Source organism: Pantoea sp. App145 (assembly GCF_047947045.1).
Classification (GTDB): domain Bacteria; phylum Pseudomonadota; class Gammaproteobacteria; order Enterobacterales; family Enterobacteriaceae; genus Pantoea.
Window position 1 is genome coordinate 57,672 of record NZ_CP133292.1, and the last position, 57,515, is coordinate 115,186.

The 57,515-nt window shown below is 52.4% G+C and carries 52 protein-coding genes (2 of these 52 cut by a window edge); 17 read left to right on the forward strand and 35 right to left on the reverse strand.

Translation table 11 applies throughout. The features are described 5' to 3' along the window. Both fecR and fecI read right to left on the reverse strand, forming a co-directional pair. Window positions 1-167, reverse strand: partial view of a ferric citrate uptake sigma factor regulator FecR gene (gene fecR / locus RCF31_RS23105; protein ID WP_416414014.1) — the start only. Its footprint begins 787 nt before the window's first position; only the first 167 of its 954 coding nucleotides appear in the window; it begins with the start codon at window positions 165-167; its stop codon lies beyond the left edge, outside the window. Window position 168: 1 nt separating this feature from the next. Further along, window positions 169-690 carry a ferric citrate uptake sigma factor FecI gene (gene fecI, locus RCF31_RS23110; RefSeq protein ID WP_416414015.1) on the reverse strand — a complete coding sequence of 174 codons (522 nt, stop codon included), beginning with the start codon at window positions 688-690 and terminating at the stop codon, window positions 169-171. 286 nt (window positions 691-976) lie between these two features. Between fecI and RCF31_RS23115 the strand changes: the two genes are divergently transcribed. Further along, window positions 977-1,231, forward strand: a complete 255-nt coding sequence (locus RCF31_RS23115) for a type II toxin-antitoxin system HicA family toxin (RefSeq protein ID WP_299456594.1) — start codon at window positions 977-979, stop codon at window positions 1,229-1,231. Beyond that, window positions 1,228-1,569, forward strand: coding sequence for a type II toxin-antitoxin system HicB family antitoxin (locus RCF31_RS23120; RefSeq protein WP_299456597.1), 342 nt, complete (start codon window positions 1,228-1,230; stop codon window positions 1,567-1,569). The genes RCF31_RS23115 and RCF31_RS23120 overlap by 4 nt, the downstream gene beginning before the upstream one ends. An 85-nt stretch (window positions 1,570-1,654) precedes the next feature. Here the strand turns inward: RCF31_RS23120 and RCF31_RS23125 are convergent, their stop codons facing one another. Continuing rightward, window positions 1,655-2,728, reverse strand: a complete 1,074-nt coding sequence (locus RCF31_RS23125; protein ID WP_416414016.1) for a LacI family DNA-binding transcriptional regulator — start codon at window positions 2,726-2,728, stop codon at window positions 1,655-1,657. Window positions 2,729-2,926: 198 nt separating this feature from the next. Between RCF31_RS23125 and RCF31_RS23130 the strand changes: the two genes are divergently transcribed. From RCF31_RS23130 to RCF31_RS23150, 5 genes are all read left to right on the forward strand, one after another. Beyond that, window positions 2,927-3,739, forward strand: coding sequence for an ABC transporter substrate-binding protein (locus RCF31_RS23130; protein ID WP_299456602.1), 813 nt, complete (start codon window positions 2,927-2,929; stop codon window positions 3,737-3,739). 68 nt (window positions 3,740-3,807) lie between these two features. Then, window positions 3,808-4,611 (forward strand): amino acid ABC transporter permease, encoded by an 804-nt coding sequence (locus tag RCF31_RS23135; RefSeq protein WP_416414017.1) that lies wholly within the window; start codon window positions 3,808-3,810, stop codon window positions 4,609-4,611. Then, a complete protein-coding gene (locus RCF31_RS23140) occupies window positions 4,604-5,347 on the forward strand; it encodes an amino acid ABC transporter ATP-binding protein (protein ID WP_299456606.1) in 744 nt (247 codons plus the stop codon). The genes RCF31_RS23135 and RCF31_RS23140 overlap by 8 nt, the downstream gene beginning before the upstream one ends. A gap of 14 nt (window positions 5,348-5,361) precedes the next feature. Further along, a complete protein-coding gene (locus RCF31_RS23145; protein WP_299456607.1) occupies window positions 5,362-6,468 on the forward strand; it encodes an NAD(P)/FAD-dependent oxidoreductase in 1,107 nt (368 codons plus the stop codon). 144 nt (window positions 6,469-6,612) lie between these two features. After that, window positions 6,613-7,215 carry a cupin gene (locus tag RCF31_RS23150; protein ID WP_416414018.1) on the forward strand — a complete coding sequence of 201 codons (603 nt, stop codon included), beginning with the start codon at window positions 6,613-6,615 and terminating at the stop codon, window positions 7,213-7,215. A gap of 4 nt (window positions 7,216-7,219) precedes the next feature. Here RCF31_RS23150 and RCF31_RS23155 read toward each other — a convergent pair whose 3' ends face one another. Genes RCF31_RS23155 through RCF31_RS23170 form a run of 4 tightly spaced genes read right to left on the reverse strand, consistent with a single transcriptional unit; the run spans window position 7,220 to window position 13,398 of the window. Further along, window positions 7,220-10,354 (reverse strand): CusA/CzcA family heavy metal efflux RND transporter, encoded by a 3,135-nt coding sequence (locus RCF31_RS23155; RefSeq protein ID WP_416414019.1) that lies wholly within the window; start codon window positions 10,352-10,354, stop codon window positions 7,220-7,222. Window positions 10,355-10,364: 10 nt separating this feature from the next. Then, on the reverse strand, window positions 10,365-11,600 hold the full coding sequence (locus RCF31_RS23160; RefSeq protein WP_313682122.1) for an efflux RND transporter periplasmic adaptor subunit: 1,236 nt from the start codon (window positions 11,598-11,600) through the stop codon (window positions 10,365-10,367). Between the two features lie 26 nt (window positions 11,601-11,626). Continuing rightward, window positions 11,627-11,980 carry a cation efflux system protein CusF gene (gene cusF, locus RCF31_RS23165; RefSeq protein WP_416414021.1) on the reverse strand — a complete coding sequence of 118 codons (354 nt, stop codon included), beginning with the start codon at window positions 11,978-11,980 and terminating at the stop codon, window positions 11,627-11,629. 32 nt (window positions 11,981-12,012) lie between these two features. Next, on the reverse strand, window positions 12,013-13,398 hold the full coding sequence (locus RCF31_RS23170) for a Cu(I)/Ag(I) efflux RND transporter outer membrane protein (protein ID WP_416414023.1): 1,386 nt from the start codon (window positions 13,396-13,398) through the stop codon (window positions 12,013-12,015). A gap of 180 nt (window positions 13,399-13,578) precedes the next feature. On the opposite strand from RCF31_RS23170, the gene RCF31_RS23175 reads away from it, so the two are divergent. Together RCF31_RS23175 and RCF31_RS23180 are read left to right on the forward strand one after the other, a co-directional pair. Further along, the gene (locus RCF31_RS23175; RefSeq protein WP_332669003.1) at window positions 13,579-14,262 is read left to right on the forward strand and encodes a copper/silver response regulator transcription factor; all 684 of its coding nucleotides are present in this window, start codon (window positions 13,579-13,581) and stop codon (window positions 14,260-14,262) included. Continuing rightward, window positions 14,252-15,682, forward strand: coding sequence for a Cu(+)/Ag(+) sensor histidine kinase (locus RCF31_RS23180; protein ID WP_416414025.1), 1,431 nt, complete (start codon window positions 14,252-14,254; stop codon window positions 15,680-15,682). The genes RCF31_RS23175 and RCF31_RS23180 overlap by 11 nt, the downstream gene beginning before the upstream one ends. A 49-nt stretch (window positions 15,683-15,731) precedes the next feature. Here the strand turns inward: RCF31_RS23180 and RCF31_RS23185 are convergent, their stop codons facing one another. From RCF31_RS23185 to RCF31_RS23220, 8 genes are all read right to left on the reverse strand, one after another. Then, window positions 15,732-17,153, reverse strand: a complete 1,422-nt coding sequence (locus RCF31_RS23185) for a hypothetical protein (protein ID WP_416414027.1) — start codon at window positions 17,151-17,153, stop codon at window positions 15,732-15,734. Between the two features lie 148 nt (window positions 17,154-17,301). Next, a complete protein-coding gene (locus tag RCF31_RS23190) occupies window positions 17,302-18,939 on the reverse strand; it encodes a GMC family oxidoreductase (protein ID WP_416414028.1) in 1,638 nt (545 codons plus the stop codon). Further along, entirely contained in the window at window positions 18,936-19,460 is a 525-nt protein-coding gene (locus RCF31_RS23195) for a sugar dehydrogenase complex small subunit (protein ID WP_416414029.1), read from the reverse strand. The genes RCF31_RS23190 and RCF31_RS23195 overlap by 4 nt, the downstream gene beginning before the upstream one ends. Further along, complete coding sequence (locus RCF31_RS23200) at window positions 19,450-20,856, reverse strand: c-type cytochrome (protein ID WP_416414030.1); 1,407 nt, start codon at window positions 20,854-20,856, stop codon at window positions 19,450-19,452. The genes RCF31_RS23195 and RCF31_RS23200 overlap by 11 nt, the downstream gene beginning before the upstream one ends. Window positions 20,857-20,993: 137 nt before the next feature. After that, complete coding sequence (locus tag RCF31_RS23205; RefSeq protein WP_416414031.1) at window positions 20,994-21,701, reverse strand: hypothetical protein; 708 nt, start codon at window positions 21,699-21,701, stop codon at window positions 20,994-20,996. 51 nt (window positions 21,702-21,752) lie between these two features. Then, window positions 21,753-22,904, reverse strand: coding sequence for a lactonase family protein (locus RCF31_RS23210; protein ID WP_416414032.1), 1,152 nt, complete (start codon window positions 22,902-22,904; stop codon window positions 21,753-21,755). Window positions 22,905-22,949: 45 nt separating this feature from the next. Next, window positions 22,950-23,588 (reverse strand): aldolase, encoded by a 639-nt coding sequence (locus tag RCF31_RS23215; RefSeq protein WP_416414033.1) that lies wholly within the window; start codon window positions 23,586-23,588, stop codon window positions 22,950-22,952. Then, window positions 23,585-24,907, reverse strand: coding sequence for an MFS transporter (locus RCF31_RS23220; RefSeq protein ID WP_416414034.1), 1,323 nt, complete (start codon window positions 24,905-24,907; stop codon window positions 23,585-23,587). The genes RCF31_RS23215 and RCF31_RS23220 overlap by 4 nt, the downstream gene beginning before the upstream one ends. Before the next feature lie 265 nt (window positions 24,908-25,172). On the opposite strand from RCF31_RS23220, the gene RCF31_RS23225 reads away from it, so the two are divergent. Beyond that, complete coding sequence (locus RCF31_RS23225) at window positions 25,173-26,207, forward strand: LacI family DNA-binding transcriptional regulator (protein ID WP_416414035.1); 1,035 nt, start codon at window positions 25,173-25,175, stop codon at window positions 26,205-26,207. Here the strand turns inward: RCF31_RS23225 and RCF31_RS23230 are convergent. Together RCF31_RS23230 and RCF31_RS23235 are read right to left on the reverse strand one after the other, a co-directional pair. Next, window positions 26,204-26,899, reverse strand: a complete 696-nt coding sequence (locus tag RCF31_RS23230) for a molybdate ABC transporter substrate-binding protein (RefSeq protein WP_416414036.1) — start codon at window positions 26,897-26,899, stop codon at window positions 26,204-26,206. The genes RCF31_RS23225 and RCF31_RS23230 overlap by 4 nt on opposite strands. Next, window positions 26,896-28,146 (reverse strand): alpha-hydroxy acid oxidase, encoded by a 1,251-nt coding sequence (locus RCF31_RS23235; RefSeq protein WP_416414037.1) that lies wholly within the window; start codon window positions 28,144-28,146, stop codon window positions 26,896-26,898. The genes RCF31_RS23230 and RCF31_RS23235 overlap by 4 nt, the downstream gene beginning before the upstream one ends. Window positions 28,147-28,344: 198 nt before the next feature. Here RCF31_RS23235 and RCF31_RS23240 point away from each other — a divergent pair, with 198 nt between their 5' ends. From RCF31_RS23240 to RCF31_RS23260, 5 genes are all read left to right on the forward strand, one after another. Continuing rightward, entirely contained in the window at window positions 28,345-29,013 is a 669-nt protein-coding gene (locus tag RCF31_RS23240) for an aspartate/glutamate racemase family protein (RefSeq protein ID WP_416414038.1), read from the forward strand. Beyond that, complete coding sequence (otnK, locus tag RCF31_RS23245; RefSeq protein WP_416414039.1) at window positions 29,007-30,281, forward strand: 3-oxo-tetronate kinase; 1,275 nt, start codon at window positions 29,007-29,009, stop codon at window positions 30,279-30,281. The genes RCF31_RS23240 and otnK overlap by 7 nt, the downstream gene beginning before the upstream one ends. A 125-nt stretch (window positions 30,282-30,406) precedes the next feature. Then, complete coding sequence (locus RCF31_RS23250; protein WP_416414040.1) at window positions 30,407-30,640, forward strand: hypothetical protein; 234 nt, start codon at window positions 30,407-30,409, stop codon at window positions 30,638-30,640. Between the two features lie 453 nt (window positions 30,641-31,093). Then, window positions 31,094-31,495, forward strand: coding sequence for an H-NS family nucleoid-associated regulatory protein (locus tag RCF31_RS23255; protein ID WP_416414041.1), 402 nt, complete (start codon window positions 31,094-31,096; stop codon window positions 31,493-31,495). 283 nt (window positions 31,496-31,778) lie between these two features. Continuing rightward, window positions 31,779-32,450 (forward strand): TraX family protein, encoded by a 672-nt coding sequence (locus RCF31_RS23260; protein WP_416414043.1) that lies wholly within the window; start codon window positions 31,779-31,781, stop codon window positions 32,448-32,450. On the opposite strand, the gene RCF31_RS23265 is transcribed toward RCF31_RS23260, so the two are convergent. The 9 genes from RCF31_RS23265 to RCF31_RS23305 all read right to left on the reverse strand — a co-directional run bounded on the left by RCF31_RS23265 (window position 32,447) and on the right by RCF31_RS23305 (window position 44,856). Beyond that, entirely contained in the window at window positions 32,447-33,343 is an 897-nt protein-coding gene (locus RCF31_RS23265) for a metallophosphoesterase (RefSeq protein ID WP_416414044.1), read from the reverse strand. The genes RCF31_RS23260 and RCF31_RS23265 overlap by 4 nt on opposite strands. 12 nt (window positions 33,344-33,355) lie before the next feature. Then, a complete protein-coding gene (locus RCF31_RS23270; protein WP_416414045.1) occupies window positions 33,356-34,150 on the reverse strand; it encodes a carbohydrate ABC transporter permease in 795 nt (264 codons plus the stop codon). Next, complete coding sequence (locus RCF31_RS23275) at window positions 34,147-35,058, reverse strand: carbohydrate ABC transporter permease (protein ID WP_299456655.1); 912 nt, start codon at window positions 35,056-35,058, stop codon at window positions 34,147-34,149. The genes RCF31_RS23270 and RCF31_RS23275 overlap by 4 nt, the downstream gene beginning before the upstream one ends. Window positions 35,059-35,068: 10 nt before the next feature. Next, window positions 35,069-36,346 carry an ABC transporter substrate-binding protein gene (locus RCF31_RS23280; protein ID WP_416414046.1) on the reverse strand — a complete coding sequence of 426 codons (1,278 nt, stop codon included), beginning with the start codon at window positions 36,344-36,346 and terminating at the stop codon, window positions 35,069-35,071. Between the two features lie 27 nt (window positions 36,347-36,373). After that, window positions 36,374-37,474: an ABC transporter ATP-binding protein gene (locus RCF31_RS23285; RefSeq protein WP_416414047.1), complete on the reverse strand. Its 1,101-nt coding sequence runs from the start codon at window positions 37,472-37,474 to the stop codon at window positions 36,374-36,376. Between the two features lie 662 nt (window positions 37,475-38,136). Continuing rightward, window positions 38,137-38,580, reverse strand: a complete 444-nt coding sequence (locus RCF31_RS23290; protein ID WP_416414048.1) for a hypothetical protein — start codon at window positions 38,578-38,580, stop codon at window positions 38,137-38,139. Between the two features lie 299 nt (window positions 38,581-38,879). Then, complete coding sequence (locus tag RCF31_RS23295) at window positions 38,880-41,777, reverse strand: hypothetical protein (protein ID WP_416414049.1); 2,898 nt, start codon at window positions 41,775-41,777, stop codon at window positions 38,880-38,882. A 69-nt stretch (window positions 41,778-41,846) separates the two neighbouring features. Beyond that, window positions 41,847-44,201 carry a hypothetical protein gene (locus RCF31_RS23300; RefSeq protein ID WP_416414051.1) on the reverse strand — a complete coding sequence of 785 codons (2,355 nt, stop codon included), beginning with the start codon at window positions 44,199-44,201 and terminating at the stop codon, window positions 41,847-41,849. After that, the gene (locus RCF31_RS23305; protein ID WP_416414052.1) at window positions 44,131-44,856 is read right to left on the reverse strand and encodes an SDR family oxidoreductase; all 726 of its coding nucleotides are present in this window, start codon (window positions 44,854-44,856) and stop codon (window positions 44,131-44,133) included. Before RCF31_RS23305 ends, RCF31_RS23300 begins: the two co-directional genes overlap by 71 nt. 440 nt (window positions 44,857-45,296) lie before the next feature. Between RCF31_RS23305 and RCF31_RS23310 the strand changes: the two genes are divergently transcribed. Further along, window positions 45,297-45,860, forward strand: coding sequence for a YbhB/YbcL family Raf kinase inhibitor-like protein (locus RCF31_RS23310; RefSeq protein WP_416414156.1), 564 nt, complete (start codon window positions 45,297-45,299; stop codon window positions 45,858-45,860). Here the strand turns inward: RCF31_RS23310 and RCF31_RS23315 are convergent. Both RCF31_RS23315 and RCF31_RS23320 read right to left on the reverse strand, forming a co-directional pair. Next, entirely contained in the window at window positions 45,857-46,648 is a 792-nt protein-coding gene (locus RCF31_RS23315; RefSeq protein WP_416414053.1) for a helix-turn-helix transcriptional regulator, read from the reverse strand. The genes RCF31_RS23310 and RCF31_RS23315 overlap by 4 nt on opposite strands. A 34-nt stretch (window positions 46,649-46,682) precedes the next feature. Further along, the gene (locus RCF31_RS23320; protein WP_416414157.1) at window positions 46,683-47,576 is read right to left on the reverse strand and encodes a LysR family transcriptional regulator; all 894 of its coding nucleotides are present in this window, start codon (window positions 47,574-47,576) and stop codon (window positions 46,683-46,685) included. Between the two features lie 217 nt (window positions 47,577-47,793). Here RCF31_RS23320 and pckA point away from each other — a divergent pair, with 217 nt between their 5' ends. After that, the gene (pckA, locus tag RCF31_RS23325) at window positions 47,794-49,419 is read left to right on the forward strand and encodes a phosphoenolpyruvate carboxykinase (ATP) (RefSeq protein ID WP_416414054.1); all 1,626 of its coding nucleotides are present in this window, start codon (window positions 47,794-47,796) and stop codon (window positions 49,417-49,419) included. A gap of 53 nt (window positions 49,420-49,472) precedes the next feature. On the opposite strand, the gene RCF31_RS23330 is transcribed toward pckA, so the two are convergent. The 7 genes from RCF31_RS23330 to RCF31_RS23360 all read right to left on the reverse strand — a co-directional run. After that, window positions 49,473-50,894 carry a hypothetical protein gene (locus RCF31_RS23330; protein ID WP_416414055.1) on the reverse strand — a complete coding sequence of 474 codons (1,422 nt, stop codon included), beginning with the start codon at window positions 50,892-50,894 and terminating at the stop codon, window positions 49,473-49,475. A gap of 238 nt (window positions 50,895-51,132) precedes the next feature. Next, window positions 51,133-52,803 carry a hypothetical protein gene (locus tag RCF31_RS23335; protein ID WP_416414057.1) on the reverse strand — a complete coding sequence of 557 codons (1,671 nt, stop codon included), beginning with the start codon at window positions 52,801-52,803 and terminating at the stop codon, window positions 51,133-51,135. 49 nt (window positions 52,804-52,852) lie between these two features. Continuing rightward, window positions 52,853-53,728, reverse strand: a complete 876-nt coding sequence (locus RCF31_RS23340) for a beta-1,6-N-acetylglucosaminyltransferase (protein WP_416414058.1) — start codon at window positions 53,726-53,728, stop codon at window positions 52,853-52,855. Between the two features lie 70 nt (window positions 53,729-53,798). Next, the gene (locus RCF31_RS23345; RefSeq protein ID WP_416414059.1) at window positions 53,799-54,335 is read right to left on the reverse strand and encodes a serine acetyltransferase; all 537 of its coding nucleotides are present in this window, start codon (window positions 54,333-54,335) and stop codon (window positions 53,799-53,801) included. Beyond that, entirely contained in the window at window positions 54,335-55,645 is a 1,311-nt protein-coding gene (locus tag RCF31_RS23350; RefSeq protein WP_416414061.1) for a flippase, read from the reverse strand. Before RCF31_RS23350 ends, RCF31_RS23345 begins: the two co-directional genes overlap by 1 nt. Window positions 55,646-55,713: 68 nt before the next feature. Beyond that, on the reverse strand, window positions 55,714-56,529 hold the full coding sequence (locus RCF31_RS23355) for a glycosyltransferase (RefSeq protein WP_416414062.1): 816 nt from the start codon (window positions 56,527-56,529) through the stop codon (window positions 55,714-55,716). Between the two features lie 39 nt (window positions 56,530-56,568). Beyond that, window positions 56,569-57,515, reverse strand: the 3' portion of a protein-coding gene (locus tag RCF31_RS23360; RefSeq protein WP_416414063.1) for a glycosyltransferase family 4 protein. The gene runs 91 nt beyond the window's last position; only the last 947 of its 1,038 coding nucleotides appear in the window; its start codon lies beyond the right edge, outside the window; its stop codon occupies window positions 56,569-56,571.

The window sequence follows — 57,515 nt, forward strand, 5'->3', positions numbered from 1 at the left end:
AGGTTCTCCACCTGTTGCCATGCCCATTGATGATCCTGATGCGCATCGACCCAGCGTTGCCATTTTAATTCCTGCTGCGGGCTGACTCGTTCACCGCTCAGCACCGCATACCAGTGCGATGCGCTGCGCAGCGCTTCCCGTTGCGCATTCGACAGCGGCGCGCTCATGTCACAGCCCCTGCTCAAGACGGAACAACAGGCAATGCTCGGTGGCTTTCGCCATGTATTTTTTCACCGAACTGACCGACACCGTCAGCTGTACGGCGATCTCGGCATAGGTCAGGTTATCCAGCTGCGACAGCAAAAAAGCCTGACGCGCTTTGAAGCCCAGCCCGTCCAGCATGCGGTCGATCAATTGCAGGATTTCCAGCTGGCTTTGCTGTACTTCCGGTGACGGGGCGACAGCTTCCGGCAGCTGGCTGAGTAATTCGAGATAGGCTTTTTCCAGCGCGTTGCGGCGAAAACGATCCACCATCACGCGCTTCGCCAGCGTACAAAGGAAGGATTTGGCATCACGGATGTCGGCCAGATGGCCGCCGGACATCACCCGTAGAAAGGTGTCCTGAGTGACATCATCCGCATCAAAGGCCGAACGCAGCTTGCCCGTCAGCCAGTGCCTGAGCCAGCGATGGTTGTTGGCATAGAACAGCGCCAGAGACGGCGCAGCAGAGGATTCAGCAGCAGGCAACATGATGTCAAAGTATGTCAAAAGGTGAAAAGTGTAATGATACTAACTGCGAATGGTTATCATTACAACCATTCCAGTAACGGCACGGATCGTACTACCGCCTTGAACATCAACCACCAGGTGCGCATCAATGCGCCCCCTACGCTTGCAGGGTCGGTATTTATGTCGACGCAGGGATCCGTCGCGGCGCGATTTATCGCGCCAGGTTGTGCCACCACCGTGAGCGGTTGTGATGCGGTCTCGCTCCACGGGAATTTGACGTGGTGTCACAATGTGATACTATTTGCGCATGAACAAACGACACCAAAAAACGCTGTCAGATGTGTTCGCCCGACCCGTAAGCGGTTCGATAAAATGGAGCGATATTGAATCGCTTTTTATTGCCTTGGGTGCGGAAGTTCATGAAAGGGAAGGCTCAAGGATTGCGGTTCTACTGAAAGGACAAAAGAAAATCTTTCACAGGCCACATCCGAGACCTACCACTGACAAGGGGGCGGTTAACTCCATTCGGATATGGCTGGATAGTTTAGGAATCAGACCATGAATAATACACTCAAAATAGACGGCCATGTTGCCGTTATCACTTTTGATCCAGAGATAGAAATGTTTCGCGGGGAGTTTGTCGGCCTGAACGGTGGGGCTGATTTCTACGCTTACAGCGTGGAGGAACTCAAAAAAGAAGGTTCTGTATCACTGGCTGTTTTTCTGGATGAATGCCAGAAAGACGGGATTGAACCTTACAAAACTTTCAGCGGCAAGGTTACGACCCGTCTGACACCAGAACGGCATCAGGCGCTTGCAGTTACCGCTCAGGCTCATGGTGTGTCTATTAACGAATTACTCAATGAAGGTGTTGATCTCGTTATACAGAAGCATTCTTAAGGAAGATTCAGAATGCCTAAGCATCACTTGTTACAATGCAGCAGCTACAAACCCGGGTAAGTGTCCAGGATGATAAAACCTCGGATTAACTGGCTGCTATTACCCCAATCGACCGGCGTTCAATTAATTCCGCACTGAACCGGGGTAACGGATCAAGCACCTCGCCACGAATTTCCGCAATCAGCCTGCGTGCCGCTTCGCGTCCCATTTCATATACCGGCTGCGCGACTACCGTGAGCGGCGGCGATACAATCTCGCTCCACGGGAAATTGTCGTACATCACAAACGACAGCTGCTGCGGAATACGCAGACCCCGGCGCATCACTTCGCGCAGCAGTGACATCGCCACCACGCTGTCGGAGGCGATCAGCGCGGTAGGCGGTTGTTCGCGTTGCCACAGCCTTGCGACGATTTGCCGGATTTGTTCATCGCTGTCGGCATTGACCTGCACCAGCGTCGGGTCAAATGGCAGCCCGGCGGCAGCAAACGCCCGCATCATGCCACCGACACGCTGTGCGACCGGCGTCAAACCAAAGTCACTGAGCTGCGTAAACTCCCCTGCCAGCATCATGCTGGTGACGTATGCCACCTGACGATGCCCGGCAGCGATCAATGCCTGCGTTGCCTGCTGCGCAACATCGGTGAAATCACAGCAAATCGCTTCCACGTTCAGATCAATGACGGCGCGATCGAATAACTTCAACGCGCGCCCTTCCGCCAGCACCTGCATCAGGTGAGCGTTTTTATCCCGCTCCGAGCAACAGGGGGTAACGATGATGCCATCCACCTGTTTTTCCAGCATCACCCGCACCGCGTCCTGTTCCGCCTGCCACTTCTCGTCACTGTTGCTCAGCAGTAACTGATAACCCGCCTGCCGGGTGACGTCCGCCATACCGCGCAGCGCCAGGCCAAAGTGTGGGTTCTCAATATCACCAACGATCACGCCGATGGTGTTGGAACGTCCGGTATTCATGCTGCGAGCCAGTTCATTGGGGCGATAACCGAGCGCTGCGGCTGCGCTACTGACGCGGGTCTGCACCTCTTCGCTCACCGCACCATAGCCACCCAGCGCGCGTGCAGCCTGCGCTTTTGATACTTTTGCTGCTCGCGCGACATCGGCCACGGTTGGCGCTTTAGAACGCACTTTCTGGTTGGTCATAATTAATTCGAATCACAGGTTGATGACAGGAAGATTGACGATGAAAAACGTGTGTGCTTAAACTCATTGTAACTCCCTGAGACCGGTCTCACAATCACTGTTGCTCAGGAAGCTACTTGCGTTGAGACCGGTCTCAAAAACATTACATCCTCCGGCTCAACAGTCTCTGATGTTTAAACCTGCAAAAACGGACGAGCTATGAAATCGCATAAACACCTGCACGCCCTGTTCGGCGCTGCCATCGCCCTGTGTTCGCTTTCCTTCCCATTGTTTGCTGCCAGTAATGACAACCCGTATGGCCTGCTGACGCCGGGTCAGCTGCGCGTCGCCAGCGTCGGCGATTCCAAACCTTATACCTTCACCGACGCCAGCGGGCAGTTCACCGGGTTCGATGTGGAGTTCTTTAAGAACGTGGCCCACCGTATGGGTATCGACAAGGTGGATTTTGTTGGACAGGATTTCTCCGCCATCCTGCCCGCCGTCGCCAACGGCCAGTTTGATGCGGGCGTGGCGGCAATCGGTATCACCCCGGCACGGGAAAAAACTGTCGATTTCTCCACCGGTTATCTCGCTGGTTATCTGACGGTGCTGACACGCAGCGACAGTGGCGTCACTGACGTTGCCACGCTGGCGAAACATCGCCTTGGGGTGATCCAGGGGACGTTACAGGAGAACTATGCCGTGGAGCACTTTACCCAGACCGATATCGTGCGTTTCCCGGATAACAACACCGCGGTATCGGCGATGAATAACGGCACGCTGGATGCGGTGTTCCTCGATTACGAAGCGGCGAAAAGCTATGCCGAACGCTTCAAGCTGGTCTCGGCTGCCGATATTCCCTCTTTCAACGCCCCCGCTGGCGTTGCCATCGCCAAAGACAAACCGGCATTTAAAGCCGCTCTGGATAAAGCTATCAAAGCGGCCATGCAGGATGGCACCTGGAAACAGCTCTACCAGAAATGGTTTCCCGGTTCACCGATGCCAAAACAGTACCTGCCTGGCGGCCAGTAACGCGGCTCAGGGTTTGTCTTTTCACCGGTGATGAGCGTGCTCATCACCCGCACTGAATGGAGACGGCGATGGACATGCTGACAATTCTTTCCCGTACCTTCTTTGATGTTCCATCGATGATCGAAGTGTTGCCGCAGTTGCTGACTACCGGCCTGGTCAACACGCTGATCATCTCCGTGGCGGCGACCGTGCTCGGTACGTTGCTCGGACTGGCACTGGCGCTGCTGGGGATTTCATCCTCGCGCTGGCTGCGTCTGCCCGCGCGTATGTATACCGATCTGTTTCGCGGATTGCCGTCAATTCTGACTATTCTGCTGATCGGTCAGGGATTAGCGCGTTTCAGTTACCAGCTGTTTGGCCCCTCACCTTACCCGCTGGGTATTTTTGCTCTTAGCCTGATCGCCAGCGCTTATATGGGTGAGATTTTCCGCTCCGGCATCCAGAGCGTGGAACGCGGACAGATGGAAGCCTGCCGGGCGCTGGGTATGAGCTATAGCCGGGCCATGCGGCTGGTGGTGATCCCCCAGGGCATCCGTCGCGTGCTTCCCGCTATCGTTAACCAGTTCATCGCCATCATCAAAGATTCCTCGCTGGTTTATCTGCTGGGATTGATGACCAACCAGCGTGAGCTGTTTCGCGTCGGTCAGGATGCGGCGGTACTGACCGGTAACCTGTCGCCGCTGATGCTGGCCGGGGTGTTCTATCTGATCATCACCGTACCGCTGACACATATGGTGAACTACGTTGACGTGCGTTACCGCACCGGACGCCGCCGCCTCACCGCGCCGCAGAGCGGGTTGAAAGAGGTGGAGGAGGTACAGAAACCCACCAACAAAGCACTGCTGGAAAGCGCAGGAGGCCATCATGACTGATACGAGCTGGAAAGGGGCCAGCCTGGAGCTGCGCGATTTGTCGCTGGCTTACGGGCCGATTGAGGTTTTGCGGCGGGTATCACTCAGCGTCGCACCGGGCACCACCACCTGCATCATCGGGCCGTCGGGCTCCGGTAAATCCACCCTACTGCGCGGCATCAACCGGCTGCACGAACCGAAATCCGGCGATGTGTTGCTGGCCGGGCGTTCGGTGCTGCGCGAAAAGCCAGATGCCCTGCGTCTGCGCATCGGCATGGTATTTCAGCATTTCAACCTGTTCCCCGACCATAGCGCGCTGGAGAACGTCGCGCTGGCACCGTGGAAAGTGAAAGGGTTGCCGAAGTCTCAGGCGATGACGATCGCGCGCCAGCGGCTGGAAGAGGTAGGACTCGGCCAACGTGCCGATCATCATCCGCGCGACCTCTCCGGTGGCCAGCAGCAGCGAGTGGCCATTGCCCGCGCACTGGCGATGGACCCTGAGGTGATGCTGTTTGACGAAGCCACCTCGGCGCTCGACCCGGAACTGGTGAAGGGTGTGCTGACCCTGATGGCCGACTTGTGTCGTCGTGGCATGACGATGGTGGTGGTGACCCATGAGATGGGGTTTGCCCGCAAGGTCGCCGACCAGGTGGTGTTTATGGACGAAGGCGAGATTATCGAGGTCGGCACCCCTGCCGCACTGTTCGATGACCCCCAGTCGCCGCGTCTGCAACGTTTTCTTTCTGAAGTGCTGTAAACAAGGAACCAAAGATGGCTGTAGAAAATCAGGCTCGTGTAGTGGTGTTGGGAGGCGGCGTGCTGGGGGTTTCCAGCGCGCTGCAGCTGGCAAAGCGCGGTGCGGCAGTCACGCTGGTGACGGAGGCTGAGCTGTGCTCCGGCGCTTCCGGTCGTTCGCTATCGTGGCTGAACTCCTCCGGTGAGCGTTCAAAACCTTACCATGCGCTGCGTATGGCGGGCATTGATCGTTACCGGACGCTGTTTGCCGACGATCCTTCCCGTGACTGGCTGCGCTTTGATGGTGGGCTATTCTGGACCGCCGCCACCCCCACCACCCTGCACGCCCGCCATGAGTATGAAAACGCGCACGGTTATGATTCACACCTGCGCAGCCGTGACACGGTAACGGAGCTACAGATCGATCCCGCCGCGCTAAGCGGTGAGGCAATCTTTAATCCGGGTGAAGGCTGGGTAAGCCTGCCGCATCTGATCGAACATCTGGCACAGCAACTACGCGCGCTCGGTGGAGAAATTATTGAGTTTGCCGGACAAGCCGAAGTCATAACCGCCGAGGGCCGCGCCTGTGGCGTGCGCTGGGAGAAGGGCGAATTGCCCGCCGACAAGGTGCTGGTGGCCTGCGGCCCTTCCACCCCGGCAGTGGTGGCCCCGCTCGGCGTCACCATCCCCAACGGTTCGCCGCTGTCGATGCTGGTGATCACCCAACCCGCTGAGCAAAAACTCACAGCGGTGCTGAATACGCCACGCGCCGCAGTGCGCCCTAATCCGGGGAATTCGCTGGCGCTGGATCACGACTGGTACGAGAACGATATCCAGCCACTGCCCGACGGTGGTTTTACTATCGATGAGAAGGTGGTGAACCAGCTGGTGCAGGAAGCCGATAAGCTGCTGCTGAACAATGCCCCTTTGCAGGCACAGAGCTGGAAGATGGGCTACAAACCGATTCCCGGCGACGGCGAGCCGGTGCTGGGGGAGTTGCAGCAGGTGCCGGGTTGTTTTGTCGCCTTTACCCATTCCGGCGCCACGCTGGCGTTAATTGTCGGTGAATTACTGGCACAGGAGATGATCACCGGAACGAAACACCCGATGCTGGCGACCTTCCGGCCTGAGCGGTTTGGCTAAGACGTCCACCCCGTAGCGGCGCGATTTATCGCGCATCTTTGGCAGCATCTGCGGGAGAAAACCCGCGCGATAAATCGCGTCGCTACGCTATTTGCATTACGCTTAAAACGTGATCTGCATCTCATTTAAAGCCTGGAGGAAAGGATGAATGATTTATCACGTCGCCACTTTATGCGCGTCATGTCCGGTCTGGCACTGACCGCCCCAGCCCTGTTTAACCGCTACGCCACCGCCGCTCCCACAGCGCAAAATGTGCAGTTGCTGCGCCTGGAACGTAATGGCTGGGTGCCGAACAATCCCCATCTTCCGGTGATTATTTACCAAAACGTTTTGCCGAAAGCGGCTGAAATGACCTCGCCCACCGAATCCTTATTTGAGAAAAACAGTTGGCCGCCACAATGGGTCGCCTCGATTTTTACCTTCCATCACTATCACAGCACCGCGCATGAGGTGCTGGGATGTGTCAGCGGTAACGCAAAAGTGATGCTGGGTGGCCCAGGTGGCCATGTGATTAACATGGCTGCGGGTGATGTGGCGTTGCTGCCCGCAGGCACCGGGCATTTTAACGACGGCAGCAGCGATGATTTCCAGGTGGTGGGGGCCTATCCTCCCCACCAGCAATGGGATATCTGCCGTGCCGCCCCGACGCCAGAGATGCTGCAACGTATCAGCCAACTGCCGTTCCCGGACAGCGATCCGGTGGCCGGTCAAACCGGTCCGCTGCCCCACAGCTGGCAGCAGGCATAGACGCTTATCGATGGCGGCGCAGCCAGATCAGTTTGTAAGCCGCCGGGATGATAAATAGCGACAGCAGCGGCGCGGTGATCATGCCGCCAATCATCGGTGCCGCAATGCGGCTCATCACTTCGGAACCCGCCCCGCTGCCCCACAGAATCGGCAGCAGACCGGCAATAATCACCGCCACCGTCATCGCTTTGGGCCGCACACGCAGCACCGCGCCGTGATACAGCGCCTCATCCAGTTTCTGCGGTGTGACGGTCTCAGGGCATGACAGCGCGGGTTCATTTTCAATCGCGTGCCGCAAATACATCAGCATCACCACACCAAACTCGGCAGCGACCCCGGCCAGGGCGATAAATCCGGTACCGGTGGCGACCGACAGATGAAATCCCTGCCAGTAGAGAAACCAGATGCCACCCACCAGCGCGAAAGGCAGGCTCATCAGAATCAGCAGCGCCTCATCTACGCGGCGAAACGCCAGATACAGCAGGATAAAGATAATCATCAGCGTCATCGGCACCATCAGCTTCAGCTTTTTATTGGCATGTTCCAGCAGTTCGAACTGCCCGGAAAACGCCACGCTGGTGCCAGGCCTGAGCGTCACCTTGTCTGCGATCGCCGTTTTCAGGTCATTGACTACCGATACCATGTCACGACCACGGGCATCGATATAAATCCAGCTGGTCGGACGGGCATTCTCGGTTTTCAGCATGCTGGGACCTGACACCACACGGACGTCAGCCACATCGCTCAGGGTGATCTGCTGCTTCATCGGCGTGAGTATCGGCAACTGACGCAGTGCTTCCGGGCTGTCGCGCAGCCCCTGCGGGTAGCGAATATTGATCGGGTAACGCGCCACGCCTTCCACGGTTTCGCCGACCGTGGTGCCACCAATCGCCGATGACACGAACAGCTGGACATCCCCCACCGTCATACCGTAACGCGCCGCCTTCTCCCGGTTGATATCCACATCAATATAGCGTCCACCCTGCAGACGCTCCGCCAGCGCCGAAACCACGCCAGGTACAGTTTTCGCGACTTCTTCTATGCGCTGGGCGGTGATATCGATATCCGCCAGTACGCTGCCTGAGACCTTTATCCCAATCGGGCTTTTAATCCCGGTGGAGAGCATATCGATACGGTTGCGGATCGGTGGAACCCATAGATTGGCCAGCCCCGGCAGCCGCACCCTGGCATCCAGTTCGTCGATAATTTTATCGAGCGTCATGCCAGGCCGCCACTCGGCTTCGGGCTTCAGCTGGATGGTGGTTTCTACCATCTCCAGCGGTGCTGCATCGGTCGCGGTTTCCGCTTTGCCCGTTTTGCCAAACACCGAGGCCACTTCCGGTACGGTTTTGATCAGTTTGTCCGTGGTCTGCAATAATGCCGCCGCCTGCCCTGGCGAGACGCCCGGCAAGGTTGAGGGCATATACAGCAGATCCCCCTCATTGATTTTTGGCAGGAACTCGCCACCCACCTGACTCAGCGGCCACCACACCGTGAAGATCGACAGCGCCGCCACCAGTAAGGTCAGCTTCGGCCAGTGCAGCACCTTCAGTAGCAACGGGTGATAAATCCTGATCAGCCAACGATTAAGCGGGTTGTGGCTTTCCGCCGGGATTTTCCCACGGATCCACCATCCCATCAGGATGGGGATCACGATAATCGCCAGCACGGCAGCACCCGCCATCGACCAGGTTTTGGTAAACGCCAGCGGGCCAAACAGCCGCCCTTCCTGGCCTTCCAGCGTGAAGATAGGAATAAACGACAGGGTGATAATCAGCAGGCTGATAAACAGCGCCGGACCAACTTCTACCGCCGCATCGGTGATCACCTGCCAGCGGCTATCGTTGTCGATGCGTTCATCAGGATGTTGATGTTGCCACTCCTCCAGCCGTTTATGGGCATTTTCAATCATCACGATTGCCGCATCCACCATTGCCCCGACGGCAATGGCGATGCCACCGAGCGACATGATATTGGCGTTCAGCCCCTGGAAATGCATCACAATGAAAGCAATACACAACCCCAGCGGCAGCGAGATAATCGCCACCAGCGCCGAACGCACATGCCAGAGAAACAGCGCACAAACCAGCGCGACCACCACAAATTCTTCCAGCAACTTGTGGCTGAGGTTAGCAATCGCCCGATCGATAAGCTGGCTGCGGTCATAGGTGGTCACCACTTCAACCCCCTGCGGCAGGCTCTTTTTCAGGCTATTGAGTTTGTCCCGCACCGCAGTGATCACCTCACGGGCGTTTTTGCCTGAGCGCAGGATAATCACCCCACCGGCCACCTCGCCTTCACCGTTGAGCTCGGCAATGCCACGCCGCATTTCCGGTCCAATCTGCACGCGGGCGACATCGCGCAGAGTGATCGGCACGCCGTTGCTGCCGGTTTTCAGCACGATGTTATTAAAATCATCCAGGGTCTGCAGATAGCCGCTGGCCCGCACCATATATTCCGCTTCAGCGATTTCTACGGAGGATCCGCCCGCCTCCTGATTGGAGGATGCCATGGCGGATTTCACCTCCGCCAGACTGATGCCGTACTGCGCCAGCTGCAGCGGGTTGACCTGAATCTGGTACTGCTTCACCACTCCCCCCACCGAGGCCACTTCTGCCACGTCAGGGATGGTTTTCAGTTCATATTTCAGAAACCAGTCCTGCAATGAACGCAGCTCCGCCAGATCGTGCTTACCGCTGTGATCCACCAGCGCATACTCAAAGATCCAGCCCACCCCGGTGGCATCGGGGCCGATTTCGGAACTGACCCCGGCCGGTAATTTACCCTGCACCTGGTTGAGGTACTCCAGCACGCGAGAGCGCGCCCAGTAAAGGTCGGTGCCGTCAGCAAAAATCACATAGACATAGGAATCACCAAACTGCGAGAAGCCGCGTACCGTTTTAGCACCCGGCACGGAAAGCATGGTGGTGGTGAGCGGGTAAGTGACCTGATTTTCCACAATCTGCGGTGCCTGGCCGGGATAGCTGGTTTTAATGATCACCTGCACATCGGAGAGGTCCGGCAGGGCATCAACCGGGGTGTTGATGATGGTCCAGGCCCCCCAGACGCTGAGAAACAGTGCCCCCATCATCACCAGAAAACGGTTAGCGACCGAGCGCCGGATAATCCATGCAATCATCGTCGTTCCCTCAGTGATCGGAATGCGCGTTGTCGGCCTGACGCATCCGCGCCAGCGCCCCGGTAATATTGGCTTCCGAGTCGATCAGGAACAGCCCGTTGACCACCACTGACTCCCCTTCGCTTAGCCCTGCCGCCACACCACTCTGGCGCTGCGATTCCGCCAGTATGCGGATGGCTTTGGGTGCAAAACGTCCCTCGCTGTCCACGGCAATCACGCGCTGCTCATCACCGGTATCAATCACCGCCTGAGACGGGATCAGCAGCATCTCCTCACTCTGGCTGTTCAGATGCAGATACGCATTCATACCGGGTTTCAGCAATTCATCGCGATTCGCCACCTGGAGACGCACCTGCAACGTGCGGGTGGTCTGGTCAACGCTCGGCAGAATGCTCCATTTTTCGATATTGAAGCTGTGACCCGGGTATGCCGGCACTGAAATCGACAGGTGCGATCGATCGCTGAGCAATCCGGCGATCGACTCTGGCACCGCAGCGCTGATCCACACCGGGTCCATGCCCTGAATCTGGGCCACCACTTTATCTTTGGAGATATTCATTCCGCTGCGCAGGTCAAATGCGGTGATCACCCCATCGATTGGGGCTTTGATGGTGAAGCGGGTCTGTACCGTGCGGGAACTGCGCAGACGCTGAATATCCTCTTCCGGCATCCCGGCAAGACGCAGCCGTTCAAGAATACCTTTCACCTGGGTAGTCGATCCCCCGGTGCCTGACAGCAACAGATATTCGCTCTGCGCCTCCACCCACTCCGGGATGGTGATATCGATCAACGGTGTGCCCTTGCTGACTTTGTCGCCAACAGTCAATGGGTAGACTTTTTCGACAAAACCCTCCGAACGAGCCTGCACAATCACGAACTGGTAATCGTTAAAACTGACGTTGGCCGGAATGGTCTGGCTATATTGCAATCGCCCTTTGCTGACCTTGATGGTCTTCAGACCGAGGTTCTGTACCAGCACCGGATCGATACGCATGCCCTGGCTATTGTCCGCCTCGCCTTCATCCGCGTATTTGGGTATCAGGTCCATATCCATAAACGGTGATTTACCCGGTTTATCAAATTTGGTATCGGGTTTCATCGGGTCATACCAGAATAAAACTTTGCGTTCTGGCGCTGACTTTTTATTGGCAGAAGGCAGATAATGGAAAGCCGCTGTCGTAATCAGCCCTCCGATTATCAGGCTGCTGACCATCACCGCCGCGTATTTTAATTTTAACGATGCCATAATTGTTCCTGACAACCATCCGTTAATTAAGAGTGACCGACTTTTATTTCCTGAAGCAGTGAGATATTCCCCTGCTGAATAAAAGAAAAGTTAACCGGGCTACCCACTTTTAACGCGTTGATGCTGTCGTCCTGAGTGGTAAAGGTAAAACGCATGGTCATGGCTGGCCAGCCAAGCGCCGGGATCGCCTGATGATCAATAGTGATTTTTTTATTTGCTAAATCAATCTTTTTAATCACCCCCGTGGCGTTAATCACCGGCTGCTGAACCGCCATCTCCGCATGTGACATCATGCTCTGATGCTGCTCACTGGCCTGTGCACCCGCGGCAATCAGTGCCGGAAAAATACCGAATAAAACCACTTTGATTAACTGATGCATAATATTGACTCCTGAAAAATGTAATGGAAGGATTATTCCGTCCAGCCGCCCCCCAGGGCAGTGAACAGATTGATCTCATTGACCTGCCGGGAATATTGCAAATCAAATAACGTTTGCCGGGTGCTGAATAATGAGCGCTCAGCATCCAGCACTTCGATATAACTCACCGCACCGCTGGCATAGAATCCGCGTGCGCGTTGCAGCGTAATTTGCAGGGAAGCAAGGTAACGCTGCTGCGCCGCAATTTGGTTGCTGAGGCTGTCGCGCAGCGCGAGCGCATCGGCGACGTCCTTAAACGCGTTTTGAATTTTTTGCTCGTAATTCACCACCGATTGCTGCTGGCGCACTTCAGCAAGCGTCAGGCTGGCCTGGTTACGACCGGCATTAAAAATCGGGATGTCGATTTTTGGCACAAAATTCCACATGCCGCTGCCTGCGGAAAACAGATTTGACAGGTCATCGCTGCTGCCCGACAAGCCGCTGGTCAGGCTAATCGACGGATAGAACGCAGCTCTGGCCGCACCAATATTGGCATTGGCCGCCATCAGCTGGTGTTCCGCCTCCATCAGATCCGGACGCTGACGCAGGATTTCCGAGGAAAGCCCGGCGGGTAGCCTGACCGGGTTAAGATCCCCCGCCACGCGGCGTTGATCATTCGGCAGTCCCTGCCAGCTGCCCACCACCAGCTGTAACGCATTGTTCGCCTGCGCCAGTTGTCCTTCCCGGCTGGCAATCTCCGCGCGGGTGCTTTCAATCAGGCCATGCGCCTGTTCCACCGCCAGCACATTGCTGCTGCCGGTAATCAGCTGCTGCTCCACAAAGGTATAAGATTGCTGATAATTCTGTAATGTCTCCCGGGCAATACGTAGCTGTGCCACTGCTAGCCGCTGACTAAAGTAGCTCTGAGCAACGCTGGAAATCAGCAGGATATGTACCGCACGCTGAGCAGCCTCACTGGCAAAGTAGTTTTGCCGGTCGGCTTCGCTCAGATTTTTCAATCTGCCGAAAAAATCCAGCTCAAAGCTCAGATCCAGCCCGGCCTGAAACTGTTTTTCCGTCAGGTCACCACGCTTCAGGCCACCGCTGTAACTCGCTTCAGTCGCAGCGTTCAGCTGCGGGTAGCGATCGGCATTGGTTACCCGGTACTGCGCGCGTGCTTCCTGCACTTTCAATGCCGCCATCCGCAGATCACGGTTATTGCGTAGCGCCACATCAATGAACTGCCTTGCCTGAGGATCGGCAAAAAAGGTGCGCCAGCCGGTATCCTGATAGCCTGCGGTAACCGGCACCAGTGTGTTGCGGGAGAGAGAAAATTGTTGTGGAACCGGGAGTTCAGGGGGCTGATATTCGGGGGCCAGCGAGACACATCCCGCCAGCAAAAGCACCGTACCCACCACCCATAATATTAATTTGACCATATCGCTAACCGCCAGGGCCTGCCTGCCCATTGTTTCCAGATGATGACGGCGGACACTGTAACGAAGCGACTCTGTTGGCAGCGTGACCCAACAATGACAAAGCTGTCATTTTCGACTGAAGTCGTTGATATCGTCCTTTGGCCCACTAGAATGGCACCCGGTGAGGTGATGGGTGAGAAAATGAAGATACTGATTGTTGAAGACGAGGTGAAAACAGGGGAATACCTTAGCAAAGGGTTGACCGAGGCGGGGTTTGTGGTTGATCGCGCCGACAACGGTCTCACCGGTTACCATCTGGCGATGACCGCTGAGTACGATTTGATCGTACTGGACATTATGCTGCCCGATGTCAACGGCTGGGATATCGTGCGCATGTTGCGTGCCGCCAGTAAAGGGATGCCGATTCTGTTGCTGACCGCGCTGGGCACCATTGAACATCGCGTCAAAGGGCTGGAGCTGGGTGCCGATGATTATCTGGTCAAACCCTTTGCCTTTGCCGAGTTGCTGGCGCGTGTCAGAACGCTGCTGCGCCGCGGGGCCAATATTATTCCTGAGAGCCAGTTCCAGCTGGCGGATCTCAGCTTTGACCTGGTGTCACGTAAAGTGAGCCGCGCGGGTACCCGCATCACCCTGACCAGCAAAGAATTCACCTTGCTGGAATTCTTTATCCGTCATCGCGGTGAGGTCCTGCCCCGTTCGCTGATCGCCTCACAGGTGTGGGATATGAATTTTGACAGCGATACCAATGCCATCGATGTTGCGGTTAAACGGCTGCGGGCAAAAATCGATAATGACTTCTCCCCCAAACTGATCCAGACCGTACGCGGCGTCGGTTATGTGCTTGAGGTGCCGGATGAAGATTAAGCGGCTGCGCCGTCCTGTGTCGCTTGAAATCCGGCTTACCTTCTTTATCAGCCTCGCCACCATCATTGCCTTCACCACCGCAGCCTGGATTATGCTGCATTCAGTCCAGAATCACTTTGCCGAACAGGACGTGACCAACCTTAAGCAAATCAACAGCACGCTGACAGCCATCCTGAAAAGTCCCGGCGAGACAGAACAGCAAAAAGTGGCGAAAATCGACTCCATTCTCGACAGCTACCGTTATATCTCGGTGATGCTGCTCAGCCCGGAAAATCAGGTTTTATATCGCTCGGCAGACGGACCAGACCTGATGCCGCTGGTCCACAGCACAGAAGTTGATTCCGGGGAGGTATTTTTGTGGTCAGACCCGATGGGCGCGCATGCTGCCCACAACGGCAATCGCAGCTACCGGGTGATGGCCACTGCCGTCAGTTCACCGTACAACGGGCACACCAGCACTGATCGGCTGCTGATCGCACTGTCGATCGATTTCCACCTGCACTACCTGGATGCGCTGAAACATAATCTGTTAATCATCGCCTCAGCCATTAGCCTGTTGATTATCCTGATCGTGTTGTTTGCGGTTCACCAGGGTTATCTGCCGTTACGCAACGTCAGCCAGCAAATAAACAACATCACCTCAAAAAATCTGGATGTTCGGCTGGAACCGGATAACGTACCGATTGAGCTGCAACAGTTGGTGATGTCCTTCAACCATATGATTGAACGTATTGAAGATGTCTTCACCCGCCAGGCCAATTTCTCCGCCGATATCGCCCATGAAATCAGAACCCCCATCACCAATCTGGTGACGCAGACGGAAATTGCCCTCAGCCAGCCGCGTACGGTGAAAGAACTGGAGGATGTCCTGTATTCCAGCCTGGAAGAGTACAATCGGATGGCGAAAATGGTCAGCGATATGCTGTTTCTGGCTCAGGCGGATAATAATCAGCTGATCCCGGAACGCATCCCGCTCGATCTGCGCACTGAAACCATCAAGGTGTTTGAGTTTTTTGAAGCCTGGGCGGAAGAACAGCAAATAAGGCTGACGCTGGGGGGCGACGCGGCGCTGGTTCAGGGTGATCCACTGATGCTGCGTCGCGTTATCAACAACTTACTTTCCAACGCCATTCGTCATACCCCTGCGGGTGAGTCGGTTACCGTTCATCTCCAGCAGCGCGATGCCTGGGTGGAGCTGAGGGTTGAAAATCCAGGCGTACCTATTGCGCCGATGCATCTGGCACGCCTTTTTGACCGGTTTTATCGTGTTGACCCGTCACGCCAGAGAAAAGGCGAAGGCAGCGGCATTGGGCTGGCCATCGTTAAATCAATCGTCACAGCACATCAGGGGGAGATTCACGTCGCCTCTGATGCGGTGTCCACCCGATTTACGTTGTTGCTGCCCCGGATTCAGAGCTGAGCAAAAACCAGTCGTGGGATCTGGCCTGTAGCGCCGCGACGGGACAATGCTATTGCTCACCAATTTCCCATGCAGGGAAATTCTTTTGAATCATTGCCCCTGCTGCGCTGGCATGGACATGATGTTTATGTTTAGCGAAATCAAAGCCCGGATATTCCGACATCACTCCGCCCTCTTTTTCTTTTATGACGATCATATCGTCCAGGATTGTTTTTCCCTCATCCTCCGTTAATCTGTTTTCCGTAATCAGATTGATAACTTCAGCGGCAAAAACACCCGCTATCTTACCGGTATTGGCGCGCAACAAAGTTCGGCCAAAGAGCGTCACTTCGAACCAGGCATATCCCACATCTTCAACCACTTTATCGCTGAGTTGCTTAATCATCTCCTGTTTATCCAACAGACCTGCCCGCAATGCTTCCTTGATAAAGGAAAAATAGTTAGTCAGCAGATGGCAGTCTTTATCTGGTAAGCCCGCCAGGAAACTTATAATGGTTTTTCCCGACTCACCTTTTATTGTCAGGAATTCAACCCGTTCATTTGCCGGAACATGTCTGAGAAAGAATACAAAATGGTTAAGTGACATCCCTGTAAGGGCCGCATAGAAGATTTCCGGTTGCGAAATGCGTGTTTTAACAGTCAGGAAAGCATTGCGAATATCCCTTTGATCTTTTCTTTCATGCAAAAGAGAAAAATGGCTGCCATCCCAGCGCCCCGGGACAGCCGTAAAGTATGATAAGGTATTAGCCGGTTCATCGGTCACAAACTCGATGCTATCCCCTTTATTAAGGAAGGAAAAGATATCGCATTTTCGTATTTCTGCTATCTCCTCCAGCTCAGTGGAAAAGTACCCTGTGGTGTGCGTCGGGTCGTAAACCACTATCTGGCAGAGGCTGTTGTGGCAGGAAAGCACAGCCGCCATGGTATGGTGCATCGCAACGGTGAATTCATGCAGATTTTCCTTAATCATATGCGGGCGAGAGTAAATGAGAAAGGGTTTAATAAAAACCTTATCACTCTGCATCTTACGCAATTCCGAATAAAAAAATTCGCCCCACAACTGATAATCAACCAGATGATTTTCCTGTCCGTAAGCAAGAATCGCTAGTGTTCTTTCCTGGGTGTTTTCAGATATTTTATTCGCAATGGATCCTGCATCTTGCGTCGATAAACTCAGCGATTTTATGATCTGTGCAACATCAGGTGTATTTGCCAGAAATACATCAATAAAATTCATGGCAAAATTATTGCATTTTACCGGGGTGGCTGAGTTTAAAAAAAACGCCGAGTCATCATTAAACTTTGCTTTAACGATATCCAACCGGGAAATTATCGGCTGAGGTGAGTTCGTATAAAGGGAAGGTTTATCATTGACATTTTTAACGCTGATGGCAGGGAAACTAAAATCATCTTCCGCTACCTCGTCAATAACCTCCAGCAAAGTACATCTGGCGATAGATTCTATCGGCATATTCACTCCTTGATTTTGAGGAAATCCATTGCCAGAACCTTACTGCTTACCTCCATGACATGCTAAATATTCCTGTCGTTATCAGGGTAAAATCAGGAGTCGTCGCAGCACGATGTCGTCCACATCGCACCGCGACGGTCATTGCTCCTTACGCCATGGTTTTCAGCATATGTTGTGCCAGGCGCAGGCTCAGTGCCGCACCGGTCAGTGTCGGGTTCATACAGGATGCTGAAGGCATCACGCTGGTCCCGGCAATCCACATATTCGGATGGTCATGGGTACGGCAATCGCTGTCCACCACCGAGTTTTTCGGATCGTCGCCCATAATGGTGGTGCCCATAATGTGCTGGCGATCCTGATACTTGGTATCGATCGACAAAATTTCCGCGTTCAGCAGTTCGGCGAACTTATGGAAATCCTTGATGCCCTCGTCCTTACCCGCATGCCAGTAATCCGTGACACTGTAATAAATCTCCGGTAACGGAATACCAATCGCATCCTTTTTGGTTTTGCTCGGCGTCACACGGTTTTCAGGCAGCGGCAGCGTTTCAAAGTCGATAGCGAAGTTCAGCGAACGCGCCGACTGGCGGCGAATCTCTTCATCGAGTTTTGACCCCAGCACCCCTTTGGCGATCAGCGACGCGGTGTAATCGGCGGTCGGCACGGTGTTACGCACTTTGATCTTGTAGCTGGGGAAATCCTTGCGGAACGCCCCATCACGATTATTCAGATACACCAGCAGCTCGGTCGGTCCCTGTCCTGGCCACACATCTTCCGACATCATCACATTCATACTGATGCCGGTATGCCCCATCAGGTTACGTCCTACCTGATCGGAAGAGTTGGCGATACCGTTGGGATATTTTTCCGAGGTGGACATCAGCAACAGCTTCGGTGATTCAATGCCGTAGGCCGCCAGCACAAAATAATCGGCGGTTAAGTGATGTTCCGAACCGTCCGGTTTTTTGTACCAGATACCGGTAATCTTACCGTCGTCTCCGGCTTCGATACGGTACACCACCGCGTTATCCAGCAGTTTCGCACCCAGCCGTTCGGCTTCATCGATATGCATCGAACCGTCGTACTTCGCGGCAATCGGACAAACCGGGTTACAGTTGTTGTTACCAGCGCACATCGGGCGTTTACCCCACGGCTTAGTCGCGCGGCCGTTCGGCTCCAGCACCGGGTTATAGCCGCCCTTGCCGAGCATTTCTGTCAGCCGGTCAAACATATAACTAGTGGGCAGACCGGGCATCGGGAACGATGTGGAACGCGGTGGCCAGGCTTTACCGCCCTGACCGCTTTCGTCCTGGCCATCCATGCCGGACACGCCCAGCTCATGTTCTGCTTTGCCGTACCAGGGTTCCAGCTCGTCATAGCCGAACGGCCAGTCACGTCCGCGACCGTACAGCGTGTTGAGTTTGAAATCATTGGGGATCATGCGCCACAGCGCCGAACCAAAGTGCCAGGTGGTGCCGCCCACCACGCGCAGATATTTGGTGGAATATTTCACCGGCCCAATCTGTTGCAGATAATCACCGTAGGTGGAGGGGATATGCGGCGGATTCGGATAAGGCGAGCCGACGCCCTGCAATTTGATGTTGGTTAACGACATCTTGAAGGGCGAGTTACGAAAGCGCTCAACAATTTCCTGCCTTGAGACGCGTGGACCGGCCTCAAGAATGATCACCGATTTACCCGCTTTCGCCAGTTGGGTGGCAATCAGTCCGCCCATTACGCCAGAGCCGATGATGATGACATCGGCATCTTTATTTTGTGCACTCATGCGCGTTCTCCTGCTGTTGCCACTTTACCCGGTTCTGTTACCGCCCAGAAAAAAGGTCCGCCGCCGTAGGTCGGCACCACCAGTACGTCACGCGTGGGCAGATACATCAGTGCATCGGCGTAGGCGATCAGCTCCAGATCGCTGCCATCTCCCACCACTCCGGAATACCAGGCGGAGATGATGGTGCGTGCGGTTTGCCAGTCGGCATTATCCTGGCTGGTCGCAGCAAGGAAGTCGTCAACATGAGAAAAATGCTGCTGTTGCAGCAGGGTATGCAATGCATCCAGCTTTTGACTAAATTGTGCATCATGCTTTGTCAGCGCGGCATAGTAGCGCTGGCCGAGGATCGGGCTGACCGAACGGCTGACCAGGAAGCTGGAAATTGCCATAAACGGATTGTCGGCCATCAATTCTGCCGCCCGTCCGCGTGCCGGGAAAATCGTGTTGCACATTGCGCCCAGTGAAAGAATACCCATGCCCTGCAGCAACCGACGCCTTGAGAGCGAAATGTTATGCGCCATGATGTTTTCTCCTGCGCGAAATCGAAACAGCCAGCACAATAATGATCAGGACAACCACGGCACCACCCCAGGTCAGCGGCTGTGCCAGCTTCGCAATCAGCGGAGGTTCGCCGCCGTTACGGATGGTTTTCACCTGTTCAGGTGTGACGTTGAGTTGCGCATTGCCAAAATTTTTCAGCACGTAATTGCTGACATCGGCAATCTGCTGATCGGTCAGACGATCGGTAAAGTAAGCCTCTGGGCCAAAGCCAGGCATATCCACCGGCTTGCCGTTAACCGTGCGATGCACGCCATAAACAATGGTGGCGATCAGGTTATCGGCCTGCGGTGCGCCGGTGGCGGTGTTGTGGAACAGTGAAGGATAGACAGCGTTGCCTGCACCATCCGGCTGATGGCAGTTGGCACAGGTGCTGCTGTACACCGCCCAGCCCGGATCAGGGTTTGGCAAGGCGCGCAGCGCAGCTTCATTGACCGCCGGCTTACCCTGGGTATCGCGTGCCGGAAGGCCAGGCTGGCTGACAGCCGGGATCTGGCGCAGGTAAGCCACCATCGCGTTGATATCATCATCCGACAGATATTGCAGGCTATGCTCAATCGCTTCGGCCATCGGACCTGCCGCCTGCGCTTTGCCTGCCACATGGCCGGTTTTCAGGTATTGCGCGATTTCGGCATCGCTCCAGTTACCAATGCCCGCTTCACGATCCGGGGTGATATTCGGCGCGTACCAGCTGCCGAGGCTGCCGCCAGACAGTGCCTTGTCGTTATTCTGCCCCATCAGCGCATTACGTGGCGTATGGCAGGTATCGCAGTGTGCCAGCGCATTCACCAGATAATCACCGCGATTGACGACCGCCGATTTACCCGCATCCGGGGTAAAACGCTGGTCATTAGCGAACAATAAATTCCACACCATCATGCTGGCGCGAATATTAAACGGGAACGGCAAATCAGTTTGTGCAGGAACCTTATCGTCCGGTTTCACTCCGTGCATAAAATAAGCATATAACGCATGAATATCGTCATCGCTAATTTTGGCATAGGAAGTATAGGGCATCGCTGGATAAAGATGCTGCCCCTGTTTATTAACGCCTTCTCTTACCGCCTTAGCAAAATCCGCCTCGCTATAATTACCAATTCCTGCGATTTTTGATGGCGTGATATTGCTGGAAACGATATTCCCCAGTGGTGAGGAAATAATATATCCCCCACCCATTTCTGCACCATGATCGGGTGCGGTATGGCAGGCTCCACAGTCTGCTGCAATAGCCAGATACTTGCCTTTCGCAATAAGCGCCGCAGAGTCGGTCGCATTTTCAGCATGGGCTGAAAATGTGGCAGACAGCAGAATGCTCAACGCGAAAGGCAGACAACCCCGTCTAACCTTTCTTGCCTTCATTTTAATTGCTTCCGGTAAATAATAATTAGAATTGTTGAAATAATGCGCACATCCCGACAGGTATTCCCTGCCGGGATACACAATAACAGACTTTTGATTACGTTATTTATACACGATCGAAACAAACCTAAACGAAACTACAACAACTCATAATCATTGAACACAATATTTTGATCGCTGGCTGCGGTGATATCGACTTTACCGGGTGAGGTCAGAAACGCATCGCCGGCATGAACCCACAGTTCCTTAACCCGGTTGGGATGGGCATGATCGGCCAGCAGTATCCGCCCTTCGGTGAAGAACACCCGGACGCCCGGGCCGTGCTGCACATACTCGCCAGTGCTTTCCCCGGGTTTCAGCGTCACCTTCCAGCCTTTCACCGTGGGTTTATCCAGTACCGGTTGAAACGCGTCACTGGCGGGACGGGTTGCGCCACCAAAATGTTGTGGTCCGGGAATATTGATCTCAAACGCCACCTGATGATTGACGTTATTCCCGGTGTTGGTGACTTTATCGGTTTCGGATTTACCCTGATGGGCACCAAATTTGACATTGCCGCTTTTCATTTCGGTGTTATTCACCGGTTTATCCGGATATTCGATTTTCACCGTACTGCCTTCGATATGCGTATTGACATAATCGAGGTGTTGTTCATGAAATAAGGTGCTTTGTCCCGGCTGGATAAGCACGCGCATCACGGTGACATATTTGTTTTCCAGGATAACGTGATGCAGTGGTTCAAGATGGGTAGCGACGACTTTTTCCGCCGCATAAGTCGGCATTCCCGCGCTGAAGGCAGCAGAAAATAAAGCCGCATACAGCAGCACCGGACGAATGGTAGCCATAAGAACTCCTTGTTTAACGCATGAGAATATTAATAACCGGACATAACTTATTTATTCGACGATAGTCACCCAATTCGCACCGGCACCGGTCGGAACGCGCTCAATTAAAGACAGCTTACCGCTTTGCTGATCGATGGAATAAATCGCGACCTTATCCGATTTCTGTCCGGACTCGATTAAATAGTGACCGCTATTATCAATAGCAAAGCCACGCGGCTGAGTTTCGGTTTGCGTGCTGTTAATCAATTGCAGTCGGCCATCTTCTGGCGATACCCGAAATGCGGTGATATGGCTGCTGGTCCGTTCGGTGGAATACAGGAAACGGCCATCGGGGGTGATATGGATATCTGCCTGCCACAGACGCGGTTTTGCCGATTTGGGCAGATCGTCGTCACCGGTTAATGGGCGCGCCTCGCCGCGCTGCATATCGCGGGCGATGGCCGGATCGAGTGACGGCGTGGCCTCATGCTCGGTCATGGTACCGTCACCATTCAGCGTCAGGCGCGAGATATTACCTGCCATCTCGGTCAGCAGATACATGTTTTGCTGTCCGGCCCGATCGCGCTGGGGCGCAAAGACAAAATGGCGTGGGCCGGTGGCGGCTTCGCGCTGGATATTCACAAAAGCGGGAGAATTAGCACTGACCTTGCCGCTGGCCGCGTCAAAGCGGAACTGCAACAGCTGATCTGCCCCCAGCAGTGGGACAAACAGGAAGCGGTTGCTGGGGTCGGTCTGGATTGCATGGGCACGTTTGCCGGTGTGCACCACCTGCACCGGGGCGCTTTCCACCTTACCATCCGCCGCGATGCGGTTGATGCTGAACAGATCGCCGCCATAAGATGACGACAGCAAAAAGCGACCGGTTTTATCCAGTGCCACATAAGCCATCGCTTCCGGCAGCGGCGTATCGGCGAAATGGCTGAGTTTGCCATCCGCCGCAATACGCCATGCCGAGACGTGATAAGGCTTGCTGCGTACCGAGACATACAGCGTCTTTTTATCGTGCGATACCACCATCGGCATACTTTTCAGGCCGGTCGGGTACTCGCCTATCGGTTGCAGGTGATGGTGAGCCTTATCCAGTTGATACGCCGTGACGGTGCCGCTGTCACCATTCGAGACATAGACGTAGCTCGGTGTTTCCTGTGCCATCAGTGATGTAGCAAAAAGCATCATACCTGCCGCCATTAACGTTTTTTTCATCGTCTTCTCTTTATATCGTCTGCTCGTTGTAGGGTACAGCGTGAGTTACCAGCGGGTACTGAAGTGCGCGCACAGCTCCTGCACTGCCGCATCGGCCAGCGCGGCGGGTTTATCCGGGCAGTTCAGCCACAGGCGCGCGGTTTCTTCCAGCTCCTCCAGAGCAAAGCTGGCAGCCGAAACCGATGCACCCCAGATAACCGGGCCAAGGCGTTCCAGCATCACCCCGCGCACCTCATTCGCCAGTCCGGCCACCTGCTCTGCCACCGCCGGATGGCCGGGACGCTGGTAGCCGATGAGCGGTATGCGCCCCACTTTCATTACCTGATAGGGCGTCAGCGGCGGCAGAATGCTGTCGCGCTGCCATACCCCAGCCAGCGTCAGCTGCACCAGATGGGTCGAATGGGTATGCACCACTCCCTGCGCTTCGGGATTGCGGTCATAAATCTGGCGATGCAGCAGCAGGGTTTTCGATGGTTTATCACCGGACACCCACTCACCCTCCAGACTGACTTTGGCAATGCGCGCAGGCTCCAGGTGACCGAGGCAGGCATCGGTGGGGGTGATCAGCCAGCCATCTTCCAGCCGGGCACTGATGTTCCCCGCCGTTCCGGTGGTGTAGCCACGGTTGAACAGGTCAGCACCGACCTGGACAATCTCCTCACGGATCTGATTTTCACTTTTCATAACAGCTCTCCTTTTTTGCTGGCGGTTGTCACAACATCAACGTCGTCAGCAGGGGTGAGTTTGAGGGGTTCGATTTTGCCCATGATAAACATGAAGTTAACGGCACCGAGCAAACAGATACCGCCCGCCACCAGCAATGGCACCACGAAAGATCCGTGGCTCAGCGTCAGCATCAGGCCGGTAAAGGAGGCCGTGACAATCCCGGCGAGATTACCGGCGAAGTTCTGGATACCACCGAGCGTGGCCACATAACCGGAAGCCGGTGCCACATCGGCAGGTAAGGTCCAGATATTGGCGGCGGTGAATGCCAGACCGGCATAGGTCAGCGAGAACAGCGTCAGGATCACCGCGATGCTGTCGGTAAAGGCAGCGAAAGCAATCACCGACGACAGCAGCATCCCGGCAATCAGGCAGGTTTTGCGTGCGGTGGTGAGGCTGAAGCCTTTGCGGTACAACCAGTCGGATACCACGCCGCCTAACAGGCTGCCGGGGATACCCATTAGCGCCGGGATCGCGCCGAGCGTCCCCAGTTCTTTCAGCGAGAAGCCGTGTGCCATGGTCAGGTAAGTCGGGAACCAGGTGACAAAGAAATAGGTGGCGAAGTTCATGCAGAAGAAGCCAATCATCATGCCCCACACCGTGCGGTAGCGGAACAGCGCGCCGATTTTCACACTGGCATTGGCGCTCACTGTCGGTGCGGCGCGATCTTCCAGCAGGTTCTGCCGTTCAGAATCGTTCAGCCCCTTCATATCCTCCGGTTCACGGTAGAACGCCAGCCAGATCACCACCCACACCAAACCCAGCGCCCCGGTGACCACAAAGGAGGTTTCCCAGTCCCAGGTACTGATCAGCCAGGCCACCAGCGGCAACGCCAGCGCACTCCCGGCACGCGGACCCGCATCAAAAATGCCACTGGCGGTAGCACGTTCTTTCTTCGCAAACCAGTTGTAGACCACCTTGGCGCAACCCGGATAACCACCGGATTCGCCCACACCTAACATCAGGCGAGCCGCAAAAAGCGAGGTGAAACCTTTACCAAAGGCGGTAAACACGGTAAATAGCGACCACCAGCCCACGGCCAGCGCCAGCCCGACGCGGGTACCCAGTTTGTCGATAATGCGACCCGCCGGGATTTGCAGCAGGGCGTAAGTCCAGAAAAAGGCTCCGAGGATCAGCCCCATGCTGACATCATCCAGCCCGAGATCGGCTTTGATATGCGGCGCAGCGATCGCGAGGTTGATACGGTCGATATAGTTAATGGCGATGGCGAAAAAGCAGAACACGATCATCAGCCAGCGAATACGTGGATATCTGCGCATGGTGAATTCCTTTATGATTTATTTATGAGTAACAAGAGGTTCTGCTGCCGCACGGCGGTCATCAGAGGCTGTTTGTTTACCAAATGGGGTGAGAAGTCATAAAACCGTTAATTAAACGTGAGCAGGCCACCCCAACCTGATAACATGAGGTAAAAAGTAAGCGATTACAAAATGGAGTAAAGCCAAAAGTAAGCGCTTTCAAAATTGCAGGGCGTTTGTCTGCGAATTTTGTGGACAAGCTCACTGTTTCAACAGGAGTGACTTGATGAGTGAAAAGCAGAATGGATCTGGACGCGTCTCGCTGGAGGATGTCGCACGCCTGTCTGGCGTCTCCACCGCGACCGTATCACGCGTACTGAACGGCAGCGATACCGTCAAAGCCAAAAGCCGGGCAGCGGTGGAAAAGGCGTGTGAAGAACTGGGATATGTGATTAACCGCGCCGCACGCACGCTGGCTTCGCGCCGCAGCATGACGATTGGTGCCGTGGTGCCGACGCTGGCCACCGAAACCTTCTCGCGCCCGCTGGCGGCGTTTCAGCAGTTAATCCACGACGCGGGTTATACGCTGCTGCTGGCCAACTCCAATTTCGACCCTGATACCGAGCTGAAAGAAGTTAACAAACTGATTGAATACGGCATTGATGGCCTGATGCTGGTGGGCCATACCCATCATCCGAAGTTATGGGAACGCATCAACGCGCAGGATCTGCCCTGCGTGCAAACTTTTTCCCTGGATAGCGAGAAGCCCTGCGTAGGGTATGACAGTGAAGGAGCCGCCCAGACCATTGCCAGCCATCTGCTGGCGCTGGGACATACCCGCTTCGGGGTGATTGTCGGCACACCGCCCTCGAACGATCGTATTTCCGATCGTCTGTACGGCACACGTAAAGCGCTGGCAGCACAGGGCCTGGCCTTGCCGGAAAGCCATCTGATTGATAATGCCTATAGCATGAACGATGCGCGCAAAGCGGTTTTCCGTCTGCTGGACAGCCCGGAACCGCCCACCGCCATCATCTGTGGTAACGATCTGCTGGCTTTTGGTGCGATGCGCGCCGCCAGCGAGCGCTATCTGCGCATTCCTAACGACATCTCCATCGTCGGTTTCAACGATTACGAATACGCCGAGCATCTGGAACATCCGCTGACCACTATGCGCGTCGATCTGGCGTCGATTGGCACCCACGCGGCGGAATACCTGCTGGCAACGCTGAATAATCAGCCGGCACAACGGCATACGCTGATCAAAACGGAACTGATTGTGCGGGGCAGCAGCGGCTCCGTGCCCCGCCTGGAACGTTAACTGCGGCTCACCAGCCCAAAATGGCTGAAAACATCCGTCACCGCCGGTGTTTTCAGCCAGGCCAGCAATATCTCTGCCGCCTCGCGCTGTTGCACCGTTGCCAGCAGCGCCGCTGACAGCGAGATAGGTTGCTGTACTTCCGCTGGCAGCGGCCCGACGATCTCAATCCCCTCCACCATCAGCAGCTCGCTGATTTGCTGTACGGCCACATCCGCCTTCTCGTTCACCAGTTGTTCGGCGGTAAACCCCGCCGGGATTACCGTGCCCGTGGCGCGGAGTGCGTCGTCAATGCCCAGCGTCTTCAGCAGGCCGGAAAAATAAATGCCGCTGGCCCCGGCTTCTGACCACGCCACCGAACGTGCCGCCAGCAGCGACTGCACCAGCGCCTGGGTATCATGAATTGGCGGTTTTGGCGCCCCCGCCAGCACTGCCAGCCCGATCGGCGAATCCACCAGCTCGATGCGGCTTGCCGTTTCCGCCCGTGCGGATTGGGTTAAGCGGTCCAGCGTCTCCACCGTGGCGATCACCACATCCGCCGCCTGCCCGGCGTTGATCTGCTGCTCAATCACGGTGCTCGGATGCCAGCGGAACTGAAGCGCGATCTGCGGATACGCCGCCTGCCATAAACGGGCAAGCCGCTCGAACGGCGCACTCAGCGCCAGCGCACTGTAGATGTGCAAGGTCACCATCATCCCTCCTCACGGGCAAATAACGGGGCGCGACGCAGCAATGACTTGTCCAGCTGATCCGGACGTGTCACGCCAATGAGCGCCATATCGCGATCAATTTCATCCCGCAGAATATGCATGCCATGTTCAATACCCGCCTGTGCGCCAATCACTGCGCCATACAGCCAGGGACGGCCAAGAAAGACAAAATCCGCGCCGAGAGCCATGGCTTTCATCACGTCAGTGCCACGCCGGATACCGCTGTCGATAATCACCTTCATATCCCCTTTGGCGGCGGCGATTTCCGCCAGGGTGTGCAGCGGCGGCACGGTATGATCGAGCTGGCGGCCACCGTGGTTGGAGAGGATGACCGCATCCGCACCAAGGTCGCGGGCGATAAAGGCATCGTCCGGCGACATCAAGCCTTTGATCACCAGATTGCCGCGCCATTTTTTGCGGATCGCTTCGACATGCTTCCAGCTCAGTTTGTCACGGGCGTTGGTGTTACGCACTTTGCTGGACATCATCGGTGGCCCACGTTCAGCATCGGTATTTTCAAAATGCGGTGCGCCATGGCGCAGAAATGTCTGGGCCACGGTGCCCAACAGCCAGCGCGGGCTTAACGCGCTCTGCCACATCACTTTTGGGGTGAGTTTGATCGGCATACTGAAGCCGCTGCGGGTGTTGTGCTCGCGATTGCCAAGCATCGGGGTATCGCCGGTGACCACCAGCGTCTGGTAACCGGCGCGTGCAACGCGGTCCACCAGCCGATCAATACGTGGCTGATCTCCGCCCAGATACGCCTGAAACCAGGCATTGGGGTTCTCAGCGATCACATCTTCCAGTGGGATCAGCGACGATGCGCTGAGAATCATCGGCACGTTCATCGCGCGGGCAGCACGTGCCAGCATGATATCGGCACGATAGCTGACAAACGAGGCACCACCCAGCGGCGCAACACCAAACGGATGGGACCAGTTATGGCCGAGCAGGCTGACGCTCTGGTCGCGTCCCGAGACGTCACGAAACATGCGCGGCACAAAAACATACTGCTGATACGCCTCATAACAGGCCGCGATACCGCGTCCGGTTTCTACCCCACCCGCCACGTACTGATAAATCATATTCGGTAAGCGCTTGCGCGCGTGCCGTTCGAAATCTTCCAGTGCCAGCAGGTCGCGGAAGGGTCGTGGCACTGTATTGGCCGGACGGGTCTGCGCCTGTGGGGTTACCACCGCATCTAACGATGTCGTCTCTCCATGTGTTGTCATATTGCGCTCTCAGCGTGTAAGCGATTTCAAATTGCGCACTCAGGTGAATGCATCCCACGTTAATCCTGACAGGAATTGAGTTTTTTTATGTGATCGCTGTCACCTTGCGAGTAATTTTGTAAGCCCTTACATTTTCATGTCGCGCAAGTTATGGTGTTGTAGCACCTCAGCGCAACTCTTCCGCGACGGGAATAAAAGATGACAACACGAATTGTTTTACTGCACGCGACACCGGTAGCCATGGCACCGGTGCAGAACGCGTTTAAAGATAACTGGCCTGAAGCCGAAGTGGTGAACCTGCTTGATGACGGCCTGACCCTTGACCGGTCGAAAGAAGATCAGTTGTCACCTGCCCTGACCGATCGCTTCGTCACCCTCGGGCGCTACGGCTACGCCATGCAGGCACAGGGGATTCTGGTGACCTGTTCCGCATTCGGCCCGGCGATCGATGCCCTGGCGGCCAGCATGCCGGTTCCGGTGCTGAAACCTAACGAAGCGATGTTTGAAGCCGCACTGCAACAGGGCCAGCGCATTGGCATGCTGGCAACGTTCGGACCGTCACTCGGCACCATGACGCAGGAGTTCGACCACTACGCGTCATTAATCGGCTCGACGGCGACACTGGAGAGCGTGTTGGTACCCGATGCCATCGACCTGCTGCGTAAAGGCGATGTCGCCAGCCATAACCGCCTGGTGGCCGCCGCCGCTCCTCAGCTCAGCCATTGCGATGTGATTATGCTGGCGCACTTCTCCACCTCGCAGGCGGCGGAAGCGGTCCGCCGCCAGGTTACGGTTCCGGTACTGACGGCACCCCATGCGGCGGTCGATAAGATGAAGTTGCAGGTAACAGGAGCGGCATCATGTTAATTGGGGTGATTGCAGATGATTTTACCGGTGCCAGCGATATCGCCGTGACCTTCACCAAAGGTCTGCCGGGTGAAGGCGGGCTGCGCACCACGCAATATCTTGGCCTGCAACAACAACCGGCATCACCGGATGTTGAGGTCGGTGTGGTGGCGCTGAAATCTCGCTCGCTACCCGCCGCAGAGGCGGTGCAACAGTCACTGGCCGCCTGCAATTGGCTGCTGGATCAGGGCTGCGAGCAGATCGTGTTTAAATATTGCTCCACCTTTGATTCTACCGATGAAGGCAATATCGGTCCGGTGCTGGATGCGCTGGCCGCCAGGCTGGACGCGCAGCGCGTGATTGTCTGCCCGGCGTTTCCGGCCATGGGCCGCACCCTGTATCAGGGGCATTTGTTTGTCCGTGACCGCCTGCTGAATGAGTCCGGCATGGAACATCATCCCCTCACCCCAATGACCGATGCCGATATCCGCCGGGTGCTGGCCCGTCAGGCGAAAACCCCGGTAGGTTTTATCAGCTGGCAGCAGGTAGTCCAGGGTAGCGAAGCGATTCGTCAGGCGCTGCATAACGGCGATCCGGCGCTGCTGGTGACCGATGCGATCACCGATCATGATTTAACGCTGATCGGTATCGCCGCTGCCGGGTCACGCCTGGTCAGTGGCGGTTCCGGTATCGCCACCGCTTTGGCTCATAACTTTATTCAGGCGGGCAAAGCCCAGGGAAGCCAGACGGAACCCCCTTCTCTGCCAGGACCGGGCGCGATTCTGGTGGGCAGCTGTTCGGGAGCCACCCTTGGGCAGATAGCGGAGCATCAGCGCCACTGGGCGGTGCGGCCAATCGCCCTTGATGCCGTGATGGCGGGCCGCGTGGGGCCGGATGACCTGGTGGCCTTTATAAGCGCCAACCTGGATAAATACCCGCTGGTTTATTCTTCCGGCGATCCCGACACCATCAAAAGCGCGCAGCAACGCTATGGTCAGCACGCAATATCGGCTGCGCTGGATCAGCTGTTTGGTGAAACCGCTAAAAAACTGGTTCATGCAACCGGAATACAACGCCTGGTGGTGGGTGGTGGCGAAACCTCGGGCGCGGTGGTTAGCGCGCTTAATCTCGGCCAACTGCGGGTCGGTGCTGAAATCGATCCTGGCGTCCCGGCGTTATTCTCCGGCGGAGAAAAACCACTGGCGCTGGCGCTGAAATCCGGCAACTTTGGCCGGGTGAGTTTTTTCCAGCATGCGCTGGACAGGCTGGCTGGGAAAGAGTTGATTTGAGATCAAGCATACAAAAAACCCGCTCACCGGGTTTTTTGGCTTTAAAGCATTGTTAAACTCCCCTCGCAAAAATAACCGATAAGCGACATGAGTCGCCCTGAACTTTCTTGAATTGAGAGGTCTATATGGCACTTCATAACTTCACACTGACCTTGCCCGATGCGACTTCTGAAACCGAGGGATTGGAAGATACACTGTTTATCGCAGGATGTAGTGATGCCCTGGTTTACTTCAATGGCACATCTGTCTATCTGGAATTCGATCGTGAATCAGACTCGTTAAATAAAGCGATAACAACGGCTATTCGTGATGTAGAAGGTGCTGGATTCAAAGCACAGCTTGAAACAGTGAGTAGTTAAATCCGCCAGCAGATAGATTTTTCTCATATGATTTCAGACTGTTTTTAATATTTATCGAAACCATTAACTAAAATTACTACTCCAGACTTCCCGCCAGCCCGCGTCTTCTCTGTCGATCACAATAAACAACAAGGATCTTTTTTGACAAAACTGACATTAAAGATCCTCGCCAACGTTTGAACTTTCTCACAACAATAAATGATGAATTTGTGCTGCAGCCGTTGAAACGTTGTAATTCACATCAACTTAGCATTAAAATTGTCTCACTACTTACAGGATGTTTCGCAGAGAAAGTTAAAACTAACACTCAACGTACTTTATTCTACGGCGAGGTTGTGTTGTACTCTCGGCACAGAAATGTAAGGATAGCGTCTCTACCTATAATTGCGTTGTATAAATTAACATAACCTCATTTTATTCGTTCAACGACACAGATTTTTTTGGGAGAAGTCCATGAGTGATTCACTTAAGGCATTAAATAACATTCGTACTCTGCGCGCCCAGGCGCGTGAATTTCCGCTCAGCGAGCTGGAAGAAATGCTGGAGAAGCTCATCATTATCGTGACTGAACGTCGCGATGAGAGCCAGGCAGAAGAAGCCGCCGTACGTGAGAAAGCGGAAAAACTGGCGAAGTATCGTGACCTGCTGCTGGGTGACGGTATCGACCCGAACGAATTATTAGGTGCATTGCAGGCAGCGGGTAAAACCCGTAGCAAACGCGCGCCGCGTCCAGCGAAGTATAAATATACTGACGAAGACGGTCTGGAGAAAAACTGGACGGGTCAGGGCCGTACCCCTGCGGTGATTAAAGCCGCTATCGAAAGTGGTAAATCCCTGGACGACTTCCTGATCTAATTGCCGGTCACGTCGATCCTTAAATGATAAAATGTGGGCCGCCCAGCCCACATTACTTTTTTCCCTTGGCTGATTAGGATTATTACCTGCTTTACTCGCGCTGGCGCACATTGTAATGTTTCGGTTAGTGAAAGATTGAAGTATGACCGGTATAAACATAAATAGTCGGTGACCCCCCATGCACGCGCTGCTTACTTCTCTTAGGTTCCCCTCACCTTTTGACCAGGTTAAATCGTTAAGCCCATTTCAGGCCGATATCATAAAAACTATTGCCCTGGCAGCGATGTTAGCTGATCACATCAACACCATTTTATTAAATGGTCGCAGCGCGTTACTCTCGGCCATCGGCCATATTGCCTTTCCTTTATTTACCATTATCTGGGCCGCCAATCTGCCGGATGACGCCGTACGTCTGCGTCAGCGCGCCAGACGTCTCTGGTTATGGGCAATGGCAACCCAGCCGTTATTCTGGCTGGCGTTTATGATGAAAGGTCAATCCTGGCTGGCACTGAATATTTTGTTTGCCTATGCCGGTTGTACGCAGATGCTGAGCTGGGCGTCCCGCTGGGGAGTCAATGGCGCTATGGCCGGGCTGGCGGTGCTGCTGATGCTGGCGTGGCCACTGACACCGGCAAGCTATGGCATTCCCGGTGTGGTATTTTGCCTGCTGTGTATGGCCGCCCGCTGCATCAGTGCCGTGGCGGAAAGCCGGTTGTTTTTATTGCTGGTGCTGGCGGCGCTGGCCTGGCTGAATACGCCGGGCAGCGGCTATGAGAACACCTTCATGTATGATCTGCTACCCACGCTGGCGGTGCCGTTGCTGATTATCGCGGCAGTGGCCGCCCTGCCGCATATCTCGGCCACGCGACTATGGCCGCGGCGCTTCTTCTATCATGCTTATGCCGGACACCTTACCCTGCTCGGCGTGCTGGCGGTGATGCCGGTACGCGTTTAACGGCTGATCTCGCCACCGTACCCCGTCACCGTCAATGACTCCGCAGTGATATCCACTATCGCAAAAGGTGCAGCATCAGGGCCATCCAGCATCCCCTTCAGGGTGATAAATTCCGTATTACCGCTACGGGCATAACCACCGCGATGATCATGTCCGGCGAAACACGCGCGCACGCCGTAATCACTGAACAACTGCGCCAGCTGGGTGCCATTCCAAAGGATATGTTTCTTATGCGGTGCGAGAGGATAATGACCAAACACCACCACCTGCTCGCCACAGGCCTGCGCATCCTGCAATTGTTGTTCAATCCACTGCCACTGCTGGCTGCCTACTGCGCCATTCCACGGCTGCGCCTGGGGCTGTTCACGCGCCATTAAATCGGCCAGCCATAATTCGGCCTGCTGGCGTTCCTCACCCTGACAATAAAAGCTGATGTCATTACCGTCGTAAAACACAAAGCGCCAGCCCTGCAACAGGAAAGCGTAATAACTTTTCGGCAACGCCGCAGCGTCTTTGAGATGTCCGATGATGGTCTGGGCATCATGGTTACCTATTACCACCGCATGGGGGTGTTGCAGCGCCTGATAGAGCGGCAGCAACCTGGCATAGCTTTCCCAATCACGATCAACCAAATCGCCCAGCGTCACCACAAAATCCAGCGGCTGTTGGTTAAGTTGATCAATCACGCCAGGCAGTTTGTGCAACGCGTGACGATAGTAAAGGTTATTTTCGCAGTCCGTATCCACGTCGGCATACTGCGGATCGGCAATCAAACCAAAACGCAACCGGGTGGGATCCTGCATAGCCGGACGTAAGGCGGGCAGTTGATAAAGCTGACTGACGTCACCCAATAATTCACGCTGCTGCTGCGTGAAGGGAACAGGAAATGCCATGGGTATCACTCCTTAACGAATACCGGCGCGCATAAAGGACTGGATAAACTGGCGCTGGAACACCAAAAAAAGGATCAGCAACGGCAAGGTGGTCATCAGCGTCGCGGCCCCAATCAGCGCCCATTGCACACCCTGTTCAGGCGCGGAAAACAGTTGCAGACCCACGGTTAATGGCCGCACGTTGACGGAATCGGTGATGACCAGCGGCCAGAGGAAATCATTCCAGTGAAAGCTAATTGACACCAGCGCAAACGCGATATAAATCGGCTTCGCCAGCGGAATATAGATCTTGCGCAGGATATAGAAACGGCTGGCCCCTTCGATAATCGCTGCCTCTTCCAGCACCAGTGGAATACTTTTGAATGCCTGGCGCAGCAGGAAAATCGCAAACGCCGAAGCAAAATAGGGCAACGCAATGCCCGTCAGCGTGTCGCGCAGGCCCAGTGCGCCGATGGTTTTGTAGTTATTCAGGATCAGCACATCCGGGCTTATCATCAGTTGCAGCAGGATAAGAGCAAACAGCACGCCGGAATATTTCAGGCTGAAGCGTACCAGCGCGTAAGCCGCCATTGTCGCCAGCACCAGCTGGCATACCACAATCATCAGCACCAGCAGGATGGTGTTGAGAAAATAACGACCAAAAGGCGCGGCATGCCAGGCATTGACGAAGTTTTGCAGCGTCAGCGGTGAAAACAGTATGAAACTGCCCTGGTCGGACGCCGGATGGATTGCCGCCCACAAGGCCACCAGAATCGGTAAAAACCACAGCAGCGCGGCCAGCCAAATCGCCAGGTTGAGTAATCTCATTGGTAATGCGCTCGCTTATCCAGCAGGTTGAATTTGATCAGCGCAATAGATGCGAGGATCACCAGCAGCACCACCGTCATCGCGGCCGCCGCAGGCATGTCCCAGTAACTGAAAGCCGTACGGTAGATATAGAACAACAACAGGCTGCTGCTGTTATCGGGTCCGCCGTTGGTCATGGCGATCACCTGGTCCACAATGCGGAAGGCGTTCATTGATGCGTTGATCAACACAAACAAGGTGGTGGGCATCAGCAAAGGCCACTGCACACGACGGAAAAAGTACCCGCGCGATGCGCCCTCAATTTCAGCGGCTTCACTCAGTCGCGGGTCTATTTGCTGCAATGCGGCGAGATAGAAAATCATAAAAAATCCGGCTTCGCGCCATACCGATACCGCCATCAGGCAATACAGGGCGCTACCCGGCTCACCCAGCCAGTTCACCGCAGGCAGGGAAAACACCGCCAGCAGCTTATTCAGCAATCCGAGCTGTGGCGTATAAAAGAACAGCCATAAATTGGCGATGGCAATCATCGGCAACAGAGAAGGGATAAAGAAAGCGGCGCGCACCATGGCATTACCGCGCAGGTGGCGGTTAACCGCCAGCGCCATCATCAGCGACAGTACCACCGCCAGCGGAATGGTGATCACCGCATATAACAGGTTATTGAGCAGCGACTGGATAAACACATCGTCATCCAGCAGCGCGACATAATTGTCCAGCCCGACAAAGCGAGCTGGATGGCCATTACGCGCGGCACTGAACACGCTCTCCCACACCGTAGCCAGCGCTGGATAATGGGTAAACAACAGCAAAAAACCCAGCGCAGGTAATATCAGCAGGTAGCCATATAGCTGCAACGACCAGAATCTGGGGCGAGTGGCCGGTGCCATGGTGAGTAACGTGCTCATAATAGGGCGCTTACTGGTACGATTTTAACAGACGGTCGGCCTGCTTCTGCGCCGACTCCAGCGCCTCTGCCGGGGTCTTCGCCTGGGTCACAGCCGCTTCGATCGCATGGTTGAGCGCTTCCTGAATCTGCACGCTGTTGTAGGTCGATAACTCAGGCTGGGCATACTTCAGCTGCTCACGCGCCACCAGCGCCTGCGGAACGTCCTTCACATAATCCTTCATCACCGTGGTGTCCCAGGCGGCTGGCGAGGTGGCTACGTAACCGGTCGCAATACTCCAGCGCGCGGCCTGCTCAGGAGCAGAAACCCAGCGAATAAATTCCATGGCGGCTTTCTGCTGTTCCGGGGAGGCATTTTTGAACACATAAAGGTTGCCACCACCCGTTGGGCTACCGCGCTGAGTTTTCTCCGGCAGCATCGCGACACCGAACGGGAATTTGGCGTTTTCACGCACCCCGGTCAGGTTGCCGGTGGTGGTGACCATCATGGCGGTTTTGCCACTGATAAAGTCCTGTGGGGTGGTGCCCCAGGCAATAGCGCCCTTCGGTGACACGCCCTCTTTCTGGCCGAGATCGGTCAGCCATTGCAGCGTTTCGATATTGCCCGGTGTATTGAAGTTCACCGCCGTGCCTTTTCCGTTATCCAGACGGCCACCGTTGGTGGCTGACAGTCCCTGGAAGTTCCAGTAACCGTTTGGCGTAGATGGGATCTCGATCCCCCACTGGCTGACACCGTTATTATCTTTGATCACCAGCTTCTTACCAAAATCGACCACCTGCTGCCAGGTCGCAGGAGGCGTGTTGGCATCAAGACCGGCTTTTTCGAATGCCTGCTTGTTCCAGTACATCACCACCGTGGAGCGCTGGAATGGGATACCCCAGACTTTGCCATCAATGTGGCGCAGGAAGGCCGGGTAAAAACCGTCGATCCATTTTTTCCCTTCTGCATCATTCGCCAGATCGCTGGCGGCCACAATGGCACCGGCATCTATCAGCGAATAGGCTTCGATATCACCAATCACCGCCATCTGCGGTGCATTGCCACCGCGAAACGCCGTCAGCGCTTTGGTCACCGTCGTAGCATAGTCACCGGTATAAACCGGCTGAATACTGATTTCCGGATGAATTTTTTCAAAGTCGGCCACCAGCGTATCCACGGTGTGGCTGACCTTGCCGCCGACCGCAATCGGGTAATACATCTGCAGTTTGACCGCGTCAGCGGCAAAGGCGGTGGAAGCAGTACAAAGCAATAATGCTGAAGCCAGGCGTAAATGACGGATAGCAGACATGATTTTTCCCTGATCAAAAGATGAAGATTAAACAGCGTATTTTTTTCCGGATGCGAAAAGTTGTTGCTCAGCCGCTATGCAGCGCTTCCCCGTGACGGAGGAAAACAGGTATTGCTTCGAGGCAGACCATTGCAGCCCGACCCGGCTACCTTCGTCGAAGCGTTTCATACCCGGCACTTTAACGGTTAACGGCTCATTGATATCCGGCAGCGCACACACCAACAGGGTATCCGCTCCCATATATTCGTAACTGATTACCCGGGCGGTGAGCGCAGCATGGGCGATGTCGATAAGTTGAATGTCCTCAGCACGGATGCCAAGACTCAGGGCCGGTTCATCATCATCCAGCACCGGCCAGTTCATCTGGGATAAGTAATGGCTACTGCCCCGCCGCTGCAGCGGCAGAATGTTCATCGGCGGCGTACCAATAAATTGCGCTGCGAAGACACTGGCGGGGTTGTTGTAGAGATCATCCGGCGTGGCGTGCTGCTCGATACAGCCGTCGTTGAGCAGAATGATGCTGTCGGCCATGCTCATGGCTTCGGTCTGATCGTGCGTCACATACAGCATTGTCAGACCCAGCTTCTTCTGGAGTGCACGGATTTCCCGGCGCATGCTCTGGCGCAGCTTGGCGTCAAGGTTGGAAAGCGGTTCATCCATCAGACACAAGCTATGATTGGCAATCACCGCCCTGCCCAGCGCCACGCGCTGTTGCTGTCCGCCGGAAAGCTGTGATGGCTGGCGATCCAGCAGTTTGTCCAGTTCCATCAGCTTACTGACTTCCGCCAGTCGCGAGGCAAACGTCTGTTTATCTTCGCCACGCGCTTTCAGGCCAAACAACAGGTTTTCCCGCACGCTGAGATGCGGAAACAAAGCGTAGGACTGGAATACCATGGATAGCTTGCGCTGTGAGGGTGGCAAATGAGTAATCAGGGTATTACGGCAATGTATTTCGCCATGATCGGCGTTTTCCAGACCTGCGATGGTCCGCAACAACGTCGATTTGCCACAACCAGATGGCCCAAGTAACGCAACAAAAGTCCCTTCCTCAGCCGTAAAACTGATGTCATTCAGGGCAACTTTTTCGCCCCAGGCTTTGGTGATGTGATGAAGAGAAAGGTAGCTCATGCGCCCTCTGGCCTGGAATCAGAATGGCGGTAAGTTAGCTGGGGATAATGAAGGAATTATTTAAGTTGAATGACGTTTAAGTGATGTAGTACCAAACAGCACCTTTCTGGTAATACAAATTAATTGTCTGACTGAACGCTTCAACCATCATAAATTTTGATTCATATAAATTTCGTATAACAATAGCGTGAAAAATGCGTTTCACCGAAAAACTGGATTCCTCGCTTTTCATGATGTTAGTTAATCATGTAACAAAACGTAATAAGCGTTCAATCACAAAACATACAAAATAATTACACATTTCCGGATGCCTAAGTCATCCTACCACTTCCCCATACCTCAGAGATAATAACAATGAAAAACACATACTACATCAGCATATCTAAAACTCATGATAACCATATTCTCCATAACGCTACCTGCCGTATTTATAGCGAAAATAAAGAGGATATGATTCTGATTGGCCGTTATGAACAGCTCGTCATTGCGTTAGGTATTTCGAGGAATAATTTCAGAAAAGTTATCCCCTGTGCGCAATGTATTTTAAAAAGGCGTCACTACAATATTTCCAGACCCAGAATTACGCCAGTACCGGTCAGACATTTCCCAGAGTAGAACGTTAAAATATGAACGCCCTGCCAGAGACAGGGCGTTCATCATTATCACCGACACTCACGCCAAAAGGCGTAACTGCAGGCCATAATGGTCAGGATATAAGCCAGTGCATTAATCAGCCAGTGTGGGGTGACAATTCTTCCCACCAGGCTGAAAAAACCCTCTGCATACAGCGGCATATCACCTGTTTTCGCAGCAATAAAATAAAGTACCCCCAGAATCACCAATTTCGCGATTAACCACGCCACCACGGGGATGACAAGGATAACTCCTTTATTGCTGCTTACCCGTTCACTTAATATCACATAGCACACCAACGGCATCAGCGCTGGAATGATGGCAATCATACTATTCGCCAGCAGTTGCAGCATTGGAACGCCGAACTGCTGGTGAACCTGCCACCATTGAGCGAAGTCGGAAGGCAGCGTGCAATACAACAGCAAAAAGCAAACGGTCCCCCATATCAGAGCGGGCATAAACGTTTTGTCCATAATCACTTCCTCTGTGTTATCACTGCTTTTACCGGCAGCACCTTCCTCCATGCAACATTGTGCGACAACCTGAAATCCGCGCGCCGCCGGAAGTCACTGGCACCGCGACTTCGTTTCCAGAATGGCTCCCGCCGCCTTGTCCAGGTCGAATAAAACCAGAAAGCTTACTCTCACGAGACTGGCTTCACCTGACAAGGCTGGCTGAACAATCTCAGATGACGAGGCCGGGAACCGCTTGCCAGTGTACGCTATTTTGCTTTCCGCAGACCATATGACTTATCTTGCCGGTATTGCTATCTCTACCATGTCCTTCGTTCTCCAGACATTCCCATAAAGGGAATTCTGTCGTCTTTTTTCGGCTGCGTTACTGGCTTGCTGGCAGGTATCTCTCCCGGCTTCGCAGCTGGCGTGCGGGCACGAATCCCTCTCAACTGCGTAGTTGGATCGGTGGTAAGCATCTCTCTCAACCGCGCACCGGACTTAGCGGCAAGCATCTCTCTCAACTTTATGAGCCCAGGCTTACTCAGTTTAATATCTCTCGAGTCGAGAATGTTTTCATTCCCTCGTAATACCGCAAGATTCTTTGCAAGCCCGGTATCACCAAACAGTTTAAGATAATCATCAACGTCAATGCCATGGCTCTTCAAACGGTTAATTAAACGTGGGGGTAGTGGTCTGACCTCACTCCCGATCATTTCACTTTCCATTTTCCGCATAAAGGCAATGGTTTGTTCCGGCGTACTGTCTGTACCTAGCTCATTTTCAGCTTTTAATGTCCAATATAGCCAGTCCACTTCAGCTTTGGTCACGGTCCTCCATTTCAACTCTTCCAGATACTTGTTGTTATCATCAACTTCAGGGCTGGCAAGTACAAACTTCCTGATATCTTCAGGCAGATCAACTTCGATATTTTCATCTATTGACTTATTGAGATCACCTATTAACTTACTGACATCTTCAGGCAGGTCAACTTCGCTATTTTCATATTTTTGCTTCCTGAGATCATCTAACTTCTTTATCATGTCAGGAGTCTCAGCCCTTCTTTTTTGAGCAACAATCATGTCCTCTATTTCTTTGAGGTGACTTTTATTTATATCAATTTCTGCCTTGTTAAGGTGATTTTCATCACCACTTACTCTGGCATTATCTTTCGCAACCACTGAGTCCCCCTTCTCCTGCAGATAGTTATCAATATTCACACCACGCGCTCTTAAATATTGAATTAAAGAAGAGGGAAGATTAACCTTCTCCCCTGGCTCAGTCTCGCTTTCCATTTTGCGTACAAATGCAGCGAGTTCTTCATACGTACTTTTGGGAGATAACTCAACTTCAGCTTCTAACATCCAGCGCAGCGATTTCAATTGCGCATCGCTGAGATTTTTATGTCTGAGATGTTCCAGAAAGAGTTCACCATCACTGGTTGCCTGACCTTGTTTAATGAAGTCGGTAATATCATGTGGCAGACGATAGCCAACACCTGGCGTTTTCTTAAGAGACTTCATTCTCTCAATCATTATACTGATTTTATACTGCCTGACTTTTTGCTCAATTTTTGTTCTGAGTAATCTGGCCCCATCCACATTAATGTCAACCTCTTCAACATTAAGTTCGCCTGTCGCGTTCATTGCCGCCTCTATTGAAGACGGTGTACCATATTTATGAGCAATAGCGTCAATATTTATGCCATTATTCCTCAGAGAATTGATTGTCGCCGGACTTAATCGCCTTGGGGTGCCACTGTTTATCAGTGACTGAACCTCATCTTTAGGTCCCTGCACGTTTTTCTCAAGGAGTTTAAGACGGGCCATCACAGCCAGATCACTGAATTGATGTTTATCCAGGGTACGATCAGATAACAATAAATTTCGATCTAGCTGTGGAAGTCCTTTTTGACTTGCTGCCTTACGGGCAGGTCCGTCGTCGCCATGAGTACGGAGATAATCCTTAACCTTTATGCCATTTTTCTCAAGTATTTGCTGCAACTCATCTGGTACGGTGGTTTTTTCATCGCCACTCAAAGACCATCTTATTTCATCAAGTAATTTTAGAGCGCCGCTAATATCTGAAGGTTTCAGCTTTTTAACTTCCGCTATGAATTTTAATCTTTTTAGCTCAGTGTGATTCAACCGTGCACGCTCAGATTTCTGCGCGTATGGGGTTTGCGGGTTATTATCATCATCGATAGCATTTCCTGACAGGTAATCATCTATATCAATCCCCGCATCGCGAAAATCTTTTAATAAACTGTATGGAATCTGGATGGTTTGATCACCCGTGATTTTACTCTCCAGCTCCTCCAGTTTATCGATCATTCTCTCAAGGCGCTGAGACTGGGCCCATTTTTTATAAGCTTTCGAGAAATCACCCCAAAGCTCATTAACCCCGTGCTGGTCATATTCTACCTGGCTATAGTCCGTAACGCCGTTGACGGTGGCATTTTCGATGGAAGTTCTTTTACCATGCTTATCCAGTATTCTTTTATAATCTATGCCCAAATCTTCCAGGTTTTTCAGGGTTCTTGCTGATAGTTTATTATATCTGAGCTCATCAAATCCCTTATTAAGATCATTCCTGGTCTGAGCCCATAGCATTTCAGTTTTTGCTTTATCCCCTCCGACACCGGAAGATGAAGTCAGCGTGTCCTCTGTGGGAGCTGACGCCAGCTCAGCATTTGAAAAGGGAGTATCGGGCCTCGTAGTATCTACTATGGACAACCCCATCCAGTCATAGGCCTTATCAGCCCCTTGATTGAAAACCTTGCCCACATCCCCAGACCAGGTTGTTGAACGTTGATACCAGGTCAGTCCGCTTTTTGTCAGTTTATTAACACCCTTTGGCAAGTTATCCATCGTCTTGCCGACCGTTCCATCGGCAAAACCACCCGTAAAGACATCTCTGATGGTTTGGTTGCGGATATTCCGCAGGGTTACCGTGTCATCAGCCGGTGTAATAATGTATTTTACAATTCCCTTTCCTGTGGTTATTATTGCGGAAGCAAGCATTCCCATTGGCGTAGATTTAGGCATGCCCGTCATACCCAACGCCATACCAATATATCCTGCGACACTATCAATAGCTTTATAAGCGTTTTCGCGATTTTCCTTATTTACATCAGCCACCACCCGGTCGTATTCTCTCTCCTGGGCATTAAAATACCTGTCTGCCAGTTTTGTATCGTAATGACCGGATGGATCCATGATTACTTTTGGGGTTCTCTGAACTGAGGCTTTTTCCCTGTCACCCAAAACCAGACGGCGGGAAATAAATTACTGAGTCTCTTCATCAGGTTTAAATGCGTAGCGGGTATCACCATCCGTTTTTTCACCAAGTTCACGAGTGGCCTTAACCCGTTTGAAGTTGCCATCATAATCCATAACTAATATATGTGTTTCATTCTCCGGGGTGCCAGGTACAACCAGGGCGATAAGGTCCGGCACCGGTTGTCCATTGTATCTCAGAGTAATAACACCGCTGGTGTCACCGTTTAAGTAGCCTTTTATCGTCGTTTTTTCGGTTTCGGAAAGATTGTTTTCCGACGAACCGAGTGCATTGGTAAAACCAAGCTTAAATACGTTGCGGTAAAGTGTTGCCAGTTCCGGCATTCGTGCTCGCATTCCAGTCATATGATTCGTCCATGCCTTACGCAGCCTGGTATATGAACGCTGAGAATGATTTATATCATCAGGTGTAAGAGGAGTAATTATAAAAGGTGTTTCCTTGTTTATCTTATACGGCTTATGTCCAAAAAGATCCCTGCGGAAAGCTTCGCTGGTATCAGTTGAATCACGCTTACCCGTGCCACCTTCCCACAATATCTTTACATCATCAGTAACACCGTTACCGGTATAGACGTCAATCACGCGCTTGCGATCAAAAGTGGGCGGTTTTGTTTTATAATTAACAGTATCCACATAGCTATAGGGTGAGGTTATTTTTCCATGTCCATCAGGATGCCTGTCTATGACCTTCTGAATATCTTTCTCAATAAATGTTCTGACTTTGGTGCTATTGCGGACGTCCATACCGATTTGCGTATCGTTATATTCCTCTTCGGTTATTGTGAATTCGATGTCGTCGGTACTGTCAACAGGCGAGTTCTGGCTGGCATCTACCAGAGCATCGTCCTCTGCCTCTGCAACTGCCGGCGAGCCGGTTACCGCTGGCTGTACGGCACTGGCATCCGATGCGGCCTGTTCCATGGCGGGCGGTGTACTTCGTTTGACATGCCTCTTTTCCTGCGGCTCCGCTATCCGGTTAGTTTCTGTCGGGCGGCTATTACCCACCGGAATTCTCTCCGCTTCACCCGCCTTTCCTTCAGCACTGGCGGCTGACTGCGCAGCACTGGTTTCTGCAGCCTTATGCAGCGCATTCACTCCTGCCACTCCGGCTGCGACCATACCCTGAGAACCTGACTCGATTCCAACGTCCCCAGGCAGACCACCACAGGTATCCTTCAACACCTTCCGGAAACCCTCCTGCCTGATTTTGTCCACCACAAAACCGCCCTTCACGACGGCTTTCACCGCCGAAGGCGTAAATAAACTCACTGTCTGTTCCACTATCCCGTACACCAGCCGGTTTTCCACCGCATCTAAATCAGCGGCCCGGACAAACTGCGCCGGCGTACACGCGCTCTCCAGCCTTCCCCTGTCCGTGACAAAGCGGTCAATTTCTTTCGCTATCCTGTAGCCGAAACCCAGTATCTTCGCCCCCTGGAACGTGCCCCCCAGCAGGCTCTTCGCTGTCTGACCAAACAGCGTCTGTACCATCCTTTTCGCAAACGCCCCTGACACTGCCCCGGACGACTTTTTCGTCATCTTCTGCACCCAGCCCTCCAGGTGGGCCGCCGCTTTTTCCGGCGTCTCCGCTGCCAGGTTCGCCTTCATCTCCAGCAGCACGCCCTCCCGCCTGACACGATCTATAAACGCTTTGCCCTCCGGGTCCTTCTCCGTTTTAAAAACGTCACCCAGCTCATCAACCACCCTGTCGAACAGCGACAGCAGATGCGCCCGCTCCTCCGCGCTTGCTGCCTCCGGGATCTGCGCTTTACTGGCGTGCAGCACCCCGGCAATATACTTCACCAGCTTCGCATCCTTCGAAAACAGGTTAATCTGCTTGTGAGTGATTTCTGCCACTTCGGCCGACAGCTTTTTCATCGCCGCGTCGGTAGCCCGCAGGCATTTCATAATGGCTCGCTGGGCATTTTTGTAATCTTTCTTACCGCGCAGCGCTGAGGCCGGTATCCCGCTGTTTCCGCCCGGATTAACCAGCTGCTCCATCTCCCGGCTCATCTCCGCCATCGCATCCCGGCACCGTTTTGCCGAAGCGCGGCAGAGGGTACGTATGACCCCGATGCTGTTCTGGTGCTGCCGCATGAGGAAGGTTTTCTGCATATCGCCCAGCTCACGCTCCGTCATCTCCATCACCCGCCCCAGCGTCTCTATCTGCTGCTCTGCCGCCATCCGTTTCTTATCCAGCTCGGCCAGCTTTGCTTCCTGGTACTGATGCAACGTTTCCTTGCGCTGATCCGGTGTCAGTATGTTGCCGCGATCACGCAGCTCTCTTTTCACCTGCGGCTTCTTCTCTGACGCCGACATTGACGCTTCGGCAAGATCTTCCATCGCACGGTGAACATTCAGCATCATACCCAGCGGGCTGGATACCACCCCTCTGATTTGCGAATGAAAGTCGCTGTGCTGGGCCGGGTTCAGTCCGTGCGCCATGCCCGTCTGGGCGGCACGCCAAGGACTCCATCATCATTCTTTCAATCGTCGCTTTGCTCCAGGTGTACTCGACAATGTGCTGCTGGCGGGAGGTTGCCCGTTCGCTTTCCGTCACCAGGCTGTTGGCACGCGGAGCACAGGACATCGCGGTTCCCACATGTACAAAACGTTTAAGTCCACTGACCCGGCTCATCCGGCTGGCGAACTTAAAGGTGCCTTCCACGTTTACCTTCCAGATCCAGGGATTGTTCCCGAACGATGCCACAGCGGCGCAATTCAGGACGTGAGTAACATCATCAAGCCGGGGATCCGCTGTAAAATGCTCTGGTTCGGAGAGATCGCCAGGCAGGATTTGTTGAGGTGTCAGAGAGTCCAGCAGAATGCTATTCAGCCCGAACTTCGCCAGATTTTTTTTAACCCGCTCCAGCCCCTCTTCAGGCGTTTCTCCCCTGACAAGCAGCAGCAGATTATTTATTTGACCTTTCTTTAACAGATTACCTGTTACCGCGCCGCCAAGAAAACCTGTTGCGCCCGTGATTAATATTTTTTGCATGGATGTAATCTAATGATGATGTGTAAACAGTGGCTATTCCGGCCACGTTATTCCATCAAGATTAAATGGCAGTTAAATAGATAATTCATTGAAAAAAATCGTCATAGGCAGTGAACTTTATCAGAAAACTCAATTCACCCCGATAAAGACGTGGGATAAGAAAATATTATCCCTTATCACTTTCATTTAGATGCAATTATTCATACCTCTGAAACACCTTAATAACAGCATCGGTATGACTCTGTACTAACTTGCACCGCTACGATTCTCATTCTTATTACTATCATTCTGTCGTGCTACAGGAAAATTCAAAGAAAACCTGGGAAAATTATCGACGCAATACATTGCGCGTTTTGGAGGGAGAAATGACGGGGTCGGGCGCGTCAGTACGTAAGGCGGCAATCTATGATGCAGCACCCCTCTCAACTATGGATACCGCCATGACCAACCGCAGAATAATTGCCATCGCCGCCTTATCTTTCATCTTCACCGGCCCCGCGCTGGCAACCCCGACATTCACACTGACCAGCCCGCAGGTAAAACAGGGACATTTCGCCAGCGACCAGTTGCTCAGCGCAGCCTATGGTTTTGGTTGCCAGGGTAATAACCATTCACCAGTCCTGAACTGGCAGGGAGCGCCCGCTGGCACGCGCAGTTTTGCGCTGCAGATTTACGACCGTGATGCACCCACCGGCATGGGATGGGTTCACTGGCAGGTGGTGAATATACCGGGGAATGCCACCTCATTGGCCGGCGGCATCGCGACGAATAACCAGGGATTACCCGGTTCAGCGATACAAACCCGCACCGACTTCGGCATGCCGGGTTATGGCGGCCCTTGCCCACCGCTGGGCACCCGCCATCGCTATGTGATCACCCTGACGGCGCTGAAAACCGATAAGCTGCCCAATGTAAACGCTGACTCGACGCCAGCACTGGTGGGATATATGACCCATGCCTTGTCGCTCGGCAGCGCGCGTCTGGAAATCACGCAGAGCCGTTAAGCTAGCGCCATCTTCGCGTGGATCTGTCCGGGATTAAACCCGAAACGGGAGCGGAAACGCACGGTAAATTTAGACGGACTTTCGTAGCCGACGGCTAGCGCGACCTGTGTTACCGAAAGGTCCGTCACCTGCAACAGCGTCAGGGCATGGCACATGCGCACCTCGGTAAGCAATTGCTGAAAAGCCGCGTTTTCCATGCTGAGCCTGCGCCGGAAGGTGGCTTCCGACATAGCAAAATGTTGTGCCACCTCCGCCGCGAGCCACTCCCGTGCCGGATCCCCCGCCACCAACTTTCTGACTTTCAGGCTGAGTTTCTCAGTCTTCGCCGGAGCCAGCCGGACACCAAAATCCTCCAGCCACAGCGTCATCTCCTCCATCCGTTTGGCGGCGACCCGCGCCGGTACGCCAGTGCTGTCAATAATGGCCGCTGCGGTGTGATCAAAGGCGGAGCGAAAGCTGTCGCTGAGGTTATACAGCGCATGGGGCATTGCTGCCGATAACGAACCGGGGAAACTCAGCCAGTCGGCTGCATAGGTTCCGGTATGCGCAGAAAGGATATTGGTGACATCAAGTGGGCAAGCCGCCGTCACCAGCACCGCGTCACCAGCAGTGAGCAGCAGGTCGTGATGCTCCCAACTGACTCTTTTACTGCCCTGCCGCACCAGAATCAGCGCCGTGTCATCCAGCACAAGGCTGCGGGTGAGCAACGTCTGGGTCTGAATGACGCTGGCAGTGCTGCCAATCTGGTCACGGTGCCATATTTTTCGTTGTGTTTTTTGAGGGTCCATAGTGTGGTTCAGTTCGTCACATGATGGGTTAACACTAATCCAGCCTGATATTTTGCGATTTTATATGCTGCCAGAAGCGCTCTGCCGCAAGATTTAGCCTCGCTCCCGAACGATAAACATATGCCGAAATCGGCAACGACAGTGAACCATCCATAATGGCCAGCTTACCTTCTCGTAATTCCCGCTGAATCGAATACTGCGGTAACCACCCCACCCCATGACCGTTTACGATCATCCGTTTGAGCAGCTCACTCATGGAAGACACAAAGCTGAGCGTAAAGGTATTCTCGGGAATTTTATCGATGACCTGATTAACCTGGCGCCCCATATAGCTGTCGTTGGCATATTTCATCAGCGGCAAAACATCGCCATTCAGACTGAATAAGGATCTGCCATCGACATCACAGGGGCTGACCAGATGAAGGAAGGAATCAAAAACCTTATGATGAATAAAGGGATAATTCATAAACTCTTCGTTGTAGAAGGTCAGAATAAAGTCGCTTTTTCCTTCTTTCAGGTTATAAACCGCCTCGTCAACGTTGATCGACTCAACATAATGAATTCTTTCAGCGCTATCGGTGTATCCGGCGATCAGGTTAGGCAGCAGCAGTACGGAAAGTGAGGGGGCGGCATCGAACTTAATACTTTGCCGAAAGTTATCCAGCCCTTTGATTCGATTCAGCTGGTAGTCCATATCATCCAGCATGTTGCGGGCGTAACCGACAAAACTCTTCCCCTGCCGGGTAAGTTGCAGTGGATTGACGCTGCGATCGAAGATGGCAAAGCCGATGGCAGACTCAAGTGATTGAATCCGCCGGCTAAATGAAGACTGGGAAATGTTTCTTTTTTCCGCCGCTAAGGTAAAGCTGCGGGTCTCTTCCAGAGCAATGACGTCATAAAACCATTTAACTTCAAGATTACTAACCACAGTGCGGAATCTCACAAAACCATAACCGGCGCTATGCAAATTATGCATGGCATATAGAAATTATGCAATCATTGCATCTGAATGATGGTGCTAGTATCCAGAACAGTTGATTAACTGATTTCCGCAAACTCATTAACAGCTCAGTTAACTATCACGCTCAACAACCGGTCGCAGTTAATGCAACCCAATACTCAGCCAGCTATCAGTCAGGTATAACATGTCCAGCACTGCGATGATTAAAACTGCCCTGTCAGATTTAGGGATCACCGACGTTTCTGAAGTGATCTATAACCCGGATTATGATCTGCTTATCGAGCATGAAACTTCATCTGAACTCAGTGGCTATGAGCGCGGAATGATGACTGCATCCGGTGCCGTCGCAGTTGATACCGGCGAGTTCACCGGCCGTTCTCCGAAAGATAAATATATTGTCCGCGACGAGCTGACGCAGGCTAGCGTGTGGTGGTCTGACGCCGGTACCGGCCGCAATGATAACAAACCCCTGTCCCCTTCGGTCTGGGCTGAATTACGCCATCTGGTCTCAAACCAGTTATCCGGTAAAAAACTGTATGTCGTCGATGCCTGGTGTGGAGCAAGCACCGACTCACGCCTGGCGGTACGCTTTATTACCGAGGTTGCCTGGCAGGCGCACTTCGTGAAAAACATGTTCATTCCGCCGCTGGCTGAAGAACTGGAGAATTTCACACCTGATTTTATCGTGATGAACGGTTCCAAATGCACTAATCAGAACTGGCAGGCACAGGGCCTGAACTCTGAGAATTTCGTCGCCTTTAACCTGTCCGAGAAGATGCAACTGATCGGTGGCACCTGGTACGGCGGTGAAATGAAGAAAGGTTTATTCTCAGTGATGAACTATTTCCTGCCGCAGCGGGGCATTGCTTCAATGCACTGCTCAGCCAACCGTGGAGCAGCGGGCGATGTCGCGCTGTTTTTCGGTCTCTCAGGAACCGGCAAAACCACCCTTTCTACTGATCCACAGCGTGAGCTGATCGGTGACGATGAACACGGCTGGGACCATGAAGGCGTGTTTAACTTTGAAGGGGGTTGCTACGCCAAAACCATCAATCTGAGTGAAGCCGCTGAGCCAGAGATCTACCGCGCCATTCGCCGCGATGCGCTGCTGGAGAATGTGGTAGTCAGAGCTGACGGCAGCGTTGATTACGCTGATGGGCACAAAACCGAAAACACCCGTGTCTCCTACCCGCTGTCGCATATTGAGAATATCGTCAAGCCGGTATCGCGTGCCGGAAATCCGTCTAAAGTGATTTTCCTCGCGGCTGACGCTTTTGGCGTATTACCGCCGGTATCGCGCCTGACGACTGACCAGATGAAGTATCACTTCCTGTCTGGATTTACCTCGAAACTGGCGGGCACCGAACGCGGCATTACCCGACCCACTCCGACGTTTTCAGCCTGCTATGGCGCGGCATTCCTGATGCTGCATCCGACCCAGTACGCTGAAGTGCTGGCGGAGAAAATGGCCGAAACGGGTGCAGAAGCCTGGTTGGTCAACACCGGCTGGAATGGTGCCGGTGAGCGACTTTCACTGCGTGATACGCGTAATATCATTCGTGGCATTTTGAATGACACTATTGTGCTCGGCGATAACACGCTGCCGGTATTTGGGCTGCTGATCCCGGATGCGGTGCCGGAAGTGCAAACCAGCCTGCTCGATCCGCGTAATGGCTGGGGATCTGAAGAAAAATGGCAGGAAGAAGCGACCAAACTGGGCCGCCTGTTTGTGACGAACTTCAGTCAGTACGCAGAAACGCCGGAAGGCGCGCGCATCGCCCTGGCAGGGCCTGATGTTGCCAGCGAATAACGGCTAAGCACGCATGCCTCCCCGGTGTTCAGTGGGGAGGCCATTTGCACGCATCACAGCAGTGTCGTATGTATATCGACCCAGCTATCAGCAGGAATATCAGCATAGTCACCGGCAACCGGGGTCACAGTACCTTCCGCACTGTTATAGGTGTACTTCAGCGACCTGACACCAATCACAAGAGTATTTGAAGCGTCCGACTCGATGGCTGCCACCAGATGTTGCATTCCTCCTCCGCCCGCAATCATCGGATTGCTGATTCTCCAGGCGGAATTTTTCCTGATTGCGGATGCGCCTGTGACTTTATATTTCCCCGTCGATTCCTTTGTCACCGCAATTTGACCTGACTGCGCATAACCGCGATTAATCGCACTAAAATTATCGTTTTGTTTAAAGCCATCCTGCACCGGCGATCGGGTTGCTGCCGGTATCGCATCACAAATGCGGATCACCGCTCCCAGCGTCTTCACGACGCGCCCGTCGTTAAGTGGAACATAGGTATTTGATGTTAATGAATTTGCCGTTTCCACATACACAATGCCATCAGGCTCACTGGTGACGTGCTCATCACCTGAACTGTTAATAAAGACTTTATCCACACCCGAATTTGCGGCATCGGTATAACGCAGTGGTATGAACGTCGCACCTTCATTGCGTGCGGCAATTTTTGCATACACGATGAGCATGTTGTTCGGAACATCATACACATAGCCAAATTGCGTCAGGTCTGCAATGCCATGTCGTGAGTCGGAAGGATCGCGCAGGTTCGTAATACGCAACACATGCTTTGCGGTAGCTGCATTCAGAGACGAAACCAGAACATCATTGCACTGGATAAGATAGGTATAGATTGATTCTGATAACGTCCCGCCGGAGATATAAAACCCGGTGAAGTTGGGGCCTGAGCTCCTGATACCGGTCTTAATCGCGAATAATTTGACCCAAAAAGGCTGACTGTTCCAGCCAGTGGGATAGACACTGCCCTTCCTCAACGGCGCGATTAAATCATTATCCGTTAATGCGCGTGGAGCAACCACCCCGGCCCCGCCATAAGGTACACCGTAATCGGTATATTGCCCGGGACCGGCAATATACATGTCAGCAGAGCCGTCGGATTTGGGGAGAAAAATCAACGATGAATGCAGCGTATCATCCTCTGCACCGGCAAAAGGTAATCGCAATATGCTGCCATTCCATGCGGCAACACCTTGCCCATAGGGTTCAGTGAACGGAATCGCCACTCTGGCCGCAGTGGGTCGTCCTTCTTTTGTCGCATAGGTCTGCATACGACCGCGTTCATCAATAATTAAAGCCGCCCGGTTGTCCGGGCCGCCAAAAGTCATTCCGGCGATGCCTTTTGGGTCCGAAGCGCCCTGCACAATATCGAACTGGCCGCGTTGTTTTACCCGATCAAACACCGAGGCTAAACCATTGCCAACGATCGCCTTCCCTTCACCGCTAAAAACATCAGCCATTGGTTCTGCTTTGGTAGCGAGAGGAATGCCCGACGCCGGATGAGTTGTTGACTGGCCCTCAGCGGAAGCTGCCGCCGGACTTCGGGTTGAGAACAGCGTAAGAAGTGCTGAAGGAAGGATCCAGTGTAAAAGATTTCTGCGTGATATCGTCATAATTAATCACTGCCTATGCTGGTCATATTAAAAAACTCTACAGCACAAAAAAAGAGTCCCGGACATCATTATTATCGACCGCTGGTTACTGCTGCCAGCCAATGTTATTGCCTGTTTTTCCCCATATATCCACACTGGTGTTGGCCGTACCTTTTTTTAACGCCGGAGAATCACTGGCGAGCTGAAGGATATTTTTTGCCTCTTTTATTCCCGCAGGAGGGACCAGGGGTACAGTGAATCTGAATTTAGGATCGACATAATGTAAATCACGGGTTAAAACCCCCGGTAAGGCTGCTGACGCGGCGTCCGGCCAGGCTTCTGAGAAGAAAATACAATTTTTAAAAGCGTATTTGGTCAGTAAACTGCCAAACGTCGCAACATGCTCTGGGCTGATAAGATCTGAATTATCCCGATGCTTCCAGTAGAAAATACAATTCTCCAGGGTTAACGCTATGGCCGCCGGGTTATCCTCTTTACGTGGATTACAATAAAGAACATGGTCATTGGCCTGAGAAACGGTGTCGATAAACAGGCAGTTACGCACCACGTTATTATAGCAGTAGCGGAAACAGCAGGCTTTTTTCCAGTAAATATCAGAGGTCCGTTGCGTTCGCGCTACCCCATCATTGTACGAGACAATATATTCAATCACGTTATCGACACAGCCTACACCATAGGTATGGTAGAGAGTGTAGGTATCTTCACTGAGTGGTTTGTAGCCGTTAGCATGGTACCAGCTATTAGAAAACGGCCCCTGAACCAGCATAAACGGCTTGGCATTATTGGTCAGGTAGCCCCAGCGTAACAGGCAATTATTGCAATGGTAATCCAAATCCAGTGCGTAACGATCAGGAGCTGCCGGACCAGAACCATGCACCTCAAAATTCTGACCGGTGGCATAAGCGCACATGGTCATCCATAACGGAACATCAGCACGGGCTGTGGTCCAGGCCTGTGGATCTTTAACCGGGTTATAAACATTAGTGCGGTAAGAAGAATAATAAATATTATCCCAACCCGATTCCCATTCATCACCACGAACATCACGGTTTTTATTTTTACTGGCGGCACCGGAAAGTAAAACGCCGTAGTTGACGATATTAGTGAATGAAACATCAAGGATACGCACCCCATAACTCTTGCGCTGGTCGCCATAATAGGTTGCAGGATCGGAAAGATTGGGGTTACCACGAAAAAATATGCCACAGTTGATGTGATCACCGTAAATATCATGAAGGAAGATTTTATGGGCAATATTTGTCTTGTCTCTGACTGCCAGATGAATGCAGGCGACTTCTTTAGTGGGTGCCGATCCAGAAATTGCGGCGGGATCACCGATAAAATTAATATGGTGAATTTCCAGATTGCATATCCCGTTTTCGTCTCCCCGCACCGTGCCATACAGATAGCCTCCGGTATGCTGTTCGCCAGGCGGCGAGGAGAGCTGTAACGAATTGATATTAAAGTTCTGGAAAGTCGTGTCGGTATGACGTGTGGCGGCGTCTTTAGGATACCAGATCGGCCAGGCACCTTCTCCATAAGACGTCAGGACACTTTGTGTACCCGAACGATTCAGGAAAAAGGCGAGTTTGTTCTGGCTAAGATAGGACCAGTTAAAACGCGTACCACATTTGATTGCAACGGTAACAGGATGGGTGACACCGGAGGCGATGACTTCATCCATCGAACGAAAGGGATGCTCCCGACTCCCATCACCACGGGCAGTCGATGAGGGATCAACATAGATATACTTCATTCTGAAATACCCTGATAATGAGCGGGCCAGGATGCCAGCCCTTTACTATTTATTGGATCAGTTTTTCGAAGAACTCATAAGGAATGCCTGATGATATTTTCCTGGTAAAGACACAGCCTGAAGCTTTGATCCTTTCAAGGTCACTACTATCAAGAGTTCTTGGATAATCCGGTCCGGTTGTCCAGTCGATATATCTCAATGCATCATTCAGTTTATTTTCGTCATGATAATTATCGGTCACACCGATCTCCTTAAGAGCAGTATGAAAGAAAACCTCATCAGAAATAAAAGAATGATGAAACAAATCACGATACCAGTCATTGGCATTAATAAAAGCCATTAAAGCCTGTAACGTTTTCTGGTTCAATGAAATCCAGTTAGTCCCTTTGTAAAACTGCGCTACCTTATGTGCATCCTGTTTAAAACGCCTGCTGACATAAAATGGCATAATAAGTCTGAACATTCGAGTCTTCACCTTTTCAGGAAGGCTTTTATCTTTCTTATAGAAATAGTATGGGTAGTCATACCTGACCCGGAGCAGAGGATCAACATAAGTATTGCGTTTATCCTGATAGTGGATCAGATTCCTCATTTCAATGGAAGATAACAAATCATTGATTTCCTGATTGGTCATACATGGGAGGTCATCTCCCGAAATTAAAAACATATAATCAAAATTAAAATTTAATGCTTCATTGAAAGTTTTAATCGTCGAGTCAACGAGACTGTATCCTCCCCAGGATATATCAACACGATCTCTGACAAAAAAAACATTCTTCGCGGTCAAAACTTGAAATTCATCCATCGAAGACTTAGCATCCACATGGATCAAAATGACATTTTCTTCAAAAGAAGATAAGTAATTCACCGTATATAAAAGTGGATTGGTTATTTTATGGCAAAGAATACAAAATATTTTCTTCATTCTTTACTCTCCTAAAGTTGAAACAGCTCATTTTAATGAATTCAATCAACAGGATAAGCAACACTTCATATCAGGCTACACGAATGTTCTCAGGTTGATATTTCCGGGTTTTGATAAAAGGCTTTTGCGCTATCACGTAGCGATCGTCGGCAACACTGGTCATCACTATGGCACCGGCACCTATCACCACATTATGGCCGATCTCAATATCATCACCGAGAATACAGGAGTTAACCCCCATCGAGACATTATCACCGATAATAAAGTGCTCGGGGTAGGACAACCGATTCCCTCCCACGGTACAACATTGTCTGATATTGAAGTTCTTGCCAATAACACATCCGCTATTGATGACAACCGAGTAGGCATGCCAGATAACAAATCCATGACCAATTTTTGTCCGATATGAGATTTCAATCCCAAACATAAATTCATTAAAAAACTTATGCATGATAACAAAAAACAATGTTATCGGATAAAACACCGCCACACGCCGGGCATGTAAAGAGGCCAGCCGATACAGCAATACAACCAGCTTTGACTTGATACCTGGATTCATTTTAATTTCTGACAATGTCAGTTTCATGCTGCGAAAAATATTCATCATTACTCACCTGATCCAGAGTTATAGTTAATCCTGATTTGTTTATTGTTAAGAAAACCAAGAAAATTGATCTGAAATGTTCTGACATGGAGTCTGAAGACAATCCCATTTCTGAAAAAATAGTTGAAGATAGTCAGAGAAATAAGTTCTGTTAATAATGTCGCTAACGCTGCACCGTAGATGCCATAGAACCAGATAAGCGGAAAATTCAAAGCCATACTGGTAAACAGTACCAACAGTGTTTTCTTGGACAAAAATGCGTAGCCCGAATACTTCGCGATAAATCGTCCTGACACGGTCCCCAATGCTGACAGCATAGTCGAGCCAAAAATAATCAACAACGGAATATAGGCAGCCTCGTATTTTTCGCCATAGAAATAATCGATGAAGTAGCGACCAAAAAAGAATGACACGATAAAAACAGGTAATGATAAAGCAATAACCGTGATATTAAGCCTGGCCGTTTTGTTCAATGCTTCCTCTTCATCATTTTCTGAAAAAATTGCAGGAAATGCAGAAGTTGTAAAGGCATTGAACACAAATGACCATGCACCTGCAAGAGTGGCAGCAACTGAGAACACCCCTACACTCCCATGACCTTTCATAAATTCCAGCCCCATCATCGAGAGCCGCGTATAGAGTGCAACCGAGATTGAGGAAATAACAAACGCCATACCGGAATAAAAAAGGTATTTTGCATAACGCATCTGATTTCGCCAGACCACCGTTGGCCGGTCAATTTCCAGATGGAAAAGGAATCGACGCAATATAAAAGGTATCAGGCCTGTCAGGATTATCGGTACACATAACCAGACTGGATCCATTTCCAGCCAGGCAATCCCCCAGCGGCAAAGCAGGCTCACCACCAGACCAATCACATTGATCAAGGTGTTCTTTTTTGACTCCAGCTTTGCATCAAAGAACAGGTTATAAACATCCAGCGTGGTGAATAAGCAGGCCAGACAACATGCAAAGACAAAATAGATGCCCTCTTCACCCAATCGCCACCAGGTAAATGCAATGAAGGGAATACAGAGCACAGCAAAAATCAACAACCTGAACCAGGCTGTGGTGAGTGTGATCTTGATCCCCGACTGCTGGTTCCTGCTCATCCTTTTGAAAATGATGACATCACTGCCCATCTGGGCAACAATTTGCGTTATCTGGAAAATTGAAGTCGCGAACGCGATCTCTCCAAATATCTCTGGCCCTACATATTTTGCTACGAAGGACGTAACGAAAATCAGGCCAAATACAGCTATCAGCTTTTCTGAGATAATCCAGAAAGCATTAGTGACTACTCGCCTGTTCACAGCAATCTCCTGTAAGAGCAAAACTGTTTCACGTCAAAAATAAATATGGTGGGATGGCAAGGAAACGGTTAAATTTTCACTCTATCAACACGATAAAGAAAGTTAAGGAATTTCTCTGGTGCAACCCGGGTAGAAACCCGGACAAGAAAAGCAGCAAGGTTGTTAACTATCGAGACCGTCTTCAGTTGTCTTTTCAGATTAAAGAGAGACGCTTCACTCTTAATGTAGTTAAAACCCCGGCGTTTCTTTAACATGCCAGAGCCGACACGAACATTCAACAAAATATCTGTTAAATTATGTGTTGCAAAATTCCCTGCGATTATTCTTAACCAGAGATTGTAGTCCTCCATAAATAAATGATGACGATAGCCTCCGACCTGCTCAACTACCGACTTTTTAAAAATCACACTCATATGATTGAATGGGTTTTTGAGTCTTGAAAAGCGTTTAATATCCGTATGATTTTCAGGGAGACGTTTAAGTCGCTGCTGGCCGATTTCATCAAACTCAATAACCGCAGCTCCCAGTAAGGCAATTTCAGAATTTTCCTCCATAAACTTCATCTGTCGCTGAAAACGTTCCGGAAGACAGATATCATCCGTATCCATACGCGCGATGTATTCGCAGGAGCAGTGTTTCATTCCTTCGGCCAGCGCCAGTCCTAAACCGATATTCTTTTCCAGTTGTACCCGTTGAACGGAGAGTTTACTTTCCCACCGTGTCACCACTTCCTCCAGTACATTATCAATAGGGCCATCGATAACCAGAATAATTTCCTTAGGCTGAAGCGTTTGCTGCTCCAGGCTAAGAAAACAACTTTCCAGATTTTCTGGTGTTTCCTTAAAGTATAAGGACATCAATACAGAGAATGGTTGTTGTAACATACGTCACCTTTTGCTGTGTGTAATCAGTAATCAATGCAATCAAATCTCCTGATAAAGTTCGCTATAGCTAAGTGCCATTTTTTTTGCGGAGTAGTTTTTCGAATAATTGTTTTTGGCATTTACTGACAGACTGACCTTGTCGCTGAAAAAATAGTGCTCATCAAGGCAGTCAATCAGCCCCGATGTTGTTTTATTAAATAAAAACCCACTTTTCTCCTCCCAGGAATTAAGGACTTCTCTATGTGGCTCGATATCTGAACAGATGAATGTCTTACCCGAGGCCATTGACTCAATCAGGGCTAATGGAAGACCTTCCGCGTGAGAGGCTGAAATAAAACAATCAAAATCTTTATACAGTGAATAAGGTTGATCGGTACTACCATGAAAAATAACCTTTTCGTTGTTAAATCTACTGCGGAGATGTTCTTCATCAGTACCCGAACCAATAATATGCAGTTCAGCGCGCTTCCCCTCGCACCAGGTTTCAAACGCTTCCAGAATTTGCTGAACATTTTTCCTTTTGTTTAGCACCCCCAAATAAAAATAATGCACCACATTGCCATGATTCTGATGTTGTAGAGAAAGCGGCTGTTCGACACCATTGGGGATGGCAGTCACCTTCTTCATTGCGTGATGATTTACACAATGTTTCATCACCGCATTTGAACAGGCAACTTTGTAGAAATGACGAATCATGAAGCGTCCGACCAGACCTTCAAGCATCCCTTTAACAAATCCTTTGGTCTGCACGAAATCCACTTCAAAATAGTTATGTATGGTGGTGACCTGTGGAACTGAAGCAAACGAGAAATAATTGAAGATATCGGAGACCGTGCAATGACTATGCACAACCGAAAATCCTCCTTTCCGGATAAACTTCAAGGCCTGTAAAACGGCTGTTCGTTTGAATATGGTGACTTTCGCTCGTGTAGCAAACTCCCCTTTACGTTCGCCATCATTAAGAGCCAATACTTCAATGTTATAAA

What these genes read in the sequence shown, in the direction of transcription:
- fecI (WP_416414015.1), bottom strand. Translation starts at nt 690, where the DNA reads ATGTTGCCTGCTGCTGAATCCTCTGCTGCGCCGTCTCTGGCGCTGTTC.
- RCF31_RS23115 (WP_299456594.1), top strand. Translation starts at nt 977, where the DNA reads ATGAACAAACGACACCAAAAAACGCTGTCAGATGTGTTCGCCCGACCC.
- RCF31_RS23120 (WP_299456597.1), top strand. Translation starts at nt 1,228, where the DNA reads ATGAATAATACACTCAAAATAGACGGCCATGTTGCCGTTATCACTTTT.
- RCF31_RS23125 (WP_416414016.1), bottom strand. Translation starts at nt 2,728, where the DNA reads ATGACCAACCAGAAAGTGCGTTCTAAAGCGCCAACCGTGGCCGATGTC.
- RCF31_RS23130 (WP_299456602.1), top strand. Translation starts at nt 2,927, where the DNA reads ATGAAATCGCATAAACACCTGCACGCCCTGTTCGGCGCTGCCATCGCC.
- RCF31_RS23135 (WP_416414017.1), top strand. Translation starts at nt 3,808, where the DNA reads ATGGACATGCTGACAATTCTTTCCCGTACCTTCTTTGATGTTCCATCG.
- RCF31_RS23140 (WP_299456606.1), top strand. Translation starts at nt 4,604, where the DNA reads ATGACTGATACGAGCTGGAAAGGGGCCAGCCTGGAGCTGCGCGATTTG.
- RCF31_RS23145 (WP_299456607.1), top strand. Translation starts at nt 5,362, where the DNA reads ATGGCTGTAGAAAATCAGGCTCGTGTAGTGGTGTTGGGAGGCGGCGTG.
- RCF31_RS23150 (WP_416414018.1), top strand. Translation starts at nt 6,613, where the DNA reads ATGAATGATTTATCACGTCGCCACTTTATGCGCGTCATGTCCGGTCTG.
- RCF31_RS23155 (WP_416414019.1), bottom strand. Translation starts at nt 10,354, where the DNA reads ATGATTGCATGGATTATCCGGCGCTCGGTCGCTAACCGTTTTCTGGTG.
- RCF31_RS23160 (WP_313682122.1), bottom strand. Translation starts at nt 11,600, where the DNA reads ATGGCATCGTTAAAATTAAAATACGCGGCGGTGATGGTCAGCAGCCTG.
- cusF (WP_416414021.1), bottom strand. Translation starts at nt 11,980, where the DNA reads ATGCATCAGTTAATCAAAGTGGTTTTATTCGGTATTTTTCCGGCACTG.
- RCF31_RS23170 (WP_416414023.1), bottom strand. Translation starts at nt 13,398, where the DNA reads ATGGTCAAATTAATATTATGGGTGGTGGGTACGGTGCTTTTGCTGGCG.
- RCF31_RS23175 (WP_332669003.1), top strand. Translation starts at nt 13,579, where the DNA reads ATGAAGATACTGATTGTTGAAGACGAGGTGAAAACAGGGGAATACCTT.
- RCF31_RS23180 (WP_416414025.1), top strand. Translation starts at nt 14,252, where the DNA reads ATGAAGATTAAGCGGCTGCGCCGTCCTGTGTCGCTTGAAATCCGGCTT.
- RCF31_RS23185 (WP_416414027.1), bottom strand. Translation starts at nt 17,153, where the DNA reads ATGCCGATAGAATCTATCGCCAGATGTACTTTGCTGGAGGTTATTGAC.
- RCF31_RS23190 (WP_416414028.1), bottom strand. Translation starts at nt 18,939, where the DNA reads ATGAGTGCACAAAATAAAGATGCCGATGTCATCATCATCGGCTCTGGC.
- RCF31_RS23195 (WP_416414029.1), bottom strand. Translation starts at nt 19,460, where the DNA reads ATGGCGCATAACATTTCGCTCTCAAGGCGTCGGTTGCTGCAGGGCATG.
- RCF31_RS23200 (WP_416414030.1), bottom strand. Translation starts at nt 20,856, where the DNA reads ATGAAGGCAAGAAAGGTTAGACGGGGTTGTCTGCCTTTCGCGTTGAGC.
- RCF31_RS23205 (WP_416414031.1), bottom strand. Translation starts at nt 21,701, where the DNA reads ATGGCTACCATTCGTCCGGTGCTGCTGTATGCGGCTTTATTTTCTGCT.
- RCF31_RS23210 (WP_416414032.1), bottom strand. Translation starts at nt 22,904, where the DNA reads ATGAAAAAAACGTTAATGGCGGCAGGTATGATGCTTTTTGCTACATCA.
- RCF31_RS23215 (WP_416414033.1), bottom strand. Translation starts at nt 23,588, where the DNA reads ATGAAAAGTGAAAATCAGATCCGTGAGGAGATTGTCCAGGTCGGTGCT.
- RCF31_RS23220 (WP_416414034.1), bottom strand. Translation starts at nt 24,907, where the DNA reads ATGCGCAGATATCCACGTATTCGCTGGCTGATGATCGTGTTCTGCTTT.
- RCF31_RS23225 (WP_416414035.1), top strand. Translation starts at nt 25,173, where the DNA reads ATGAGTGAAAAGCAGAATGGATCTGGACGCGTCTCGCTGGAGGATGTC.
- RCF31_RS23230 (WP_416414036.1), bottom strand. Translation starts at nt 26,899, where the DNA reads ATGATGGTGACCTTGCACATCTACAGTGCGCTGGCGCTGAGTGCGCCG.
- RCF31_RS23235 (WP_416414037.1), bottom strand. Translation starts at nt 28,146, where the DNA reads ATGACAACACATGGAGAGACGACATCGTTAGATGCGGTGGTAACCCCA.
- RCF31_RS23240 (WP_416414038.1), top strand. Translation starts at nt 28,345, where the DNA reads ATGACAACACGAATTGTTTTACTGCACGCGACACCGGTAGCCATGGCA.
- otnK (WP_416414039.1), top strand. Translation starts at nt 29,007, where the DNA reads ATGTTAATTGGGGTGATTGCAGATGATTTTACCGGTGCCAGCGATATC.
- RCF31_RS23250 (WP_416414040.1), top strand. Translation starts at nt 30,407, where the DNA reads ATGGCACTTCATAACTTCACACTGACCTTGCCCGATGCGACTTCTGAA.
- RCF31_RS23255 (WP_416414041.1), top strand. Translation starts at nt 31,094, where the DNA reads ATGAGTGATTCACTTAAGGCATTAAATAACATTCGTACTCTGCGCGCC.
- RCF31_RS23260 (WP_416414043.1), top strand. Translation starts at nt 31,779, where the DNA reads ATGTTAGCTGATCACATCAACACCATTTTATTAAATGGTCGCAGCGCG.
- RCF31_RS23265 (WP_416414044.1), bottom strand. Translation starts at nt 33,343, where the DNA reads ATGGCATTTCCTGTTCCCTTCACGCAGCAGCAGCGTGAATTATTGGGT.
- RCF31_RS23270 (WP_416414045.1), bottom strand. Translation starts at nt 34,150, where the DNA reads ATGAGATTACTCAACCTGGCGATTTGGCTGGCCGCGCTGCTGTGGTTT.
- RCF31_RS23275 (WP_299456655.1), bottom strand. Translation starts at nt 35,058, where the DNA reads ATGAGCACGTTACTCACCATGGCACCGGCCACTCGCCCCAGATTCTGG.
- RCF31_RS23280 (WP_416414046.1), bottom strand. Translation starts at nt 36,346, where the DNA reads ATGTCTGCTATCCGTCATTTACGCCTGGCTTCAGCATTATTGCTTTGT.
- RCF31_RS23285 (WP_416414047.1), bottom strand. Translation starts at nt 37,474, where the DNA reads ATGAGCTACCTTTCTCTTCATCACATCACCAAAGCCTGGGGCGAAAAA.
- RCF31_RS23290 (WP_416414048.1), bottom strand. Translation starts at nt 38,580, where the DNA reads ATGGACAAAACGTTTATGCCCGCTCTGATATGGGGGACCGTTTGCTTT.
- RCF31_RS23295 (WP_416414049.1), bottom strand. Translation starts at nt 41,777, where the DNA reads ATGGATCCATCCGGTCATTACGATACAAAACTGGCAGACAGGTATTTT.
- RCF31_RS23300 (WP_416414051.1), bottom strand. Translation starts at nt 44,201, where the DNA reads ATGGAAGATCTTGCCGAAGCGTCAATGTCGGCGTCAGAGAAGAAGCCG.
- RCF31_RS23305 (WP_416414052.1), bottom strand. Translation starts at nt 44,856, where the DNA reads ATGCAAAAAATATTAATCACGGGCGCAACAGGTTTTCTTGGCGGCGCG.
- RCF31_RS23310 (WP_416414156.1), top strand. Translation starts at nt 45,297, where the DNA reads ATGACCAACCGCAGAATAATTGCCATCGCCGCCTTATCTTTCATCTTC.
- RCF31_RS23315 (WP_416414053.1), bottom strand. Translation starts at nt 46,648, where the DNA reads ATGGACCCTCAAAAAACACAACGAAAAATATGGCACCGTGACCAGATT.
- pckA (WP_416414054.1), top strand. Translation starts at nt 47,794, where the DNA reads ATGTCCAGCACTGCGATGATTAAAACTGCCCTGTCAGATTTAGGGATC.
- RCF31_RS23330 (WP_416414055.1), bottom strand. Translation starts at nt 50,894, where the DNA reads ATGGCTGATGTTTTTAGCGGTGAAGGGAAGGCGATCGTTGGCAATGGT.
- RCF31_RS23335 (WP_416414057.1), bottom strand. Translation starts at nt 52,803, where the DNA reads ATGAAGTATATCTATGTTGATCCCTCATCGACTGCCCGTGGTGATGGG.
- RCF31_RS23340 (WP_416414058.1), bottom strand. Translation starts at nt 53,728, where the DNA reads ATGAAGAAAATATTTTGTATTCTTTGCCATAAAATAACCAATCCACTT.
- RCF31_RS23345 (WP_416414059.1), bottom strand. Translation starts at nt 54,335, where the DNA reads ATGATGAATATTTTTCGCAGCATGAAACTGACATTGTCAGAAATTAAA.
- RCF31_RS23355 (WP_416414062.1), bottom strand. Translation starts at nt 56,529, where the DNA reads ATGTTACAACAACCATTCTCTGTATTGATGTCCTTATACTTTAAGGAA.